This window comes from Acetobacter lovaniensis, assembly GCF_014207635.1.
GTDB classification, from domain to species: domain Bacteria; phylum Pseudomonadota; class Alphaproteobacteria; order Acetobacterales; family Acetobacteraceae; genus Acetobacter; species Acetobacter lovaniensis.
In genome coordinates this window covers 171,934-214,296 of record NZ_JACHIE010000004.1, presented here as the reverse complement: position 1 = coordinate 214,296, position 42,363 = coordinate 171,934, and the positions used below count along the sequence as shown (strand labels likewise).

The 42,363-nt window shown below is 58.5% G+C and carries 32 protein-coding genes (1 of these 32 only partly in view); 15 read left to right on the top strand and 17 right to left on the bottom strand.

The features are described from left to right. Together HNR55_RS06825 and HNR55_RS06820 are read left to right on the top strand one after the other, a co-directional pair. Positions 1 to 264, top strand: a 264-nt coding sequence (locus tag HNR55_RS06825; protein WP_184382610.1) for an ExbD/TolR family protein, incomplete at its 5' end; no start/stop codon positions are given. 16 nt (positions 265 to 280) lie between these two features. After that, positions 281 to 1,510, top strand: a complete 1,230-nt coding sequence (locus HNR55_RS06820; RefSeq protein WP_166113857.1) for a tetratricopeptide repeat protein — start codon at positions 281 to 283, stop codon at positions 1,508 to 1,510. Between the two features lie 69 nt (positions 1,511 to 1,579). On the opposite strand, the gene HNR55_RS06815 is transcribed toward HNR55_RS06820, so the two are convergent. The 11 genes from HNR55_RS06815 to HNR55_RS06765 all read right to left on the bottom strand — a co-directional run bounded on the left by HNR55_RS06815 (position 1,580) and on the right by HNR55_RS06765 (position 16,623). Beyond that, positions 1,580 to 3,070 (bottom strand): efflux transporter outer membrane subunit, encoded by a 1,491-nt coding sequence (locus HNR55_RS06815; protein WP_242005518.1) that lies wholly within the window; start codon positions 3,068 to 3,070, stop codon positions 1,580 to 1,582. 54 nt (positions 3,071 to 3,124) lie between these two features. Continuing rightward, a complete protein-coding gene (locus HNR55_RS06810) occupies positions 3,125 to 6,280 on the bottom strand; it encodes an efflux RND transporter permease subunit (protein WP_166113863.1) in 3,156 nt (1,051 codons plus the stop codon). 4 nt (positions 6,281 to 6,284) lie between these two features. Beyond that, the gene (locus tag HNR55_RS06805; RefSeq protein ID WP_373318120.1) at positions 6,285 to 7,481 is read right to left on the bottom strand and encodes an efflux RND transporter periplasmic adaptor subunit; all 1,197 of its coding nucleotides are present in this window, start codon (positions 7,479 to 7,481) and stop codon (positions 6,285 to 6,287) included. Between the two features lie 246 nt (positions 7,482 to 7,727). Then, positions 7,728 to 8,882 (bottom strand): rod shape-determining protein RodA, encoded by a 1,155-nt coding sequence (rodA, locus tag HNR55_RS06800; protein ID WP_166114266.1) that lies wholly within the window; start codon positions 8,880 to 8,882, stop codon positions 7,728 to 7,730. A 4-nt stretch (positions 8,883 to 8,886) separates the two neighbouring features. After that, the gene (mrdA, locus tag HNR55_RS06795; RefSeq protein ID WP_166114269.1) at positions 8,887 to 10,809 is read right to left on the bottom strand and encodes a penicillin-binding protein 2; all 1,923 of its coding nucleotides are present in this window, start codon (positions 10,807 to 10,809) and stop codon (positions 8,887 to 8,889) included. 19 nt (positions 10,810 to 10,828) lie between these two features. Continuing rightward, entirely contained in the window at positions 10,829 to 11,392 is a 564-nt protein-coding gene (locus HNR55_RS06790; protein ID WP_166113869.1) for a rod shape-determining protein MreD, read from the bottom strand. 4 nt (positions 11,393 to 11,396) lie between these two features. Next, complete coding sequence (mreC, locus tag HNR55_RS06785; protein WP_166113872.1) at positions 11,397 to 12,311, bottom strand: rod shape-determining protein MreC; 915 nt, start codon at positions 12,309 to 12,311, stop codon at positions 11,397 to 11,399. A gap of 89 nt (positions 12,312 to 12,400) precedes the next feature. Then, positions 12,401 to 13,447 carry a rod shape-determining protein gene (locus tag HNR55_RS06780; RefSeq protein ID WP_095350065.1) on the bottom strand — a complete coding sequence of 349 codons (1,047 nt, stop codon included), beginning with the start codon at positions 13,445 to 13,447 and terminating at the stop codon, positions 12,401 to 12,403. Between the two features lie 217 nt (positions 13,448 to 13,664). Further along, positions 13,665 to 15,254, bottom strand: coding sequence for a 2-isopropylmalate synthase (locus HNR55_RS06775; protein WP_166113874.1), 1,590 nt, complete (start codon positions 15,252 to 15,254; stop codon positions 13,665 to 13,667). A gap of 134 nt (positions 15,255 to 15,388) precedes the next feature. Then, entirely contained in the window at positions 15,389 to 15,559 is a 171-nt protein-coding gene (locus HNR55_RS06770; RefSeq protein ID WP_166113877.1) for a hypothetical protein, read from the bottom strand. A gap of 11 nt (positions 15,560 to 15,570) precedes the next feature. Beyond that, entirely contained in the window at positions 15,571 to 16,623 is a 1,053-nt protein-coding gene (locus HNR55_RS06765; RefSeq protein WP_166114272.1) for a COX15/CtaA family protein, read from the bottom strand. Positions 16,624 to 16,741: 118 nt separating this feature from the next. Between HNR55_RS06765 and HNR55_RS06760 the strand changes: the two genes are divergently transcribed. The 6 genes from HNR55_RS06760 to HNR55_RS06735 all read left to right on the top strand — a co-directional run bounded on the left by HNR55_RS06760 (position 16,742) and on the right by HNR55_RS06735 (position 25,609). Further along, complete coding sequence (locus HNR55_RS06760) at positions 16,742 to 17,422, top strand: TVP38/TMEM64 family protein (RefSeq protein WP_242005506.1); 681 nt, start codon at positions 16,742 to 16,744, stop codon at positions 17,420 to 17,422. 135 nt (positions 17,423 to 17,557) lie between these two features. Then, the gene (locus HNR55_RS06755; protein WP_166113880.1) at positions 17,558 to 18,829 is read left to right on the top strand and encodes a multidrug effflux MFS transporter; all 1,272 of its coding nucleotides are present in this window, start codon (positions 17,558 to 17,560) and stop codon (positions 18,827 to 18,829) included. Positions 18,830 to 18,921: 92 nt separating this feature from the next. Beyond that, positions 18,922 to 21,183 (top strand): ATP-binding protein, encoded by a 2,262-nt coding sequence (locus tag HNR55_RS06750; RefSeq protein WP_166114275.1) that lies wholly within the window; start codon positions 18,922 to 18,924, stop codon positions 21,181 to 21,183. A gap of 159 nt (positions 21,184 to 21,342) precedes the next feature. Beyond that, complete coding sequence (locus HNR55_RS06745; protein ID WP_166113882.1) at positions 21,343 to 21,876, top strand: adenine phosphoribosyltransferase; 534 nt, start codon at positions 21,343 to 21,345, stop codon at positions 21,874 to 21,876. A 150-nt stretch (positions 21,877 to 22,026) separates the two neighbouring features. Further along, positions 22,027 to 24,261 carry an FUSC family protein gene (locus HNR55_RS06740; protein WP_166113885.1) on the top strand — a complete coding sequence of 745 codons (2,235 nt, stop codon included), beginning with the start codon at positions 22,027 to 22,029 and terminating at the stop codon, positions 24,259 to 24,261. 49 nt (positions 24,262 to 24,310) lie between these two features. Beyond that, the gene (locus tag HNR55_RS06735) at positions 24,311 to 25,609 is read left to right on the top strand and encodes a glycerate kinase type-2 family protein (RefSeq protein WP_166113888.1); all 1,299 of its coding nucleotides are present in this window, start codon (positions 24,311 to 24,313) and stop codon (positions 25,607 to 25,609) included. Between the two features lie 11 nt (positions 25,610 to 25,620). Here the strand turns inward: HNR55_RS06735 and HNR55_RS06730 are convergent, their stop codons facing one another. After that, entirely contained in the window at positions 25,621 to 26,217 is a 597-nt protein-coding gene (locus HNR55_RS06730; RefSeq protein ID WP_166114278.1) for a uracil-DNA glycosylase family protein, read from the bottom strand. Positions 26,218 to 26,280: 63 nt separating this feature from the next. After that, complete coding sequence (locus HNR55_RS06725; protein ID WP_166113891.1) at positions 26,281 to 27,747, bottom strand: aminotransferase-like domain-containing protein; 1,467 nt, start codon at positions 27,745 to 27,747, stop codon at positions 26,281 to 26,283. Positions 27,748 to 27,893: 146 nt separating this feature from the next. On the opposite strand from HNR55_RS06725, the gene HNR55_RS06720 reads away from it, so the two are divergent. The 5 genes from HNR55_RS06720 to HNR55_RS06700 are packed head-to-tail and all read left to right on the top strand — an operon-like array spanning position 27,894 to position 35,020. Further along, positions 27,894 to 30,326: a TonB-dependent receptor gene (locus tag HNR55_RS06720; protein WP_166113894.1), complete on the top strand. Its 2,433-nt coding sequence runs from the start codon at positions 27,894 to 27,896 to the stop codon at positions 30,324 to 30,326. Between the two features lie 12 nt (positions 30,327 to 30,338). Next, the gene (locus HNR55_RS06715) at positions 30,339 to 31,394 is read left to right on the top strand and encodes an amidohydrolase family protein (RefSeq protein ID WP_166113897.1); all 1,056 of its coding nucleotides are present in this window, start codon (positions 30,339 to 30,341) and stop codon (positions 31,392 to 31,394) included. 6 nt (positions 31,395 to 31,400) lie between these two features. After that, positions 31,401 to 32,447, top strand: a complete 1,047-nt coding sequence (locus HNR55_RS06710) for an ABC transporter substrate-binding protein (RefSeq protein WP_166113900.1) — start codon at positions 31,401 to 31,403, stop codon at positions 32,445 to 32,447. 10 nt (positions 32,448 to 32,457) lie between these two features. Continuing rightward, positions 32,458 to 33,744, top strand: coding sequence for an MFS transporter (locus HNR55_RS06705; protein ID WP_166113904.1), 1,287 nt, complete (start codon positions 32,458 to 32,460; stop codon positions 33,742 to 33,744). A gap of 4 nt (positions 33,745 to 33,748) precedes the next feature. Beyond that, positions 33,749 to 35,020, top strand: coding sequence for an acyl-CoA dehydrogenase family protein (locus HNR55_RS06700; RefSeq protein WP_166113907.1), 1,272 nt, complete (start codon positions 33,749 to 33,751; stop codon positions 35,018 to 35,020). 506 nt (positions 35,021 to 35,526) lie between these two features. Here HNR55_RS06700 and HNR55_RS16900 read toward each other — a convergent pair. The 4 genes from HNR55_RS16900 to HNR55_RS06685 form a co-directional block, all read right to left on the bottom strand. Then, complete coding sequence (locus HNR55_RS16900) at positions 35,527 to 35,649, bottom strand: hypothetical protein (protein ID WP_260400868.1); 123 nt, start codon at positions 35,647 to 35,649, stop codon at positions 35,527 to 35,529. Positions 35,650 to 35,860: 211 nt separating this feature from the next. Further along, the gene (locus HNR55_RS06695; protein ID WP_166113912.1) at positions 35,861 to 37,279 is read right to left on the bottom strand and encodes a c-type cytochrome; all 1,419 of its coding nucleotides are present in this window, start codon (positions 37,277 to 37,279) and stop codon (positions 35,861 to 35,863) included. A gap of 48 nt (positions 37,280 to 37,327) precedes the next feature. Then, positions 37,328 to 39,559 (bottom strand): PQQ-dependent dehydrogenase, methanol/ethanol family, encoded by a 2,232-nt coding sequence (locus HNR55_RS06690; RefSeq protein WP_166113914.1) that lies wholly within the window; start codon positions 39,557 to 39,559, stop codon positions 37,328 to 37,330. 208 nt (positions 39,560 to 39,767) lie between these two features. Continuing rightward, positions 39,768 to 40,082 carry a hypothetical protein gene (locus HNR55_RS06685; protein WP_166113917.1) on the bottom strand — a complete coding sequence of 105 codons (315 nt, stop codon included), beginning with the start codon at positions 40,080 to 40,082 and terminating at the stop codon, positions 39,768 to 39,770. A 410-nt stretch (positions 40,083 to 40,492) separates the two neighbouring features. Between HNR55_RS06685 and HNR55_RS06680 the strand changes: the two genes are divergently transcribed. Both HNR55_RS06680 and cyoA read left to right on the top strand, forming a co-directional pair. Then, positions 40,493 to 41,266 (top strand): Bax inhibitor-1/YccA family protein, encoded by a 774-nt coding sequence (locus HNR55_RS06680; protein ID WP_166113920.1) that lies wholly within the window; start codon positions 40,493 to 40,495, stop codon positions 41,264 to 41,266. 593 nt (positions 41,267 to 41,859) lie between these two features. Next, positions 41,860 to 42,363 carry the 5' portion of a ubiquinol oxidase subunit II gene (gene cyoA / locus HNR55_RS06675; protein WP_166113923.1) on the top strand. The gene runs 423 nt beyond the window's last position, so the window shows 504 of its 927 coding nt (coding positions 1-504); it begins with the start codon at positions 41,860 to 41,862; its stop codon lies off the right edge, out of view.

Sequence of the window (42,363 nt, the reverse complement as noted above, 5' to 3'; positions counted from 1 at the left end):
CCTTCGACGGAGGAGGTTCCGGTTGTGACCCTTGTGGTGGATTTTGATAATACGATTACCTGGAACGGGCAGCCGGTCAGCAGCGAGGACGACCTACAGGCGCATCTGCGCGAGATTGCCTCCGCCCAGCCCAAGCCGGAATTCCACATCCAGCCCAACCGGCTGGCGGATTACAAGACTGTCGTCCATGTCATGGCCGACGCCCAGAGGCTCGGGGTCACCCAGATGGGTATCGTCGGGCAGGAACAGTTCGTCGATCAGTAAGGGAGTGAAGAAGATCATGACCATGCGTTTTGTGCGGAGCCTGTTGTGTTCCGCGACTGTTTTCTCTCTTGCCATTCCGGCCGTACAGGCGGCGGATACACTGAGCCAGCCTGTTGGCGTGGCATTGCAGCAGGCCCAGAGTGCTCTTGCTGCGCATAATTACGCCAAGGCCATGGATGCTGTGAACGAGGCCGATGCGGTCGCGGGTAAAAGCGCATATGAGGATTACACTATTGCGCAGATGCGGGCGGCTGTGGCCTCGCAGGCAGGCAATGTGGCTCAGGCAACCGCCGCGTATGAAAAACTGATCGCCTCCCCCCGCACACCACGGAACCTGAAAAACCAGATGCTGATGTCTGAAGGGAGTATGGCGTATAACGCCAAGGACTATCCCCGGGCCGCTGCGGCTATCCAGCGTTACCTCAAGGAAGCTGGCCCGAACCCGGCAATGGAAACATTGCTGGCACAGTCTTACTATCTGCAAAAAGACTATGCCCATACACTCAGCGTTCTAACGCCAATTGTGTCCAGAACGGTCAAGGCCGGGCAGAAGCCCGTGGAATCGCAGTTGCAGATGCTGGCGGCAAGTGCCACGGCTCTTAAGGATTCCACCACGGCAACACATGCCTATGTTCTGCTGGCAACCTATTACCCCAAAAAGGAATACTGGGCACTGCTGCTGCACGAACTGGTCGTGAATACAAAAATTCCTGCGGCCTTGCAGCTTGATGTGTACCGTATTCGTCTGGCGGCGGGGGATATTTCCACCGCGCGCGATTTTATGGAAATGACCGAAATTGCCATGCAGGGCCATATGCCCCAGCTTGCGCTGGACCTGATGAATCAGGGATACCAGCAGGGTATTCTGGGGCAGGGGGCAGAAGCGCCCAGACAGGCACGCCTGAAGGCAATGGTGGAAAAAACCGTTGCTGCCAGAAAGGAATCCATCGAAGCGGATGAAAAGGCGGCCCTTGCCCAGACATCAGGCAATGAACTGCTGAACGTGGGGTATAATTACGTCACGTTCGGGCAGGCTTCCAAGGGGCTGGCGCTGATGCAGCAGGCCATAACCAAAGGGGTAACAGACCCCGATATTGCCCGCTTGCACCTTGGTCTGGCCCAGATGCAGGCAGGCCAAAAGGCAGAGGCCATACAGACCTTCAAGAGCGTTGCCGGGGATAACGGAGCTTATGATATTGCCCAGCTCTGGGTGCTCAGGCTGGGACAGTCGGCTGCCACGCATTAAACGTATGAAAAGAGAGAGTTCGTAAAAAAGGCCGCTCTAGAGCGGCCTTTTTTATTGGTCAGGTCTGGCTTACCCGGCTTTGGGAGAGCCAGACTGTGGAGCCATCTGCTGTTCTGCGTGGGAATGGGGGGAGGTTTCCTGCCAGCCGCCGCCCATCGCGCGGTAAATGGTGACAAGGTTCTGGTATTTTGCAACCGCAACCGTAATCTGGGACTGCTGGGCCTGTAGATAGTAGCGCTGTGAATCCAGTGTGGTCAGGTAGGAATCTGTTCCGGTTTCATAACGCAGTTTGGCCAGACGGTAGGCATCGCCCGAAGCGAAGACCAGATTATCCATCTGCTTTTTTTCGTCCAGATAGGCTTTGCGGGCGGCAAGAGCATCGGCCACTTCACGGAAGGCGCTTTGCACCGTTTTTTCGTAAGCGGCAATTTTGCCATTACGGGTTGCCTTGGCTACCTTGAGGTTGCCGCTGTTCATCCCCCAGGTCCAAAGCGGGATCTGAAGATTGGGGTTCAGGCCCCATGTGGTGGCCGCCGCCGTAAACATCTTGTGGAACTGCAGGCTGGAAACGCCATCCGTAGCCGTGAGCGTCAGACGGGGGAAGAACGCGGCGCGGGCCGCCCCAATACTGGCCTGAGATGCCAGAAGGTCATGTTCTGCCGCGACAATATCGGGTCTGCGGGTCAGCAGGTCCGATGGCAGGCCAGCGGGCAGGTCGGCCAGAATGGACTGCTTGCCCAAAGGCAGGGGGGCAGGCAGGTTTTGTGGAATGGGTGCGCCAATCAGCAGGGTTATCAGGTTTTCATCCTGCTCCACCTTGCGGCGGGCATCGGTCAGCAGGGTAGCACTTTGCTGCACCTGTGTTTCCAACTGCCGTACGGTCAGCAGGTTTTCTTCGCCGTGGGTGTATTTGTCCTGTGTCAGCCTCAGGCTGTTCTGCTGGCTGGCCAGCGTGCTTGCCGCCAGTGCCTGCGTGTCCCGGTCGCCCAGCCATGTAATATAGGCCATGGCCACCTGCGAGACGATGCTGATGACCATGCCACGCATGTTTTCCTGCTGGGACAGGGCACGTTCGGCGGCTTCCTTGGTCAGGGAGCGGATACGCCCGAACAGGTCAATCTCGTAGGAGGAAAAACCAATCCCGCCCGAATAGTAGCGGAACGGGTTGCGAGCCATGCCGCCGCCGGTTTTATCGGTATCCAGTCCAGGTGCAAAGCTAAGCCCTGCCGCATCGGATGGTGCCTGATACATTGGCCCACCCGTGGCAGCAATGGTGGGGAACAGGCCCGCATGCTGTACGTCATACTCGCCCTGTGCCGTGGCGATATTGGCGGCAGACGTGCGCAGGTCCCGGTTTTCGCGCAGGGCAATGGTGATCAGGGCCTGTAGGCGCGGGTCTATGAAGAACTCGCGCCAGCCAATATCGGCGGCCACTTCTGGCAGCAGCCTGTCCCCGGTTTTGGCATAATCAGGCCATGTTGTGGCCAGCGGAGGTGTGGGGCGCGTGTATTTGGGGATCATGGTACACGCGGAAAGTGCCTGTGTTGTTGCAACAGCCATAACAACAGCACGGAGCCGCAGGGAGCGACGGAAAAAGGACTGAGGCACCATATCTTATTCGTTCCCTGTTGCGGTCTGGGCGGGGGTGGTGGCCAGTTTGCGTTCGCTGATGCGTTTGACCTTAAACACACGCAACACCAGAACAAAAAAGACCGGCACAAAGTAAACGGCCAGAAGGGTCGCCGTGGCCATGCCCCCCACCACTGCGGTACCAATGGCCTCGCGGGATGCGGACCCAGCCCCGGCAGCAAGGGCGAGCGGGAACACACCCACAACAAAGGCGATTGAGGTCATGAGAATGGGGCGTAAGCGTTCGCGCGATGCGGTAATCACCGCGTCTTCCAGAGATTCCCCACGTTCAAAGGCTGCTTTGGCAAACTCCACAATAAGAATGGCGTTTTTAACAGCCAGACCAACGGTGGTCAGCAGCCCGACCTGAAAATACACGTCGTTGTTCATGTCCCGCCACAAGGTGGCGGCAATGGAGCCCAGAATACCCAGAGGAATAACCAGCATAACTGCAAACGGAATGGCCCAGCTTTCGTAAAGTGCGGCAAGGCACAACAGAATAACCAGACTGGCGAGCGCATAGAGTGGTCCGGTGGAGGAGCCGGAGGAAATTTCCTCAAACGAGAGGCCGGTCCATTCGTAGCCTATGCCTTCTGGCAGTTTTTTCAGAATATCCCTGATGGCGGCAAGGGAATCACCCGAACTGTAACCGGGTGCGGGCTGGCCCAGAATTTCAAAGGCGTTAAAACCGTTGTAATCCTCAACCTTTTGCGGGCCCGTCAGCCAATAGCCGTGAATAAAGGCATCCAGCGGGGCCAGCGTGTTGGTGTTGGTGCGGATGTACCATTTGTTCAGGTCCTGCGGCAGCATGCGTGAATCCAGGTCGCCTTGAATATAAACCTGTTTTACGCGGTCATCGCGGGTGAACTGGTTCACGTAGATCGACCCCAGCGCGCCTTCGATTGTTGTGTTGATGTCATCAATCGTAATGCCCAGCGCATTGGCTTTTTCGCGGTCAATATCCAGATGATACTGCGATGCGTCTTCCATACCGTTGGGGCGCACGGCAAGCAGGCGGTGGTCCTTGCTGGCAAGGCCGAGCACCATGTTACGCGCAGCCAGCAGCTTTTGGTGGCCAAGGTGCCCGCGGTCTTCCAGTTCAAGGTCAAACCCTGTGGCGTTACCCAGTTCGAGCACGGCAGGCGGGTTGATGGCAAAGATCTGGGCGCGTGGGTCAAACCAGTAATGCATCATGATCCGCCGTGCGATGGCGGAGGATGTCTGGCTTGCAAGGGGGCGGTTTTTCCAGTCCGTCAGGCGGATAAAGAATGCGCCCGAGTTCTGGCCCTGCCCGGCAAAGTTAAACCCGCTGATGGCATAAACGGATTCCACAAGCCCGCTCTCGGACTTCAGGATATAATCCGTAATTTCACGGTTGAGCTGCGTGGTCTGCTCCATGGGCGTATTGGGGGGCAGTGTCACCTGCCCGAAAATAAGCCCCTGATCCTCGTCCGGCAAAAAGCCGCTGGGCAGGCGGGTAAACAGATAGCCCGCCAGCGCGCTGATCAGCAGGAAACAGGTAATGGACAGGGCCGTGGAGGAAATAAGCCTGCGCACGCCCCTGAGGTAACCATTGGTCAGGCGCTCAAAGTTACGGTTGAACCAGCCAGCGGGGCCAGTTGTTTTAACATGCGTGCCGGGTTTGAGCATGGTGGCGCACAAAGCGGGCGTAAGCACCATGGCCACCAGCACCGACAACCACATGGCGGAGACAATGGTAATGGAGAACTGCCGGTAAATAACCCCGACCGAACCGGAAAAAGCTGCCATGGGCAAAAACACGGCGGTCAGCACCAGCACAATGCCGATCAGCGCGCCTGAAATTTCATCCATGGAAACGCGGGCCGCTTCGATGGGAGAGAGTTTTTTCTCCGACATCACGCGTTCCACGTTTTCCACCACCACAATGGCGTCATCCACCAGCAGGCCCACGGCCAGCACCATGGCCAGCATGGTGAGCGTGTTGATGGAAAAACCAAAGATGTTGAGCAGGCCAAAAGTGCCCAGCAGCACAACCGGCACGGCAATGGTGGGGATAAGCGTTGCGCGGAAGTTCTGCAAAAACACCAGCATGACCAGGAAGACCAGTCCGATGGCTTCAAGCAGGGTGATAATCACTTCCTCGATGGAGAGGGTGATGAAGGGTTCCGTATCCAGCGGGTAAACGGTTTTCAGGCCCGGCGGGAAGAACTTTTCCAGATCATCAATTTTGGCGCGGACTGCCGCTTCGGTCGAAATCTGGTTGGCGCCGGGGGCGAGCTTGAGCGCCATGCCCGATGCCGGGTGATTGTTGTAGTAAGAGGAGGTGTTGTAGGTCTGCGGTCCCAGTTCCACCCGCGCCACATCCTTGATGCGGACCTGCGAGCCGTCGGGCTGGACCCGGAGCAGGATTTTCTCAAACTCGCCAGCCGATGTCAGGCGGGTCGGGCCAATGATCGTGGCATCCAGACGGATGTCCTTGCGGGCAGGCAGGCCGCCGAGTTCACCCGATGAAACCTGAATGTTCTGGGTCTGGATAGCGGTTTCAACATCCCGCACGGTCAGGCCGTAGTTGAACAGCTTGTTGGGGTCCAGCCAGATGCGCATGGCATATTCGGACCCGAAGAGTGTGTGGTCACCCACGCCGGTGACGCGGCTGAGCGGGTCAGAAATGTTGGAGGCCACATAATCGGCAATGTCCGAGCCGGTCATGGAATTGTTGGTGGAAATAAAGGCCAGCACCAGCATGAAGTTCTTGACGGCCTTGGTAATGCTCAGCCCCTGTGCGGTCACTTCCTGTGGCAGTTTGGGCTGGGCAAGCTGGAGCTTGTTCTGCACCTGCACCTGAGCAATGTCGGGGTTTGTGCCCTGCTCAAAGGTCAGGTCAATTTCCATCTGTCCCGAAGCGTAGGACTGGGCAGAGATGTATTCCAGATGATCCAGCCCGAACATCTGCTGGAGTATGGGGCGCACGACCGTATCGTTCACCGTATCGGCGGAGGCGCCGGGGTAGGTGACGGTAATGGCGATCTGGGGTGGGGCGATGCTGGGATACTGCGCAATAGGTAGCCGCAGGATGGACAGGCCGCCAAACAGCATGATGATCAGGCTGATCACCCACGCAAAAATGGGCCGGTTGATAAAGAACCGCGAAAGCGACATGGATTTACTGCCCTTTTTGTGCAGGCTGTGCCGCAGCACCGGGTGCGGTGTCGGTCTTGGGTTTGCTGTCCAGCACCGAGACCTTTGCTCCGGGGGTTATTTTCTGCGTGCCGCTGACCACCACGCGCTCACCGGCCTTGAGCCCGTCTGTCACCAGCCAGTTGGTGTCTATGGCCATGCCGATCTTGATCTGGCGCAGGGCCACGGTGCTGTCGGGCTGCACAATCCATACCTGCGGATCGCCGTGGGTGTTGCGGCTGACGGCCTCCTGAGGGACGAGCAGGGCGTTGGGGTCAATCCCCTCGTCAAGCTGGGCGTGGACATACATGCCCGGCAGCAGCAGCTTTTGCGGGTTGGGCATGATCGCACGCACGATAACGGTGGAGGTTGTTGTATCCACGTTCACTTCGGCCAGCGCCATGTGGCCCTTGAATTCGTAAGGTGAGCCGTCTTCCAGCGTCAGAACCACGGGGACCTCGCCATTGGCCTGACGTTTGATGCGGCCTTCCGCCAGTTCACGCTTGAGGCGCAAAAGGGTAATGGCGGGCAGGTTGACGTCTACATAAATGGGGTCCAGCCGGGTGATGATGGCCGTGTTGGAGGTCTGCTCGGCGGTAACAAGCGCGCCCACCGTAATCAGTGTGCGGCCGATACGTCCGGAGATCGGGGCATACATCTTGGTGTAACCAAGGTTGACCTGAGCACTTTCCACCTGTCCCTGAGCGCTCTGTATCTGCCCCTGCGCCTGCTTTTCCGCGGCTACGGCGTCATCATAATCCTGCTGGCTCACGGCGTGCTCACGCACCAGCTTCTTGTAGCGGCGGACCTTCGCCTTTGCTGTGGCATCAAGCGCCATGGCCTGGGCCAGTTGCCCACGGGCGGTATCGTACACGGCTTTATAGCGGGCAGGGTCAATCTGGTAGAGCTGCTGGCCAGCCACCACATCCGAGCCTTCAACAAACAGGCGTTTGAGAACAACCCCCGTGACCTGTGGGCGGACCTGAGCAATTTCAAACGCATCCGTGCGGCCGGGCAGGCTTGTATGCACACTTACGGGTTGGGGTTGCATGGTGACAATGCCCACAGCCTGCGGGGGCGTCCGCGGTGCGCTTTGCTGGCGTTTGCAGCCTTCCAGCGCAAGCAGGGCAACCGTGCAAAGCAGGACCGGACGAAGAGAAAAAGTGTGTGTTGTCACTTTGATGTGGCCCTGTGTGTTGAAAGGTTTTCCGCACATTTCAGGCGTGGTCAGGCAGTGCAGGGGCTGGAAAATAGGCCATTTCCTGCCCTGATGAGAGCTTGAGCCGCAGGCCGCTTTGTGGAGAAAACAGAGTGGACAAATGAAGGTGAGGAAACAGTACTAAGTGTTACCTTTAACGTGCAAGCTAAAAGTGCAACCCTACCGAGTCAAGAGCAGATCAAACCAGAAACACAAGCTTCATCGCGGGTGTCAGGCCATGCGACTGTTGCTTTCGTCCAGCCGTGTGTCTCTATGGACCCATGTTGAGAGGAGAAGGCCAAACCCCAGCATGACATTCAGCATGGCCGATCCTCCGTAGGAGACCAGTGGCAGGGGTACCCCCCCGACCGGAATCGCTCCCATGACCATGGAGAGGTTGACCAGACAGTAAAAGAAAAAGTTCATGCTGATGCCAAGAGCAATCAACCGGCCAAAACGGTTGCGGCAACGTATGGCCATGATCATGCCGCCCATAATCAGCAGCACCAGCAGGGCAATCACGGCAGAAGCACCGATAAAGCCCCATTCTTCTGCAATCATGGTGAAAATGAAGTCTGTCTGCTTTTCGGGCAGAAAGTTCAGTTGCCCCTGCGAGCCATGCAGGTAGCCCTGCCCCCACATGCCGCCAGACCCAAGGGCAATCTTGGACTGGATAATGTTGTAGCCTGCTCCAAGTGGGTCGTTTTCGGGGTGGAGGAAGGTGGTAATGCGCGCCTTCTGGTAGTCATGCAGGTGCCCGTAGGCAAATTGCACAAGGGAGGGCAATGGCAGAATAAGCAGAATAATCTGCCAGAGTCGCATGCCCGCCGTAAAAAACAGGGACGCGCCAATACCCCCGATAATGACCGCCGTGCCCAGATTGGGCTCCTTGAGCACCAGTCCGACAGGCACCAGCACCATAAAAGCGGGGGGAATAAGCCAGAGCGGGTTGCCCATGCGGGCATAATCCATGCGTGAAAACCATGTGGCCAGCACGGTGACAAGGGCGATCTTGGCAAATTCGGAAGGCTGTACCTGAAGCCCCCCGATCATGAGCCAGCGCTCGGCCCCTTTGCCAACGTGACCCATGTGCAGGACCGCAACCAGCAGTACGAGCGAAAGCGCATACATCCCCCATGATGCCCGCATGAGCAGGTGGGGGGGCAGCATGGCAATGGTGACCATCAGCACAAGGCCAACGGCAAAACGCGCGGCCTGCGGGGCTGCAAACGGGTAAGGCACACCGCCTGCGGCGGAATAGAGGGTGACGTAGCCAACACCGGCCAGCGCGCAGATCAGCAGCACATAAAGCCAGCTTATCCGCCACAGCTTGGCCATCAGGCGGAAGCTGGGCTCGGCCCGTAACAGGCGTTTGTGAAAACGGATGGGGTTATTCAAAGCTGTCATCCACAGCGGCCACGCTTTCAGGCGGGGGTGTGGTGTGGTTGGAAGGGTCGCGCAGGAGCGTGTCGCGCATGATGTTGCGTGCCAGTGGTGCGGCGGCGTCTGCCCCTGCGTTGCCGTGCTCGATCACGACCGATACGGCGTAGCGGGGCGCATCATACGGGGCAAAGCAGATGAACAGCGCGTGGGGCCGGTATTCCCACGGCAGGTTGGCGGAGTTGAAGTGCCCGCTCTCACGCAATGCGCGGGAGACGTGGCGCACCTGAGCCGAACCCGTTTTACCCGCCATGGTCATGCCCGGCAGGTCAAGCTGCGCCTTGGGGGCCGTGCCGTGGGGTTCGTTCACCACGGCAAACATGCCTGCCCGCAGGGCTTCCAGATATTTTTCGGGCATGTCCAGACTGGGCCAGTGCTCGGGGCTGGCCATCGGGCTGATCTCGCCATTAATGGCGCGCATAAGATGGGGCTGCACGGCCCGGCCGGTGGCCATCCGGGCGGTGTAGGTGGCCAGTTGCAGGGGGGTAACCTGAATGAACCCCTGCCCGATGCCGCTGACAATGGTATCCCCCCCGTTCCAGTGGTGGTGGTGGGCCTGCCGCCATGCGGGGGTGGGGATGAGGCCCGTGCGGGTATGGGGGAGTTCAATATCCAGCGGTACGCCAAGGCCCATGCGGTGTGCGGTTTCGGCAATACGGTCCATGCCGATCCGGCGGGCAATTTCGTAAAAATAAACGTCGCAGGAGTATTTGAGCGCCAGATGCAGGTCAACAGACCCATGCCCCCAGCGTGACCAGCAGTGGAAGCGCGTGCCCCCCACATCCAGATGACCGGGACAGAAAACCCGGTCAGTGGGGGAGATCAGCCCCGACTCCAGTGCGGCCATGGCCACGGCGGGTTTGAAGGTGGAGCCGGGCGGGTAAACGCCTGCCACAGCCTTGTTAATAAGTGGGGTGTGCTGGTTGTTGGTCCATTCAATCCATTGTGCGTGGCTGACGCCGCTATCAAACAGGGATGGATCGAACGAGGGCGTGCTGACCATGGCCAGCACCTCGCCATTATGGCAGTCCAGCACCACGGCGGAGGCGGTCTGGTCCCCTATGTGGTTGAGCACCCTTTGTTGCAGCCCGCGGTCTATGGTCAGGGAGATTTCTTCCCCCGGCACACCTTCCTCGCGGTTCAGCTCGGAAATCACGCGGCCAACGGCGTTGACCTCCATTTCCACCGAACCTGCGGTGCCACGCAGTTTCTCGTCCTGATTCTGTTCTATGCCCGCGCGGCCAACCCGCATGCCCGGTAGGGCCAGCAGGGTGGAATGCGCTACGTCGCTCTCGTTAGGGGGGGCAACATAGCCGATAATATGGGCCAGCAGTTCCCCTTCGGGGTACACGCGGCGTGTGCCCACATCAATCAGCACACCGGGCAGAGAAGGCGCGTTGAGTTCGATTCGCGCCATTTCATCCCAGGAGAGGAAGTCCCGCAGCATCACGGGTACAAACCGACGCTGGTGGCGCATCTCGCGCGCAATGCGGTTGCGGTCACGTTCATCAAGCGGGATCAGGGTGGAAAAGCGCTCTATGGTGCCGGTCACATCGGTTGTTTCCTCCGGCATCAGGAGTGCGCGCCAGTTTTCCTTGTTGTTGGCAAGGGCAATGCCGTAACGGTCCACAATGCGGCCACGCGGCGGGGCAAGCAGGCGCTTGCTTATGCGGTTGTTGGCCGCCATGCGGGCATAGTGGTCACCATCATTGATCTGGATATGGTACAGGCGGCGCGCCAGTTCGCCCATGGCCCCGGCCTGTACCGCCATGCACAGCAGGGCGCGGCGGGTAAAGACACCGCGCGCCGGGTCCTTCTGATCCCGGATCGGCATCAAGCGGCGGTTATCGCGTTTACGCCGCTTTAGCCACATGGGAGCGCCTCCCATGCGGTCATGGCGCGTCCTTCTCGTCCAGAATGTGCAGGAACCACGAGAAAGTGGCGGAAAGCAACGGATAGACCCCTATGCAGAGCAAGGCTTCAAAAAAGGCGGGTGCGGGATCAAGCAGATGGAGCCGGAACAGGCAGGCCAGCGCCCACTGCAATGCCGCTGCAGCCGCTCCTACCAGTCCAAACAGGCACCACACCACTAAAAAATTCATCCGCATGAGACCAAAACGGGCATAACTGCCAATGCCATGCACCAGTAAGAGAATAAAGGCGCTCACCCCCAGCGGTGTAAACCCCACAAGGTCCATAAAAAGTCCAAGCAGGAACACGGCCAGTGAGGGCATGCCGGAGGGCCGCCACACGGACCAGAAAAAAATCGTGTTGATAACAATGGCCGGGAGCAACTCCGCCGCTCCGGGAACGGTCAGAGGGCCCGAGAAAAAAATAATGACCAGCGCCGTAAAAACGGACGGCAGAAGATGCCGTGCCGTGCGGTCGAGTCGCTGGCGGGATGTGAGCTGGGTTCCGGTATCATGTTCCCAGCGGGGCTGGTGGGGGTCAGACATGCCGTTATCCCTCCTGCCCCGGACCAAGCAGGGTTTTAAACGGCAGCGTCAGGGCGCGGTGCGGGCGGGTCAGGGGCACATGGCCGGGAGCTTCTGGTGGTTCTATTTCGGATTGCCCAAAGTCAAACACGCGCAGCATGGTCAGCCTGTCCAGCCGGGCAAAAGGCTGCACCACGGGCTGGCCGGGGTGCAGGTAATGTACGCTGCCAATGGGAATACCGGAGGGAAAAGCCCCAGCCTGATCGGAGGTCACAACCCGCTCACCCTCTATGGGGCGGGTATCCTGCGAATAATAGAGTAGGCGGGGCAGGGGGGAGTTGTCCCCCACCATAATGGCCGCGGCATGGCTGGATTCCAGCTCCACCGGCAGGCGGCTGGCAATGTCGGTAATCAGCAGGATGCGCGCGGCATGTGCGCCAACTTCCGTAACCCGTCCGGCCAGCCCGCTGGAGGCCAGTGCTATGTTGCCAGCCTGCACACCGCTGGTTGTCCCGGCCACCAGCAGTACGGCGCGGGCGTAAATCCCCCCGCTATCGGCCACCACACGGCCTGTTACAAATGCGGGTGTGGGTTCGGGCACCCAGTGCAGTTCGGTTTTGAGGGCGTCATTTTCCCGTGCGAGGGAGACCGCCACATCGTACCATCGTCGCAGATTGGCGTTTTCAGCGATCAGACGGTGGTTTTCCTCCGCCAGATTACGGGCTTCCTGTATCCCGTGCACAAAGCGCTGGCTGTCGGTCTGCGTGCGTGAAAGCAGGCCCCACAGGGGGGCAAGCACGTCAGCCACGCGCATGCGTGCCCTGTCTGCCAAAGGGCGGTCAGCCTGCCCGGCAATAATGATCCCGACAGACATGAGCAGCAGAACTGGCAGAACCAGTTTGCTCAATGCCTGTCTTACCTGAATGGAAACCGGGACCATGGAAAACCGGATGCCCTTACTATCTGACGGCATGAAGAACCAGATTCAGCCACGTACCGCAAAGTGGCCGGGGTGGCTGAACCGGGGCGTTAGTACATGGTGGTCAGCACATTGCGCAGACGCTTCATTTCTTCCAGCGCGCGGCCCGTACCCAGCGCCACGCAGGAAAGGGCGTCTTCCGCCACGGTGACCGGCAGCCCGGTTGCCAGACGCAGCACATCGGCCATGCGGTACAGCAACGCGCCGCCACCGGTCAGAACAATGCCCTTGTCTACAATATCTGCCGCCAGTTCGGGCGGGGTGTTTTCCAGCGCGGTCTTGACCGCATCCACAATCTGGCTGATCGGCTCCATCAGGCTTTCGGCAATCTGGGCCTGAGAGACCTGAACCTCGCGCGGGACGCCGTTGATCAGGTCCCGGCCCTTTACGTCCAGCCAGGGACCGCTGTCCTCCGGGTCATCGGGGGGGAGGGCCGCGCCAAGGTTGATTTTAATCCGCTCTGCCGAGCTTTCACCGATCAGCAGGTTATAGGCCCGGCGGATGTAGGAGATAATGGCTTCGTCCATTTTATCCCCGCCAACGCGCACCGAGCGGGCATAGACGATGCCGCCAAGGGATATGACGGCCACTTCCGTGGTGCCGCCGCCAATATCCACAATCATGCTGCCGGAAGGTTCGGTCACGGGCAGGCCCGCACCAATGGCGGCGGCCATGGGTTCCTCAATCAGGAAGACCCGGCGCGCACCGGCGCTTTCCGCACTTTCCTGAATGGCGCGGCGCTCAACAGCCGTGGAGCCGGAGGGCACGCACACAATAATCTGTGGGCTGGCGAAGGCCCGGCGGTTATGTACCTTGCGAATGAAATGTTTGATCATTTCTTCCGCAACGTCAAAGTCGGCAATCACCCCGTCGCGCATGGGACGGATGGCGGCAATGTTGCCCGGCGTGCGCCCGACCATCTGCTTGGCTTCTTCCCCCACAGCCAGAAGCTGCTTTTTGCCGCGTATGTCTGCGATCGCCACGACCGAGGGTTCGTTCAGTACAATGCCACGCCCTTTGACATACACAAGGGTATTGGCAGTACCGAGATCAATGGCCATGTCCGCAGACATAAGACCGAGCAGACGAGAAAACATCCAGGACTCCTGGTTGAGGCGGCACTACGCGACTGTGCGGAAGGGGCTGGCAAACAAAAGGGACCCCAACGGTCGCTTTGGTCAATATATCTGCACGGATTAACGGGGCATAGCGAGGCAGACAAGCCCTCAGTTCATAAACTGCCGTATAATTTTCTTATGCGGCGGGGTATCTGCCTCGTTATCCGGGGGGCGCAGGCCCCCAATGCAAGCCTGTTCAGGCGGTCAGGGCCTCGGGCGCGGTGCGCGCACGTTTGACCAGCAGCTTGTTCAGGGCATGCACATAGGCGCGCACGGCGGACACAACGGTATCCGCATCCGCGCCCTGACCATCAACCAGTTTACCGTCTTCTTCCAGCCGGACCGTGGTGCGGGCCTGTGCATCCGTGCCTTCCGTTACCGCGCCAACGCTGAACAGCGCCAGACGGGCTTCGTGCGGGAAGGCCAGACGCAGCGCGTTAAAGGCGGCGTCCACCGGCCCATTGCCGCTGGCATTGGTCTGCACGTCCTTGCCATCGACCTGAATGGTCAGGTCCGCTTCGGAAGGTTTGCCCGAGGTGGATGTCAGGCTCAGGGCTGCAAAGCGGATATGGTCGTGGTCACGGGCTTCATCATCAACCAGTGCGACAATGTCATCGTCGTAAACGACCTTTTTGCGGTCAGCCAGATCCTTGAAGCGGGAGAACGCTTCGTTCAGGCGGGTGTCGTCCATGTCCGCATAGCCCAGTGCTCTGAGCTTGTCGCGGAAGGCGGCCCGGCCCGAATGCTTGCCCATAACCAGCGAAGACCGGCTCCAGCCCACGCTTTCGGGGGTCATGATTTCATAGGTCGCGGCGTTTTTCAGCACCCCGTCCTGATGAATGCCGCTTTCATGCGCAAAGGCGTTGCGGCCCACAATGGCCTTGTTGGGCTGCACGTCAAAGCTGGTAATGGTGGCCAGCATGCGGGAGACCTTGAGCAGGTCGGTGGTCTGGATACTGGTGGTGTAGGGGTACTGGTCATGGCGTGTGCGCAGCGCCATCACAATTTCTTCCAGTGCGGCGTTCCCCGCGCGTTCCCCAATGCCGTTAATGGTGCATTCCACCTGCCGTGCGCCACCGCGCAGGGAGGCCAGCGTATTGGCAACGCCCAAGCCCAGGTCGTTATGGTTATGGGCGGAAAAAATGACCTGATCCGCACCCGGCACACGTTCGCGCAGCATGGAAAAGATTTTTTCCATGTCTTCGGGGGTCGCGTATCCGACCGTATCGGGCACGTTGATGGTGGTGGCCCCGGCCTTGATCGCGGCTTCCACACAGCGGCACAGAAAATCAGGGTCGGTGCGGGAGCCATCCTCGGCGGACCATTCCACGTCATCTGTCAGATTACGTGCGGCGGTGTTGCCGGTGGTAATCAGGTCCAGAACGGTTTCCGGCTCCATGCGCAGCTTGTACTTCATGTGCAGCGGGGAGGTGGAAATGAAGTTGTGGATACGCTTGCGCTCTGCTGGTGCCAGTGCCTCGCCTGCGGCGGCAATATCCTTTGCTCCGCCACTGCGGGCCAGAGCGCAGATAACGGCGCCCTTGGTGTGGCGGGCAATTTCGTTCACGGATTCAAAGTCACCCTTGGAGGCAACGGGAAAACCCGCCTCGATCACATCCACGCCCAATGTTGCCAGAGCTTCGGCCATGCGCAGCTTTTCGGCCAGGTTCATGGAAAAACCGGGGGACTGTTCGCCGTCACGTAAGGTGGTGTCAAAAATAATGACACGCTCAGCCGTCATGCGGCCAAAGGATGGGTGATTGAAGCTGGACTGATCAGCAGACATGAAAAATGTTCCTGAATTGACTTTGGTCTGGCGCTGCCAAAGGCTTGTCACGCCTTATGTTTGCCTGTGCGGTACACAGGCGCTCTCACTTGCAAAATCCCCTGGGCGCGGCAGCACATGGCCACCCGGATCGCTCAGGGGCTGATAAGTCGAAGGAGAAGGTCCAGACGAAAAGCCACGCCGCCCTGAGCCGCTGTTACGCGGGTCTTGAGGGAATCGGACATGAACCGGTCGGAGATCATGCCCGCTAGAATACCGTCCTGTTTTGTCAGCGCAACAGGAAAATGACCGGCGTGGAAAATCATTCGGCTCTGCTTCAGCCCTGCGGCCTGCCCCGGCGCAGGGTGTGCAGCACATACAGCATGACCCCCAGCAGCACGGCGGCAAAGGTCTGGTGCACGGCTCCGGCCCATACCGGCACAACCAGCAGCAGGGTGGTAACCCCCAGCGCGTACTGCACCAGCACGGCCCAGCCGAGCAGGATAATGCCGTTTTGCGCCTGTGGGCCAAGCCCCGCATCCCGTCGCAGCCCGGCCAGCAGCACCGCGCCAATGCTCAGTGCGGTCAGGGTGGCCAGCAGGCGGTGGTCAAACTGGATGGCGGCCTTGTTGACGATCCAGTTCATCCACAGGGGGGAAAGCTGGGCGTAATCAGTCGGAACAAGGTGCCCGTCCATGAGCGGGAAGGTGTTGAACAAAAAGCCCGCATGGGTGCCCGCCGTAAAGCCGCCCGCAATAATGGTGATGCACAGCAGCCCGATGCTCAGGCACGCCAGACGCCGGGTGAGTTTGACACCGGGTGTAAAGGGTGTGGGTTCAGGCTGGGGCCAGCGGATGGAAAACGCAGTCCACAGAATGGCCCCATACAGCAGCAGGGCGGCACTCAGATGCAGCACGAGTCGTACCGGCTCAACCGCCGTGCTGTTGGCCCGAAAGCCCGAGGCCACCATAAACCAGCCAATGGCGCCCTGCAGCGCTCCGAGAATGAAAAACACGAACAGGCGCACGGCAAGGCGGCGGGTGATCATGCCCCGGACAACAAACCAGACCAGAGGTGCCAGCAGCACCAGCCCCATAAGGCGGCCCCAGAAGCGGTGGATCCATTCGGCCCAGAATATTTTCTGGAATCCTTCCAGCCCGAATCCTTCATGCTGGAGGTGGTACTGGGGAATGGTCTGGTACAGCGCAAACAGCCGCTCCCATTCTGCGTGGGACAGGGGCGGGATCATGCCGCTCACGGGCTGCCAGTCCATAATGGACAGGCCAGAGCCGGTCAGGCGGGTCACGCCGCCAATGGCGATCATGCCCAGCAACATGAAACACAGAAGGAACAGCCAGCCCGAAATCAGGCGGCGGTGGGCAGGCGTCATGTCTTGCTGGCGCTGGGGCGTGATGGGCATGGCACTCTTTTGCGCTGGGGTTAAACTTTATGGCTAGGGTTTACAGCCAGCTTGCGGGCCGCGGCAAGAAGATGCTAGCGCCCAAGGAATGGAACCAGCCACTCCAGTACCGGAGCAACCCGTCAGGGTCGTGTTCAAACCTTTGCTCATGCTGCTTATTCTGGTGGTGGGGGCAATCGGGTTGCGGCATGTGCCTGCTCTGGAACAGGTGCTGGGCAGTACGGAGATGCTGCGTGCGGGCGTGGGTGGCCGACTGGTGTTTGTGGCAGGGGCAACGGTCTGGTGTGCTTTTGGGCTGCCCCGGCAGGTTGCCGGCTTTGCCGCGGGGCTGACCTACGGTGTGGCCGAAGGGCTTGCCATGATTACCCTAGCGTCTACATTAGGGTGTATGGCCGGTTTTTTATGGGCCCGCTGGGGTGGTCGTTCATGGGCGCAGGCCCGCCTTGGACCACGGTTTGAAAAGCTGGATGCGTTTTTAACCCATAAGCCCTTCCTGAGTATTCTGACATTGCGCCTGCTGCCTGTCGGGTCGGCCCTGCTGCTCAACCTGCTCGGAGGGGTGTCCGGCATGGCTGTATGGCCATTTGTTGCGGCAACCCTGCTGGGTGCGCTGCCCCAGAACGCCGTTGCGGTGCTGCTGGGGGCTGGCGTGCAGGTGGGGGCTGCCTGGCAGTATGGTGCGGGGGCCGGTCTGTTTGCCTTTTCTGCCGTGCTGGGCTGGTGGCTGTGGCGGCACGCCCGTATTGCCCGGGCCAGTGCGCAGGGCTAGGCCCGGAGCGTTGTGTGCGGGCAGGCTACCAGTGCCTGCCTGTTGTGGACCCGGCCCTGTTCCTCAACAGTTTCTCCACTATGGGATGAATTTTTTGCGGCACTTATCTCATACGGCGCACCCGGAAGGCCGGGTATGACGTCTTCTGCCTCACCCCCCACGGTGCAGGGCGCGCCGGGGCCGGTTTTTGCACAGGGTGTGCCGGGCTGGCTGTCCCTCCTGCTTGGGTTTCTGACTGCTGTTGGGCCTATTTCCACCGACATTTATCTGCCCGCCTTCCCGGCCATGGAGCAGAGTTTTCATACCAGTGCGGGCAATGTGCAGTTTACGCTGGCCATCTGGTTTGTGGGGCTTGCCATCGGGCAGTTGAGCGTAGGGCCGCTGGCAGACCGGTATGGTCGGCGCATGCCCCTGCTGGTGGGGAACGTGCTGTATGCGGTGGCGTCTGCCGTCTGTGCCTTTGCGCCGGATATCACGCTGTTTTCCGCTGCCCGGTTTGTAGCGTCTATCGGGGCGTCGGCCAGTCTGGTGGTGCCCACCGCATGTGTGCGTGATGTGGTGTCCGACCGGGCGGCGGGAGCACGCATGATGTCCCGCCTGATCATGGTCATGGGGGTGGTGCCTATTCTGGCCCCCATGCTGGGTGGTCTGGTGGTGGAGTTTGTGTCGTGGCGGATTATTTTCTGGGCTTCGGCGGTGTACGGGCTGGTCTGTGTGGGGCTTGTGCTGTGGGTCCTGCCTGAAACACTGCCTTACCAGAAGCGTCAGAGCCTTTCCGCCATGACCCTGCTGACCCGCTACGTGGGCCTGCTGGGGGACAGGAGCTACAGCATTTACGCCCTGATCACGGCGTTTTCGACGTTTATGAGCTTCAGTTACCTGACCGCCGCGCCGTTTGTTTTTGTGCAGCTTTTCCACTTTTCGCCATTGCATTTTTCCATGCTGTTCGGCGTCATGTCCGTGTTCATGATCGGGGCGTCACAGGTCAATGGCCTGCTGGTCGGGCGGGTGGACCCGGCCCGTCTGCTGTATGGGGCTGTGGTCCTGTCGGTTCTGGGTACGGTGCTTATGGTGGGGGTTGGCGTGTGGGGTCGTTGGTACGCGCCTGTGGCGTACAGGCCGTATGAGGTGTGGCTGGTTATTGGGGCCATGGTCATAGCCCTTGCGCCAACGGGCATTATTTTCCCCAATGCGATGATGATGGCTCTGGCCGACCACCCGGCTCAGGCGGGAGCAGCATCTGCCCTTGCGGGCACGTTGCAATACGTGCTTGGTGCATTGGCCGGGGTGGTGGTTGGCCAGTTTGCCGCGACATCTTCGTTACCAATGGCTGGTTGTATGGGCTTTGGTGCGCTTATGATGCTGTGTATGCATACGTTCCGTCCCGCTTTGCATGATGTTGCCTGATCCAGCATGGGCAGCCATGCCTTGCCCGGTTAAGATCAAGCTGTCATGCCCACGGGGATGGCAGGACACAAATAATGGGGGGCATGCCTGACATGCTACGGCATCCAGCAAGACGGGCTCATATTCTGGCTCTTATCGGGGCTGGCGTGCTGATTGTGACCTTTGGTGGCATTGGCATAGAACTCGGCAACGACATGGCCCGCCATGGCAATCTGGACCGCCAGAGCACGGCCGCAGGCAGTTATCTGCGCGGTGTGCACCATGCCACCAGCAATGCCCGCATCTGCCATTACGCCTTTGAAGCTGAACACAACCCCGCTGATGGCGAATGTTACCTGCAGGCCATTACCCAGCTCTCCGATGCCCGCGCGGGGTTTGATGATTTCCGCTCCGTGCAACTGCGTGAAGGGAGCGGGCGCAGGGAAGTGCTGGAGGTCGTGGAAAAACAGCTCCAGACCATTAGCGCGTGGCCCAGAGCGGCCGAGGCCATGCCGCAGGGTGGAGCGGCCCTGCTGGCCACACTGGACCAGAATCTGTCAGTGCTCAGCCGCGCCAGTACGCTGGATCAGGCGGACCGGGTTGCCAATATGCTGCGCAACACAAGCTGGCAGCGCAGGCTGGCTGTTCTGGGTATTCTCACCGGTGTGCTGAGCATGATCTCGGCGGGCTGGGTGCTGGACCGTTCCTCCCTTGCCGCCGCAAGGGCCGAGGCATCCTCGCGTGATCTGGCGTTGCGGCTGCGCGCTACGCTGGACAGTCTGAGCCTTGGTGTTGCGGTGTTTGGTGCGGATGGGCGGCTATGGCACTGGAATGAGCAACTGGCCACGGTGCTTGGGCTGGGCAAGGATTTCCTGCGGACCGGTCTGTCCTACAATGCCCTGAGCGGCATGGTGGTTGTGGATGGCGTGCCTCTGCTGGAGCCGTTTGAACATATTGAGAGCAGCCTGTCCAAAGGGGAGCTGGCTCCGCCGGTTGTGGTGGAATGCAAAGGGGGTAATGGCGCGGATCTGGAACTGTGCCGTACGCTGTTTTTTGCCCCCGATGGTGCTGCCGAGCGGCGCGGGTTTGTGCTGACTGCGGCCGATATTACCATGCGGCTGCGCAGTGAGCGCGCTCTGGGCGAGGCACAGAAGCTGCGCGCCCTTGGCCAGTTGACCGCGGGTATTGCCCACGACTTTAAAAACCTGCTCACGGTTATTCTGGGCAATCTGGAACTCGCGGCGGAATATGACCAGCCCGATCAGGTTGAACAGCGGCAGGAATACCTGTCCGCGGCCACACATGCTGGCCATCGTTCCGAAGCGCTGACCGGCCAGCTTCTCTCCTTCATGCGCAGGCAACGTGGGGCGCCGGATTCGTTGCAGCTGTCGGACCTGTTCTCTTTTCTGGGAGGTCTGCTTGGGCGTGTGATCGGCCCGCGCATTGTGGTGGAGTGCGGCGTTGCGGCCGATGTATGGCCTGTCCGCGCGGACCCCGCCCAGCTGGAAAGTGCCGTGCTCAATCTGGCCATCAATGCGCGTGATGCCATGCCCTCTGGCGGGCGGCTGCGCATTACGGCGCGGAATGTCACGTTCTCGGTCAATGCCGATCTGATGGGCCTGCCAGTGGAGGAAGGGCGCAGTATCCGTGTTGTTTCTGACCCCTCCCCCCTGCCTGCGGGGGACTGGGTCCGGCTGGATGTGGTGGATAGTGGCTTTGGCATGACGCGGGAGGTCATGGACCGCCTGTTCGAGCCGTTCTTTACCACCAAGCGCGAGGGAGCGGGTACGGGCCTTGGCATGGCCATGGTGCTGGCTTTTTCCCAGCAGGTGAATGGCCGGGTTGTGGTGGCAACGGGGCGTGGCAGCGGGACCGAGGTTTCGTTGTGGCTGCCGCGCGCCATAATGGCCAGTGCCGGGGCGGAGGGTACGGTGGCCGAGGCCATGCCCGCCCTGGCCAGACCCGCCAGCCCGGCCCCACAGGCGCAGGCACGCAGCCTGCAGGTGCTTGTAGTGGAGGATGACGCCGCCATACGCGATATTGTCGTGACCATTCTGGGCATGGCAGGTCACAAGGTGCTGGAGGCTGGGGACGGTGAACAGGCGTTTGACACGGCCGCCGGGGTGGAGGGTACGCTTGACCTGCTTGTGACCGATATCCAGCTCCCGGGCCCGCTTGACGGGGTTACGCTTTCCCGCGTGCTGGTGGAGCGCTACCCCGCTCTGGCCGTGGTGTATATGTCGGGCGACCTGACAGCCGATTCCCCCCCGCCGGAGGGCAGCGTGTCCAATGTGCGCCTGCTGGCCAAACCTTTCCGCCGCGATGGGCTGATGGAGGCCGTAACCGCGGCGCTGCGCGCGCGCGCGGGGGTCTGACCAGCCGGATATTTTCTTGCGGAACGCTCCCGTGCGGGATAGAGCGGGGCCGGTTGCCTCAGAACTGTTCGCCAGCGGTGCTTGACCTATGGGAATTAAGGCAGGATGGAAACGCGCTTCCACAACGCTGGGCGCATGGATGAAGGATTGTCAAATACCATGACGGGACGTCAGGATATCGACCTTAAGGATTACATCCGTCACATTCCCGATTTTCCCAAGCCGGGTATTTTATTCTACGATATTTCAACCCTGATGCGGAACCCCGATGCGTGGCAGATCGCCATGGGCCGTCTGACGCGCCAGATTGCACCCATGCAGCCGGACCTGCTGGCCGCCGTGGAATCCCGCGGGTTCCTGACCGCCGCCCCGATTGCCGATCGTATCGGCTGTGGCATGCTCATGCTGCGCAAAAGCGGCAAGCTGCCGGGCAAGACAATCTCGCACACCTATGAGCTGGAATATGGCTCCGACACGCTTGAAATCCAGGCCGATGCGGTCAAGCCCGGCCAGCGTGTTGTGGTCATGGATGACCTGCTGGCAACCGGTGGCACGCTCGCTGCCTCCATTGACCTGCTGCGCAAGGCCGGAGCCGAGGTTGTTGGCGCGTCCGTTCTGGTTGAACTGACGGGCCTTGGCGGGCGCGACAAGCTGGACACGACTGTAACAAGCCTGCTGTCCTACGAAGACTGAAAGCGGACGACGTTTTTGTATGCCATGCCCTGCGCGTAACGCTGGGTGCAGGACAGGGCATACGAGGTGTGAATACGCTTTTGGGCTTCTTTGGGGTAAGAAGAAGCAGATGGCAGTCTTTCTGATCAGTCCTGACCGGCAGAACGCGGCATGAAGGCTGCGGCGGTTTCATTTGGCCAGTTCTGTCAGGCTTTTAGAACCATTGTCCGGCAGGCGCTCGAAGGGGGAGGTCCCCCGCGTGACCTGAGCAGGCTGCGCTGGCTGTTTGCTCCCAACCTGCTGTCTTTCGGGTATGCGCTGCGGACCACCCTGTCGTCCCTCATAGCCCTTGGCATTGCCTTGTGGTGGGAGTTGGGGAGTCCGCAATGGGCGGCCCTGACCGTGTGGATGGTGGCGCAGGGCACACGCGGCAAATCCATTGCCAAGGCGCGGTGGCATATGTTCGGCATGGTGGTGGGCATGCTCTGCGCCTTTATCCTTGTCGGGAGCATGCCGCAGTCTCCCCTGCTCTATATTTTCTGGCTTGCGGCGGGCATTGGCGGCTTCTGCTTTGTGGGCACTCTGCTGCCCGGCCCCGCCAGCATGACCAATTACCGTATTCATGGCATGCGGGCCTCGGGGTTTACCTACGCCATTATCGCGCTTGATGGGGCTGCCGCTCCGGATCAGATTTTTCATATCGCCATGGCGCGTGTCACGTATATTACGCTGGGCATTGTGGTGGAAACCACCATATCCTCCCTGTTCCAGTACCGGCTTGGCCTGCGGGCCAGAAACAGGCTTGCCACCAACTTTGTGCAGGCGCTTGATGGTGCGGTACCGGCCCTTGTGCGCCTGCTTGGGGGGGACCGCCGCGCGGTCGCCAATTCCCCGGATGTGTTTACGACCATTGTGGGACTGAGCGATCAGGTCGAATTCGCGGAAGTGGAAATGGGTGAGCACCAGCACGAGGGCGATCATGCCCGCGCCGCCCTTGCCGCCATAGCGGTGCTGATGTCCCGTGGGCTGGACCTTGGTGCCCTGCTCTCCATGCCTGAAAGTCAGGGTAAGGATTATTTGCAGGTCGCGGAGCAGGTGGCCGGTTTTTTAAAGACCATTCCCCAGCGCCTGACAGATGAGTCGCCTGTGGCCCCGGTCCTGCGGGACCTGACCGCCCTGCGCGCGACCTGCACCCAGCTTGCGGCCACCTGTCTGGAGCAGGAGATGATCGCGGCCACCAACCCGCCCATTGATGCGACACAGGAGAGCAGCCTCTCGCGCGAGGGGCAGCTGCTCCACAAGCTGGGCGCCATTCTGGATGAGTTGCAGCAGGCCATTGAACAGTTCGAGATGAGCCGTAACCCGAAGCCGCATGACCACTTCAGGTACCCCATGCGCAGCTACCGGGACTGGCGTATGGCCTTTACCAACAGCCTGCGCGCATCTGTGACCATTTTTGCTTCGGGAGTGATCTGGATTGCCACGGGCTGGACCGACGGGCTGACATTCATGATGTTTGTCTCCATTGTCTGCGCCCTGTTCTCCACGCTGGAGCAGCCCGCTCTGGCCACGCAGGCGTTTTTGCATGGCACGATTTGTATCGTGGGCATGAGTGGTCTGCTCGATCTGTGGGTCATAGCCCAGCCAACAGTATACGAAACACTGGCCCTCTGTCTGGCCGTGCCCATGCTGGTGGGGGGGCTGGCCTTTGCCTGGCCCCCGCTTGCACTGGCGGCAGTTGCCTATAACCTGTTCCTGCCCATTCTCATCGGCCCGATGAATCAGGGGCGGATGGATGAAATCCTGTTTTTCAACACTGCTCTGCCGCTGTTTCTGGCCATGATTTTTTCCATGTGGATGTACCGGCTCTTCCTGCCGTTTGACCCGGATGGCCTGCGGTGGGACCTGCGCGTAAGCATTCTGCGCCGCCTGCGCAGGCTGGCCCAGCATCGCGCTCCCCCGCCCATGACCGAAGTGGTCGGCCGTGGGGTGGATGGTTTTGTCAGGCTGGCATCCATGACAACAGGTGACGGCAATACCTATGTGCGTGACCAGTATGTGAGCGGTGTGCTCTCGGGCATGACCATAGAGCTTAACCTTTTGCGCCTGCAGGGTATTCTGGCGCGCAATATTCTGCCAGATGCCGCCCGGCACGCCACACAGGCCATGATGAACCGCATGCAGCAGTTTTCGGGCCGGTATGGCGGGCAGTATGGGCGTACGGCACGGGCGGCCGATCTGGCGGTGGAATACCTCTCGCGCATGGAACAGGCCGAAACCAACCTGTCCGTGCGTGAGGAAATGTTACGTGTGCTGGCCAGCCTGCATGTGATTGCAGCGGAACTTAAAGAGAATCGGGCGTTCTTTGACGCATCCTCCCCTTATCTGGACAGGGCGTTTACCTGAGCGCAAGCTGGAGCAGTGACGGTAGGGCCAGGTATAAGGGAAAAACATCATGCCAGATGCAGGAGTTGCATGGGATAACGCGCGGGCCAGAACCTTGCTGCGCTCCATGTTTGATGCTGCCGTAGCCAGCGCAGACCCGTTTGTGGTGCTGGCCAAACACCTGCCCCCCAAACCCAGAGGGCGCTGCATTGTGGTTGGGGCGGGCAAGGCCTCGGCGGCAATGGCCGCAGCCCTGGAATCCGCATGGCCGGATGTGCCGCTTGAAGGTGTGGTGGTCACGCGTGACGGGCATGCCGCCCCGACCCGCCATGTGCGTATTCTGGAAGCCTCCCACCCTGTCCCCGATGCCCGGAGCGAGGCAGCCGCCCGCGCCATTATGCATGCCGTAACGGGGCTTGGGCCGGATGATCTGGTGATTGCTCTTGTATCGGGCGGGGGGTCATCCCTTCTGGCGTTACCTGCGCCGGGGCTGACGCTGGAAGATAAACGCCTTGTCGGGCGGCAACTGCTGCATTCTGGTGCGACCATTACGGAAATGAACACCGTGCGGCGCTACCTGTCCGCCATCAAAGGGGGGCGGCTGGCACAGGCTGCCAGCCCTGCACAGGTGCTGACACTGGTGATCAGTGACGTACCGGGGGATGATCCATCGGTGATTGCCAGCGGGCCAACCGTGCCGCCATCAGGCACGGCGGCGGATGCGCTGCGGATTGTGGAACGGTACGGGCTGGACCTCTCCCCCACTGTGCGGGGGGTGCTGGAACAGGCTGTGGCAAACCAGCAGGACCCTAAACCCGTAGCGGACCCGCGCAACCGTGTGGTGCTGATTGCAACCCCGCTTATGGCGCTTATGGCCGCAGCGGATGTTGCGCGAGAGCAGGGGGTGACCCCGCTGGTGCTGGGTGATGCGCTGGAGGGGGAAAGTCAGGTTGCCGGTATTCTGCTGGGTGGCATGGCGCGTTCCGTGCATGCGCATGGTCTGCCCATTCCCTCGCCTGCGGTGCTGTTAAGCGGGGGGGAAACAACCGTGACCATCCGCGCGGGGGAAGGGGCTGGCAAAGGTGGGCGGAATACGGAGTTCCTGCTCTCCTGCGCGCATTTTCTGGGTGGGGAGAGTAGTATCTGGGGGCTGGCAGGCGATAGTGATGGCATAGACGGCACGGAAGATGCCGCCGGTGCCATTTTTGCGCCCGATACACTGGCCCGTGCAGCGCAGGCGGGCTGCATGCCTGAGCCATTCCTGCGGAACCATGACAGCTACAGTTTTTTCAAGGCGGTGGATGATCTGCTTATGACCGGGCCAACGCTGACCAATGTCAATGATATCCGCCTGCTCCTGATTACCTGAAAAATCCGGGCTTAGTCCTGCAATGCACGGGCGACCTCGTGGCGCAGGGCGGGAAGAACGGTTGCCCCGAATGCGGGTGTGCGCCGCTCCCACGCCCCTGTGCGCCATGATGGATGGGGGAGGGGGAAGTAGGTAGGCAAAAACTCTTCAAACCGCATAACCCGGTCAAACACCCCGCCTTTGCCCAGCACATAATTCTGCGCATAGGAGCCTACCAGCAGGGTGAGCCGGATATTGGGCAGATGTTCCAGAATGCGTTTGCGCCACAAAGGCGCACATTCCGGCCTTGGGGGGCGGTCTCCCCCTTTTGGCAGCACGCCGGGGTAGCATAGCCCCATGGGTACAATGGCGACTTTTTCCGTATCGTAAAAAAGGCTGCGGTCCATGCCCAGCCATGTCCGTAGGCGATCGCCCGAGGCATCGTTAAAGGGGATTCCCGTTTCATGGACCTTGGTGCCGGGAGCCTGCCCCGCAATCAGCAACCGTGCGCGGGGGGAGATATGGAGCACCGGGCGTGGCCCAAGTGGCAGGGCATGGGCACAGGCCGAGCAGGCGCGGATCTGCTTGAGCAGTGCGTGTAACTGGTGGTCCGTTTCTGTGTGCGCCAGAATCTGGGCTCCTGCTGGTTCCGGGGTGGGATATCCCTTTGTCCCGGAATGGGTGGGTGCTTTTTATGTGTGGTTGGAAAGTCTGGAAAAAAGGGCTGGAATGTCTTCTTCCGATATTTCTCCATAACCATGGGACACAAGGTTAGGCAGGTCCGGCAGGCCCGGGTGGGAGCGGCTGCTGGCTGCAGCATAATTACCGGGGAAGCGGATTCCTGCTTCTTCCGCCTCGGTCAGGAAAGGCTGCACCTTGCCGAACCCACCGGGCAGGAACCAGCTCAGGCGGGGGGCATGCTCTGTGCCGCAGAATTCCATACGACCAAAAAACCGTTCCAATGCGGCCATAAAAACCTCTCTGCGGCGCATCATAACCACCCGTGTACGGCGCAGGGCATTGTCCAGCTCGCCCGAGTCCAGCATGCGGGCCAGAGCTTCCTGCTCCAGCCAGGGCAGGCCGTTCCCCGTAAGCAGCTTGGCTTCCAGCACGGCCGGCAGGAAGGACCAGGGGACGACCAGATACCCAAGCATCAGCCCGCCACCAAGGCAGGGAGCAAACAGGCCCGCATGGAGCAGGTTGCGCCCCCCTGTAAGGGAGAGAAGGGAGGGGATCGGTTTTTTTTCAAACGAGAGCAGGTCATACATCGCTTCTTCAAACACAAGGCAGCGGTCCTGCATGGCCAGTGCTGCAATATGTTTGCGACGCGGCAGAGAAAGCGTGACATTGGTCGGGATGTGGCACCCCGGATTAACGCATAAAAGGCGTGCCTGCTCGGGGGCCAGATCAGCCAGCTTGATCCCCTTGCGGTCAATTGCGCCGTTAATCACGTGCATGCCCAGTTTTTCGTATAACTGGCGTTTTCCCGGGTAGCATGGGTCTTCAAGTATCACATGGTCGCCGGTTTTAAGCAGGGCATGTGCGATAATGGAATGCGCTTGCTGTAGCCCCGTAACAATAATGATCTGCTGCGGGTCAATGGTGACGCCGTGGCGTAAATGCAGCCACCGGGCCAGCGTTGAACGCAGGAAGGGGAGCCCGGCATTGGGCTGGAACTCGCCCCCCCGTTTCCAGTTATCGCGCAGCAGCAGGCGCTCGATGGTTTTTTGCCATGCGGGAAAACGATAAAGTGGCATGTTGCTGCCAAAACCGAGGTTAAAGACTCCATCGGGTGTTTGGCGTTCCTGTGCCGGGTCTCCGATAAAAGCCTGACCGGGCCATGATGGCTCCCCAAGGGATGCGGCCGCGGCACCGCGTTCATTCCCCAACTGCGCAACGGAGCTGGTGCTGCATGGTGGTGTGGGGTGGATGAATGTCCCGCGTGAAGGGCGCGTCTGCAAATACCCTTCCGTTTCCAGATGTTCAAAAACAAGCACGACCGTATTGCGCGATACGCCCCAGCGTACGGATGCCTCCCTTATGCCCGGCAGAGGGGTGTTGGGGCGCAGCATGCCAGAGGCAATGGCGGCAATAATCTGCCGCATAATCTGTTTTTGCAGCCCTTCGCGGGAATTGCGGTCAAGCTGGGGCACAAACATGCGGGCCTACTTTCATGCGCATATTGCACTATTTAATATCGTTTAAACCGTACCCATAAAAATTATAAAAGCCGTCACTGTCGTAAAATGCAACGAATTAATACTAATCAAAATAGTAAATGGTTAAAAACAACGCGGCGTGGAACATGATTTACCCTTCCTCACTCTCGGCTCCCCGGTCCTTCCTCTCCCTTTCGGGGCGGGCTATGGCCTGCCTGTCCAGGCGGAACCGGCTTGCTTGCGCCGCTTTGCCATCCCTGATCCTTGCATCGGGTCTTGTGGCGTCCGCCACATCTTCCGCCAAAGCCGAAACACAGGGCAAACCTTCAGGTGCCAAAATCGCCCCTGCTTCTGCCAGGGGCGGCAAGGCCAGCAAAGTGGGCAAGGTGGCTTCTCCTGCGGCATCAGGTGGGCTGGAGACCGTTATGGTCACAGCCAACCGGCGCACGCAGGATATTCAAAAGGTTGCGGCCACCGTTACGGCAATCAGTGCAACCACCATTGCCCGGCAGCATCTGGATAGTGCAGCCGATGTGGCCGCTTTTGCCCCCAACGTGCTGGGGTATAATTTTGATGGTCGCTTGCGCCCCCGGTATTACATCCGTGGTGTTGGCAACGGGAATGTGGCCAATAACGCCATTGGTGCGGTGGCGGTTTATGCGGATGATGTGTATCTGAACAGCCTGAGCTTTCAGGGCTTCCCGCTGTTTGATCAGGCGCAGGTTGCCATTCTTAACGGTCCGCAGGGCACCTTGTGGGGCAAGAATGCAACGGCAGGGGCCATACAGTTTACCTCCCGCCGTCCCGAATTTAAAAAAGAGGGTCACGCACAGGTCGATTTTGGCGATTATGGTCAAAAGCGGGGTGAGTTTGTTATCAACACCCCCATTACCGCCAATACGTTGACCACCCGCCTGTCTGTTCGGCAGGAAAATTCGGATGGCTGGGCAAAAAATGCCAGCACAGGCAAGGATGTCGGTAATTTTGGTGACTTTGCCGCCCGCTTTCAAACGCTCTGGCGGCCATCGGATGATCTGGAGTTTCTGCTGAATACGCATGTGCGTGACATGCAGAGTTCCAACGTGCCTTATTATAGCGCTTCGGGTACGTCAGTATATTCACCGCTTAAAACATCAAGCAGGGACTGGACCAATTCCAACGTAAACGGGCGTCAGGCCCTTGTGTCGGAGGGGGTATCCCTGCACACAACGTGGCATCCGGGGCAAGGGCTGACCTTTACCTCCATTACCGCGTTTGAAAACGCACAGCGCCGCCAGAGCGGGGATGGAGATTACACACCCCTTGAATACAGCAGGTCTTATGACAAACTGCACCCTGTACAGGTCAGTCAGGAGTTTCGTCTTGCATCAGACCCACACCAGCGGATCGCATGGATTGCAGGCGCTTATTATTTTCATGAAACCCTGAACGACCACTACGCGACCGCAACGCTCCCCCCCGGCGCGCCTACAACGCCCGCTATTATTGGCCAGCCTGCCTTTACATCCACACAATACCGGCAAACTACAGATAGTTTTGCTATTTTTGGCAATACAACCATCCATGTTGTGCCGTGGTTTCAGGTTGCTGGTGGGGTAAGGTGGACGCACGACCATCTGCGCCTTGATCTGGATAGTGTTCAGGCAAGGTCTCCGGTTTCGTTTGCAGGGAATGCGACAAACTGGTGGAATGCCCAGAGCGTTCTCTCACCCATAACGGGGATTGATAGTTACCATGGTGGCAAAAGCTGGTCGAATGTCAGCTTTGATGTGGAGCCGCAGTTCCTGATCGGAAAAGATCAGATGCTCTACGTGCGTATTGCCGATGGCTATCGTTCAGGCGTGTTCAATACCCAGATTACCCCCAACCCGGTTAATAGGGGTGGCACGCCGTTGCAGACAGCGCAGCCGGTTAACCCTGAAACCCTGACATCCTATGAAGCCGGTTACAAAGGAAGCTGGTTTAACCATCGCCTGACCCTGAGTGCCGATGGTTTTTACTCAAAATACGACAATATCCAGACCTCCTGGACCGCAACGGATGCCGCAACAAAATCGACCATTATTTCTCTTACCAATGCCGCATCCGGGCGCACTTTGGGGGGTGAGTTTTCCTTTCAGGCCCGCCCGATTGATGACCTGACAATATCTGGGAATGTGGGTGTTCTCAGAACAAAGTTTACGGACTTTACCGCTCCCACGGGTGCAACCAGCCTGAAGGGTAACGAGTTCGCCCGTGCGCCACATCAGACAGCCAATATTTCGGTGGACTGGAACTTCCGCACCGGTATTGGCAACGGCAGTGTTGGCACGCGCTGGAACTATACTGGGCATTATTACTACCTTGTTTCAAACGAAAAAGCGTCTGCCCTTCAGCAATCGTCTGTCTGGCTGGGGGATGTTCATGCCTCCTTCCGTCCGGGGAACAGCCGATGGGAAATCAGCGGGATCGTCAACAATATTACCGGTAACCGTTATCTGGTGCAGGTGCTGCCGTATTCCGCAACAAGCCAGACATTTACTTATCAGTACAGCAATCCCCGCATGTTCCTGCTTTCGGCCCGTGTGGACTTTTTCTGAGGAGAGTGCGTCATGACAACCCATAAGACTGTAATCGACCTGCACTCCCACTGGTTTGCACCTTCCACACTGGATATTCTTGGGCGCCGTGCGGAGGCACCGCGTATTGGCCGTCAGGGAGATCAACTCGCCATCTGGCGCACGGGAGCGGGGGCAGGCAAGGGGGGAGCATTCCCCCTTGGTGCGCAATGGTGCGATTTGCAAACCCGACTGTCTCATCTGGATAATGTAGGGATTGCGCACCAGCTTTTGTCATGGCCAACAACACTGGGGGTAGATGCCGCACTCCCCTTTTCTGATACGCAGGACCTGTGGACGCAGTGGAATAACGATACCGCTGCTCTTGTGGCCCAGCACCCGGACCGCTTTAGCGCCGTGGCGGCGCTCAGCACGGATAATCTGGCCTGGTCTGCCAAAGAGCTGGAACGCGGGCATGAACAACTGGGCCTAATCGGGGGGGTATTACCTGTTAACGGATTTTTCTCCCGTCGTTCGGCAGAGGCCTTTCGGGGGATATTCGAAGTGGCTCAGGCGCATCGCAGCCATATTTACCTGCATACGGGGTTTGCCAGCCCCAAGGTTCATGGCCAGCCCCCCGATATTCTACATGATGATAATGAAGCCCTGCGCTGGGTCATAGACAACGGGTTCTGCTTTGCATCTGCCGTTGCAACGCTGGCGTTTACGGATTTTCTGGCCCCATTCCCCGATGTGACAATTCAGATAGCCATGCTCGGTGGTACGGCACTGGGGGCGCTGGCGGCCGAACAGGCCGTAGTTTCCCCCCGTGTGCAGGCTGGCCCGCTGCGTGAGCATTTTAAGCAGATATGGCTGGATACGGGGGCAGCAGGCAGTGGCACAGCAGCTGTTGCCGCAGCCGTGCGGGTTCTGGGGTCTGAGCGCGTTGTCTTTGGCTCGGACTATGCCCCGGTGCCCGATATTGGGCCTACGCTTGAGCGTGTACGCGCGGCAACGGCAACCGACCCCGATGGTCAGAAATCAGTTCTTTTTTGGAATGCACAGCAGCTTTTGGAACGTCATGGTGTGCAGGTTGCCCCACAGGAGTAAAAATTCATGACCCGTCCGGTTATTCATTATACCCGTTGCCCGTCTGTGCCGACTATTAGCGCATTGGCAGAAGCTTGGGGCACGCTACGTGCTGAGTTTGCAGAAGAGCACGATGTTGAAATTGTTTTTCAGTCTGTAGGGTTTTCACCCAAAACGGAATACGATCACAAAGATCGGTTCTGGCTCCGCAATGCTGGGCATGCACCAGCCATATGGAAAAAAAGCCATGGCGTGGACTGCAAGGTTGTGGGTCTTGCCTTTCTGGATGGCCACTACCCGGTGTTGAGCCTCCATTCTTCCGGGCTTGCACAGCCCGAGGCGCTTAAAGGCAAGCGGCTTGCGGTATTTTACAACCCCGATAGCCCGTTTGACCTGATGATCGCACAACAGCTCAAGATTTATCAGACCACTCTGGCCACTGTCGGGCTGGGTCTTGATGATGTTGAACTGGTGCGTATTCCGCGCATTTTTCCCCCACGCGGGGAGCGGAAGAGTTTTCTGCTCGCGGGTTTTCAGTCAGCTCTGGCGGCATTGGAAGACGGTATTGTGGATGCGGTAGCCGCACCCATCCCCCCCGATGGTGGCCTCTACCCACGCCTGAATGTGGTGTACGATACCCGGCTTGCCCCGGACCTTATCTCGCGCGTGCATCCTTCCGTGCTGCGTGGTCTGGTGGTCAGTACGGCGCTGATTGAAGAGCAGCGAGACCTGCTGGTGCGCATTGTGGCAACGCTTGTGCGCACGGCAGAGCGTGCGGCAACCCAGCCGCTGGATGCCCTGCGGGCTCTGGCAACCGATCTGGGGCAGGCACCAGAAAACCTTGCCGCAGTGTATGAGAACATCGCGCAGGGTATCAGGCTGGACCTGAATGATGATTATGTCTCGACGCTGGATGCGCAAAAAACCTTTTTGCTGCGCCAGGGGCTGATCAAAAAAGACTTTGATCTGGAAAGCTGGATTGACCGCTCAATTCTGGCAGATGCCACAGCCCTTGCGCAGCGAGCCCCCCAAAATGCTGCGGTTTTCGAACAGACGCACCCTCAACCGGTATGAGGATACAGCCATGTCTTCCACTGCAACCACACTCTCTTCAGTTACCCCGCACGTGACAAATCAGCCAGCTGTAACCGGCACGGCATTGTCACGCCATCCAGCACTGGTGCTGCTGCTGGCAACGGGTACGGTTTGCGCCATGGATAATATGGTTCTTTCCGGATTGCTGACACCAATCAAGGCGGATCTCCATCTTTCGGATGCTGCGTTTGGGAGTGTATCTTCAGCCTCCACACTGGCGGGTATTCTGGGCGCACCACTTTTTGCGGTGCTGGCAGCACGGTTCAGTCGCCGTTCCGTGCTGGTCGGGTCCATTGTGCTGTGGAGTCTGGCATCGGCGGGTAGTGCGCTTTCTACTGGTCTGGCAACACTGGTTTTGTGGCGCACTCTCACCAGTTTTGGCATGGCTGCCTATCAGGGTATTGTGCCGGGCTGGCTGGCTGATCTTTATAACAGGAAACAGCGGAACTTCGTTTTTTCTCTTTTCATGTTGCGTAACAAGCTCGGGTCTGCGCTGGCTTTTGGTGTTGGGGGATGGATTGCAGCCCACTCCAACTGGCATCAGGCATTTTTTCTCACTGGTCTGCCGGGTCTTGTTCTGGGCTTTCTGTTATTGTTTGTGCCTGAACCGGTTCCGGGCCAGTCGGATGGCCACGTATCCACGGTAGAGAACAGGGTAAGCTGGGAACAACAGTTTTCTGTTTTTCGTATTGTTCCCTACACCACACATCTGATCGCTCTAAGCCTGTTTTTTTCCGGCACAATTACAGCGCAGATGTGGCTTCCTGCGTTTTTGCACCGGGTGCATGGCCTGGATAACCTGCATGCCACGGGCTTTGCGTTCTCAGCCCTTATGCTCACCCTTCCGGCGGGGCCGGTGGGTGGCTGGTTGACGGGGCGTTATCTGGCCGGGCGCACGGGGGGCATTGCCGCGTCCCTTGCCGTAAGCGCGCTATTGGCCTCGGTTTTGTTCACCATTGGTTTTACGGCATCTTCCCTACGCGTCTGCGAGGTTTTTTCCCTGCTGGCCATTGCCTCCTTTGGTGCCACGGCAGGTAGCCTGACCACGCTGCTGGTTGAAACCGTGCCTCCGGCTTTGCGCACTATTTCCGGTTCGTTTGGTGCGATGGTTGCTGGTGGAGCGTCAGGGCTTTTTGCCCCATGGCTTCTAGGTCTGATTTCCGATCATGCAGGTCTGGCACAGGCTATTCTTATTGGACCGGCTTTTTATGCAGCATCATCCATCTTCTGGATCTGGCTGGCAGTTCACGCCAAGAACGACTCAAAGAAAGATTGATCTCATGACTTTCATCGAAAAAAACAAGAGCTTTCCTGCTCCTCGTAATGATCTTGTGCGTGCCACGCGCCCGCAGGCAGTGGCCCCTTACCCACAGGACTGGGTGGATGCCGCGCAAAAACTTGCGTATGAATTTGCCGAAGGTGCTATTCAGCGTGATCTGGATGGCGCAAGGCCTGTGGAGCAGATCCGCCGCCTGCGCGAAAGCGGGCTTGTCAGCCTGCTCTACCCCAAAAATCTTGGGGGCGGTGGAGGTTCGCTCCGCGATGCTGCACAAAGTGTGCTGGAAATTGCCAAGGTGGATGGTTCAACAGCAGCGCTGCTTGGGTTTAATTACTATAACTCCCTTGTGCCGCTGCTAACGGACTACACTGGCGCGAATGATGATGTGGTGCGTCATGCTGCGAATAACCGCTTTTTCTGGGGCAATGTCACACAGTATGTGAACAAGGAGTTTGTGGCAGAGCACCATGCGGATGGCGGATTTACAATTACCGGGACCAAAAAGTGGAACACGGGTGCGCCACTGGCAGAAATTACAACAGTGCTGGCCATTCACCCCGACCGAGATCACTACATTTACGCTGTAATTCCCACAGCGCGTGAGGGGCTGGAGTTCCATAATGACTGGGACCCCATTGGTTTGCGCGGCACGGATTCAGGTACCATTACCTTCCATAATGTGCGGATTTTGCCAGAAGACGTCCTGCATTGGGGCCACAGCCCGGCCCAGACCGGCCCCTTGCCCTTGTGGGCCAGCTTTGGTGCCATTTTTTATACGGCTGTGTTCATCGGCCGCACGCTGGGTGCTTTGGAGCATGCGCGCAAGTGGGTGCTGCAAGGGCGCAGGCAGGGCAGCTTTGGGGGTGTCAGTATTTCGGCGGATGACCCGTTCATTCAGGCTGAATTTGCTGAATACTGGGTGCAGGTTCAGGCGGCTCAGGTGTATTTTGAGAGAACCATTGCTTTTGTGCAGGAACAATGGGACCGGCGCTCTTCCCTGACGGAAAAAGATTATGGCGCTATTGCGCTTGAAACACTCTCGCTCCGTACTTTTGCTGCACGCACAGCTTTGCATATCACACCACGTGTTTTTGAGTTGCTGGGGGGGCGTTCAACCGCACGGGAAGCAGATTTTGACCAGTACTGGCGGGATGTCAGAACCCTGTCTTCCCATGACCCGGAAGTATTGGCCCGTCGCGTGATTGGTAAACATGTTCTGCATCAGGACCCTCTGGTTTTCCCGCCGCATTTCAAGCAGGATAAAGTTGGTTAAAAGAACGCTTGGAGTTTTTTCCGGTCCACTTCAGGCGTGTAATTCTCTTGAAGTGGATGGAAAAATCCTTTGATAATATAATAGTTTTAGAAATAATTTTCCATGTAATCTATGCGTAGAGTATCTACGGTTTTTCTGATATGGGACGCCATAAGAATAATTGTGCGAAGGAAGCGGTCTGGATCCTTCGCGTTGGGGTAATAATCCTCATATAAGATGATCAGTCCTGTGTTTTTTACATTTCAAATCTTTATGGAATTGGCGCGTCCCCCGCTTGGTGGGTGGCGCGCAGCCTTATCCAGATACATGCTTTAGAATGCAGCATATATCTCAGGCAGGGTGGTCGTGAACCTCCCCCATTCTCTTGCCCTTTGCTCCAGAGTGTTTGTGTTGGCTTTAGCCCGTCCGTTTGGATGTCTGGCAAACAGGGGTGCGTGTAGTCCTGCTGGATGCATGTGATGCTGTAAGGAGCAGCAAGGCAGTCTGTTTCATCGTGGTTGTTTGCATTAAGTGCTGGACAGAACCACGAGATATGCCAGTGCCAGTGCCAGTGCCAGTGCCAGTGCCAGTGCCAGTGCCAGTGCCAGTGCCAGTGCCAGTGCCAGTGCCAGTGCCAGTGCCAGTGCCAACCCTGCGTTTTACTCTGTATATCTGACGACAGACCTGCAAGGGTATGAGAGCAAAGAGCCAAGCCGTTCTGCCGCATGTCGTGGCAGGTGGCTTAAGGGCAGTTTGGTAATGTTGGCTTCAAGTCATAAAAAAACACCGCAGCGTTACCACTGCGGTGTTTTTTGTAATCAAGCCCATCTGGTGAGGGGCAGATGTAAGGTCGGTCAGACCTTACTGTTCTGTGTCCACCCCGGTATGGGTCTGCGGAGCAAAGGTCCAGCCAGAGCCGTAAGGCTGCGGCATGAACAGGCCCCAGGTTGCCGTGGCGGACGTGGGGTCAGCCCAGCCGGTGGTCGGGATCGGAGCATGGTCCAGACGGAGTTTCTGAACGTCAGCAGCCGTCACGTTAGCCGGAGCCTTGTTGCCCCAGGCAGAACGGACAAAGTTGACCACATCAGCCATCTGCTGGTCGGACAGAACGCTCTTGTAGTCCGGCATGGCAACGGCGGAAGGTGCCCAGTTGGTGGGCGGCAGAACACCACCAGCCATAACAATATGCGCAACGGAGGTCGGGTCATCCCCAACAACAACCGGGTTGCCAGCCAGAGGCGGGAACATCCGGGCGACACCACCACCATCGTTACGATGGCAGGCAGCGCACTGCTCAACATAAACCCGTGCGCCCGGGTTGTTGGCTGTGTTGCCAGAATCCAGTGCCTGCGCTGTGGACGGATCGTACGTGTAATCCCCCCGCGACGGCGGAACCGGTGGCAGGGCTTTCAGGTATTTCGCAATGGCGTGCAGGTCGGAATCCGTGAAGTACTGGGTGCTCCAGCCAACCACGTCGGCCATGCCGCCAAAGACTGCAGCGTGGTCGGTACGACCGGATTTGAGGAACTGGAAGATGTCCTCTTCAGACCAGCGACCCAGACCTACAACCGGGTCGTTGCGCAGTGTGGGCGCAATCCAGTTGTCGATCGGAGCGCCACCACCCAGGAAGTCCGGGCCACCGGAGGCATCCAGAGCCTTTTCCTGCATGGCGAAGCCACGTGGCGTATGGCACATGCCGCAATGCCCTGCACCTGTTACCAGATACTCGCCGCGGGCGATGTCCGCATCCGTACCCGGAGCAGGTGTAAAGTCCTTGGGCGCGGGCGCAAACATGGAGCGCCAGATGGCCAGCGGCCAGCGCATGGACAGGGGCCAGCTGATGCCGACCTCACGGTTCTTCTGGGCAACAGGTTCCACACCGTGCATGAAGTAGGCGTAGAGCGACTTCACATCGTCCTGCGTCATGCGGGAGAAGGCCGGGTACGGCATGGCCGGATAAAGCGTGCTGCCATCCTTGCGGATGCCATGGCGCACGGCTTCATCAAAGTCCTTCAACGTGTAGGTGCCAATCCCGTAGGTGGGGTCTGGCGTGATGTTGGTCGAATAGATCATGCCGACGGGGGTTTTGATCGCCAGCCCACCTGCAAATTTCTGACCATTCAGTGCTGTGTGGCAAGCCACACAGTCACCAAGACGGGCGACATATTCGCCCTTTTTGATCAGGTCTTCATCCGCTCCCTGCGCGTGTGCCAGGGAGGTTCCTGCCAGAAGCCCGACAGTGACCGCTCCAAGAGCGGCTTTGAGTCTGTTCATCATCATTTTTACCACTGTATCGCTTGTGTACCGAATGACGTCATGACTGCCGCTTTATTGGGGCGTAATGCCCACGACAGGGGTCTGAGGAACTCCCTGAGCGTTCTTACGGGCATCCACTTCGCGCTGATAGCTGTCGTTCGCCCTCTTGATGAGGTACTGACGAATGGATTCAATTTCTTCAGGCTTCATGCTCGTGTCAAAACGGTCCATGCCGTAAGCGGTCAGCGCACCACGGCCTACAACGTTGTAGAACGCATCGTCGTGGCGGATGGCACCGGACCAGCGCAGGTCTGGGAGCACGCCCGAACCTTCGCCGTTGTCGCCGTGGCAGGTCTGGCAGTAGGTCTGATACTGGAAGTAGCCCTTGGCAGCTTCCTTGGTGTCATATTCCGCAGGGGGTTTGACGGGCAGGAAGCCCAGTTCGTTCATGGCAGGCAGCTGGGCTTTGCCATCGAGCGAGAATACGGCCACGTAAGAGTGGTTGACGGTCCAGCCCGACGTACGGCCCATGGCGCCCATGGAGATCGGGTAGATGCCGCCCCAGCCCACTTCAACCGCAACATACTGCTTGCCGTTTACGCTGTAGGTCACAGGCGGAGCAATAATGCCGCTCTGCGCGTCAAACTTGTAAAGGTCGGCGCCGTTGGTTGCGTCGTAGGCGTGGAACTCACCGTTGGCCAGGCCCTGGAACAGCAGGTCGCCGCCCGTTGCCAGAACACCACCGTTCCATGGGCCCTTGTGGTCGATCTTCCACACGGTTTCCATTTTCACAGGATCCCATGCGAGCAGTTCGCCCTTGAGGTCTTTCAGGTAAGCGGAGCGGGCTTCAGGCGAGTCCGGCAGGCCGGTCTTGGTCATGTCCAGACCAAGGTTCCAGGAATCCGGGTGGGGTTTGAAGCCACCTGCCTGATTCTGGTAACCAAACGGAATCTGGTGTGCAGGCAGGTAGATCAGGTGGGTCTTGGGGCTGTACGCCATGGCCATGAAGTTATGGGCACCTAGCGGGCCGGGAATACCGTACCAGAAGTTGCCATTCAGGGTCCACAGGCCTTCGGGCTTGAAGATCGGGCGACCGGTCAGCGGGTCCAGACCACTGGCCCAGTTTTCGTACACGTAGTTCTTGCCAGCCAGGAATTCACCCGTCTTGGCGTCCAGCATGTAGAAGAAGCCGTTCTTGGGAGCCTGCATCACAACGTGGCGCATTTCACCATTGATCGGCACATCAAGGGTCATGACCTGCTGGACAGAGGTGTAATCCCACTGGTCCATGGGTGTAGCCTGGAAGTGCCAGACATATTCGCCCGTTTCGGGCTTGACCGCCACAATGCTGCCCAGGAACAGGTTGCTGCCGACCCCTTCGGAGCGGTATTTGTAGTTCCAGGGGGAGCCGTTGCCGACAGCCAGATAGACCAGATCGGACACGGGGTCATACACAATGGAGTCCCATACGGTACCACCACCGCCCTGACGGACCCATGCCCCGTTGGGGCCCCATGTCCGGTAGGCTTTGGTCATCAGAACGTTATCCGACGCAGCGTGGTCGGGTTCGTTCTTGTTGTTCGGAACCGTGTAGAAGCGCCATTTCAGCTTGCCGGTTTCCGCATCAAAAGCGGAGACAAAGCCACGCGCACCAAATTCCGCGCCACCGTTGCCGATGAGCACAAGGCCCTTGGCAATACGCACAGCGCCGTCAACCGTATAGGAGCGCTGTTTGCCCAGAGAGGCATCGGCAGGAATGGTGTTGATTTCCCACACTTTTTTGCCGGTTTTGGCGTCCAGCGCAATCAGGCGGCCATCAAACGTGCCAAAATAGACCTTGCCGTTCCAGTAGCCCGCGCCACGGTTAACCGTGTCACAGCAGCCCTTGTCAGCAATGTTGCCGGGCACCTTGGGGTCATATTCCCACAGCAGCTTGCCGGTTGCCGCATCAAGGGCCTTCATTTTGGACCAGTTGGTCGTGGCATACATAATGCCGTCCACAATCAGAGGCGTGCCTTCCTGACCGCGGTTGCTGTCCAGGTTGAAGTACCAGGCCAGCTTCAGGTTCCCGACATTGGAGCGGTTGATCTGATCCAGCGGGCTGTAGCGCTGTTCAGAATAGGTGCGTCCATAGGACAACCAGTTTTCGGGGTGCTCATCGGTATGGATGATGGCTTGTCCCGTGTCACTCTGACTGTCGGCACGGGCAGGAGCTGCTGCGTAAGGTAGAGCAGCGGCACAGATTGTTCCAGCCGCGAGAATTCCTAGCAGCGAACGTCTCTTGGCGGAGGCGGGGCGGGTCATGCGTTCATGTCCTCGACTGTGTATCAAGATGAGGAAAAATAGAGCCGGAAATCCGGTTTCTCACACATCAGCCAAGGCGGGCGCTGTATGTCAATCACGCCGAGAGAATAGCTGCATCCCCACGTATTCGTTCTTTGTAGAGATCAGGGGCACGAAAGATCGGTTCCGGTCTATGCCGGGGCAGGAACGGAACTCTGGAAAAACCATGTTATAACAAACTGGCGGGGGATGAGAACTCCTCTGCAAACTGGTATTCCGCCATCACTTCCCAAAAGGGGTTTTCACGGTTTTTCCCAGTCTTGAACACGGTGAATTCGTAAACTTCTTCTATTTGGGCAAAGAGATGGCGGTGGGTTGCAAGCCATAAACTGCACACATCGGGGTCCACATCGGTTATGTCTGCCAGAGCGATGCCCGAGGGGATGAGAGAGCGCGTTGAGGGGACGCCAGCCAGCCGCGCCTGGTTTCTGATTTTCACGGAAAGGTGATCTATAACAGAGGCTTCTACCGTGGCTTCCAGCATGATTCGGTTCTGTTTCAGACTCACATCAAAACCCGTATGCCGGAGTGTTACCGGGGCAGGCAGGTGGAGTGTGTACAGGGTCTGGTCCAACTCCTCCCAGACCTGCGGCGGCATGCGTCCAAAGGCCACAAGGGGCAGATAGAGCAGTGGTAGGGGCTTCCAGTCCCGGGATGGAAAAAAGTTTTGAAAACCGTGGAGGAAAAGACGCATCTCCATTGGGAGCGAAAGACCGGCAATAAGGTGCATATTCGGGCCTTGCGACTGGCAGCGGGAAGGGGCGGGCCACGAACCGGACAGATCGTCGACAGGCCCGATGACTATATGATGTGCCATACCCTTGACGGAAAGGCAGGGCAGCCACAAGTATAAAGCAAAGCCAGCTTGTCTGGGTTTAAGGAGTGTAGAAAACCATGTCGTTTAGTCGCGACTACCGTTCCCCCGCATCAGCGTCAGGCTGGAACGATCAGGCCAGTCTGGACGCTGGACTGCGCAGCTACATGCTGCGTGTTTATAACTGGATGGCATCTGGCCTTCTGCTGACCGGGATTGTGGCATACGTCATTGCCAATACCGGCCCGAGCAGCCTGTTTTTTCAGGTCTTCCAGACTGCCGCGGGTCCATTGCCGCGCCCCACTCTGCTGGGTGATCTGGCCATGCTGTCTCCGCTGGCATTTGTGCTGGTCATGTCGTTCGGGATCAACCGTCTGTCTCTTCAGGGGGCGCAGGCGCTGTTCTGGGCGTTCTGTGCCGCCATGGGCGCCAGTCTGGCCAGTGTGTTCGTGATCTATACCGGGACCTCCATTGTCCGTGTGTTTCTGGTAACGGCCTGCATGTTCGGTGCGACTTCCCTCTGGGGGTATGTCACCAAAGCGAACCTGATGCAGTTCGGATCGTTCCTGATGATGGGGCTGTTCGGTCTGATGATCGCCGGTCTGGTCAACCTCTTCCTCAAAAGCCCGACTGTATATTACCTCTACAGCATTGCGGGCGTGCTTATCTTCACGGCGTTCAGCGCTTTTGACGCCCAGCGGATTCGGGTGACCTACCCGCAGTTTGCCGCGTATGAAGGCCCGGAAATGACCGCCAAGCGCAGCGTTTATGACGCGCTGAGCCTGTACCTGAACTTCATCAACCTTTTCCAGTTCCTGTTGCAGTTCATGGGTGTCCGCAATTCCAGCGACTGACGTGCCAAGGCAGCGTTTTCGCTCCTGCCAGTAAGGAAAGCCCGGCCAGTCATGGCCGGGTTTTTTTGTATGGGCAGTTATGCTTGGTTCGAATGATGGCATGAAAATCAAGAATGGGTGCAAAAATGGTCCTGATTTCAATTCTTTAAGTTGTAACAGGGATGTGAGATTTTGTGTGCTCTCTAACAACATGAAATCTCAGACTAAATTTTGCCATTATTGAATTTTTTGAATTATTTTGAAACACTACGTGATGTGCCATTTGGACCATGCAGTCGCCTCAAAAGTAGGCAGAAGCCATGCTCACAGCGGCTAACTGATTGTGACGAAAGGCAGATGGAACTTTTCCGACGTTTGAGAATCCCCGCGTAAGGAATAAAGTAGGCACGATGCGTTTCCGTTGAGCATGGGGGCTGCGCCGTAAGCAACATATTCGGGGTATTCATCTTGGATAATCAGAATGTGCGGCTGGTGCGGAACAGAAAGGGCTCTTCATGCCGGGACGCGGTTTTTCTTGCTGTTATCAGGCTTCTGTGGCAGCAGGACAAAAGTCTTTGTGAGGCTAAGTTGATGTCAGAACCAAGAGGCGTGCGATGAAAAACAAGTTACTGGCGAGAATGGCGCGATTGGGCGGCCTATCGTCAGCGTTGCTGCTTGCCGGGTGCGAACTAGACGTTCTGGACCCGAAAGGCCCGGTGGGAGAGGGGGTTAAATCTCTTATTACCACCTCTGTGATCGCAATGCTGATCGTAGTGGTTCCGACCATTATTCTGACACTCTGGTTTGCCTGGCAGTACCGCCAGTCCAACACGAGTGCCGAATATCTGCCGAAATGGAGCCATTCCAACAAGATTGAAGTGGTGATCTGGGGCGTTCCGTCCCTGATTATTCTGTTTCTGGCAGTGATCACCTACCAGACCTGTCATTCTCTGGACCCCTACAAGCCGCTTGAGGCAGAAGCCAATACCAAGCCGCTGCACGTTCAGGTTGTGGCACAGGATTGGAAATGGCTGTTCATTTACCCTGAACAGGGAATTGCCGTGGTTAATCAGATGGCTATGCCGGTCAACACGCCTGTTGATTTCGACATCACTTCT

What these genes read in the sequence shown, in the direction of transcription:
- HNR55_RS06715 (WP_166113897.1), top strand. Translation starts at nt 30,339, where the DNA reads ATGACAACCCATAAGACTGTAATCGACCTGCACTCCCACTGGTTTGCA.
- HNR55_RS06700 (WP_166113907.1), top strand. Translation starts at nt 33,749, where the DNA reads ATGACTTTCATCGAAAAAAACAAGAGCTTTCCTGCTCCTCGTAATGAT.
- HNR55_RS06810 (WP_166113863.1), bottom strand. Translation starts at nt 6,280, where the DNA reads ATGTCGCTTTCGCGGTTCTTTATCAACCGGCCCATTTTTGCGTGGGTG.
- HNR55_RS06775 (WP_166113874.1), bottom strand. Translation starts at nt 15,254, where the DNA reads ATGTCTGCTGATCAGTCCAGCTTCAATCACCCATCCTTTGGCCGCATG.
- HNR55_RS06690 (WP_166113914.1), bottom strand. Translation starts at nt 39,559, where the DNA reads ATGACCCGCCCCGCCTCCGCCAAGAGACGTTCGCTGCTAGGAATTCTC.
- HNR55_RS06740 (WP_166113885.1), top strand. Translation starts at nt 22,027, where the DNA reads ATGAAGGCTGCGGCGGTTTCATTTGGCCAGTTCTGTCAGGCTTTTAGA.
- HNR55_RS06820 (WP_166113857.1), top strand. Translation starts at nt 281, where the DNA reads ATGACCATGCGTTTTGTGCGGAGCCTGTTGTGTTCCGCGACTGTTTTC.
- HNR55_RS06760 (WP_242005506.1), top strand. Translation starts at nt 16,742, where the DNA reads ATGGAACCAGCCACTCCAGTACCGGAGCAACCCGTCAGGGTCGTGTTC.
- HNR55_RS06695 (WP_166113912.1), bottom strand. Translation starts at nt 37,279, where the DNA reads ATGATGATGAACAGACTCAAAGCCGCTCTTGGAGCGGTCACTGTCGGG.
- HNR55_RS06790 (WP_166113869.1), bottom strand. Translation starts at nt 11,392, where the DNA reads ATGTCTGACCCCCACCAGCCCCGCTGGGAACATGATACCGGAACCCAG.
- HNR55_RS06735 (WP_166113888.1), top strand. Translation starts at nt 24,311, where the DNA reads ATGCCAGATGCAGGAGTTGCATGGGATAACGCGCGGGCCAGAACCTTG.
- mreC (WP_166113872.1), bottom strand. Translation starts at nt 12,311, where the DNA reads ATGGTCCCGGTTTCCATTCAGGTAAGACAGGCATTGAGCAAACTGGTT.
- HNR55_RS06720 (WP_166113894.1), top strand. Translation starts at nt 27,894, where the DNA reads ATGATTTACCCTTCCTCACTCTCGGCTCCCCGGTCCTTCCTCTCCCTT.
- HNR55_RS06745 (WP_166113882.1), top strand. Translation starts at nt 21,343, where the DNA reads ATGACGGGACGTCAGGATATCGACCTTAAGGATTACATCCGTCACATT.
- HNR55_RS06750 (WP_166114275.1), top strand. Translation starts at nt 18,922, where the DNA reads ATGCTACGGCATCCAGCAAGACGGGCTCATATTCTGGCTCTTATCGGG.
- HNR55_RS06685 (WP_166113917.1), bottom strand. Translation starts at nt 40,082, where the DNA reads ATGCTGGAAGCCACGGTAGAAGCCTCTGTTATAGATCACCTTTCCGTG.
- mrdA (WP_166114269.1), bottom strand. Translation starts at nt 10,809, where the DNA reads ATGTGGCTAAAGCGGCGTAAACGCGATAACCGCCGCTTGATGCCGATC.
- HNR55_RS06725 (WP_166113891.1), bottom strand. Translation starts at nt 27,747, where the DNA reads ATGTTTGTGCCCCAGCTTGACCGCAATTCCCGCGAAGGGCTGCAAAAA.
- HNR55_RS06710 (WP_166113900.1), top strand. Translation starts at nt 31,401, where the DNA reads ATGACCCGTCCGGTTATTCATTATACCCGTTGCCCGTCTGTGCCGACT.
- HNR55_RS06770 (WP_166113877.1), bottom strand. Translation starts at nt 15,559, where the DNA reads ATGATTTTCCACGCCGGTCATTTTCCTGTTGCGCTGACAAAACAGGAC.
- HNR55_RS06815 (WP_242005518.1), bottom strand. Translation starts at nt 3,070, where the DNA reads ATGGCTGTTGCAACAACACAGGCACTTTCCGCGTGTACCATGATCCCC.
- HNR55_RS06755 (WP_166113880.1), top strand. Translation starts at nt 17,558, where the DNA reads ATGACGTCTTCTGCCTCACCCCCCACGGTGCAGGGCGCGCCGGGGCCG.
- HNR55_RS06705 (WP_166113904.1), top strand. Translation starts at nt 32,458, where the DNA reads ATGTCTTCCACTGCAACCACACTCTCTTCAGTTACCCCGCACGTGACA.
- HNR55_RS06680 (WP_166113920.1), top strand. Translation starts at nt 40,493, where the DNA reads ATGTCGTTTAGTCGCGACTACCGTTCCCCCGCATCAGCGTCAGGCTGG.
- HNR55_RS06765 (WP_166114272.1), bottom strand. Translation starts at nt 16,623, where the DNA reads ATGACGCCTGCCCACCGCCGCCTGATTTCGGGCTGGCTGTTCCTTCTG.
- HNR55_RS06780 (WP_095350065.1), bottom strand. Translation starts at nt 13,447, where the DNA reads ATGTTTTCTCGTCTGCTCGGTCTTATGTCTGCGGACATGGCCATTGAT.